The sequence below is a fragment of the Spirosoma migulaei genome (assembly GCF_054776855.1).
The window spans coordinates 290344-348014 of the sequence record NZ_BAAHBG010000013.1 but is presented as its reverse complement, the minus strand read 5'-3'; the positions used below and the strand labels follow the sequence as shown (position 1 = coordinate 348014).

Below are 57671 nucleotides of genomic sequence, written 5' to 3'. Positions count from 1 at the left end.
GACTCGAACCCCCATGCCTTGCGGCACCAGATCCTAAGTCTGGCACGTCTACCAATTTCGCCACGCCCGCAGGTAGCCGTCAATGAACAACGTAGAATGAATAATGTACAGTGGCTGTACAACCCTTATTCATCATGCATTTTACATTATGCACTGGTTTCGGAGTGCAAAAGTACGAAAGTTTTTCAACTCTCCAAGGAATTTTATAGAAGGTTTTATTTTTAGCTCATCTTGGCTCTATTTTCGATTATTATTTTGTTATCTTGGTAGTACGAGTACAACCGACGGGTAATGCCCAACCAAAGACACCACCTATGATGAATGCAGTCGAACATCGACCTGGCGCTGAACCCACAATTGATTTAGAACTGGAACGACAGGAAATCCTGAAACGCTACCGGCGGCTATTGCGGGCGGCAAAACCAATGCTGAAGGGGGATGACGCCAAGCTGATTAAAAAGGCGTTCAATACCTCAGCCGAGGCTCACAAGAACATGCGTCGTCGGTCAGGAGAGCCCTATATCTACCATCCACTGGCTGTTGCACAGATTGCTGTAGAAGAAATTGGCTTAGGCACCACCAGTATCGTTGCCGCTCTCCTCCACGATGTTGTTGAAGATACAGATACTACGATTGCCGATATTGACCGGGCATTTGGACCCAAAGTAGCTCGGATTATTGACGGACTGACCAAGATTTCGGGCTTTTTTGAATACGGCTCCTCACAGCAGGCTGAAAACTTCCGAAAGATGCTGCTGACGCTGTCAGACGACGTCCGAGTGATTCTGATTAAGCTTGCTGACCGGCTCCACAATATGCGAACGCTGGACTCCATGCCCCGCGATAAGCAATTGAAAATTGCCTCCGAAACGATTTACATCTATGCGCCATTGGCACACCGCCTGGGTCTGTACACGATTAAATCGGAGCTGGAAGATCTGTATCTGAAGCATGTTGAGCCGGAGGCCTACAAGGACATTGCCAAAAAATTACGCGAGACCCGACTTGCCCGCGACCGATTTATTGGTCGCTTTATCGAACCAATTGAGAAAGACCTTGCCGAAACAGGTATTAAATACGTCATTAAAGGTCGGCCAAAGTCCATTTACTCAATCTGGACCAAGCTTAACAAATCGAAAAAGCCCTTCGAGGAAATTTACGATCTGTTCGCAGTCCGTATTATTCTGGATGTTCCACCCGAAGAAGAAAAAGCCGCTTGCTGGCGAGCCTATTCCATCGTAACGGACCACTACAAACCCAACCCCGACCGCCTGAAAGACTGGATCAGTACGCCACGTACCAATGGCTATGAGTCGTTACACACAACGGTTATGAGTCGTTTGGGGCAATGGGTTGAAGTTCAGATTCGGACCGAGCGGATGAATGACATTGCCGAGAAAGGGTACGCGGCCCACTGGAAATACAAAGGCAATGATACGCAGACCGGTGCCGGTATTGAAGCCTGGATTAGTCAGGTTCGTGACATGATCGAGTCGGCGGGCAGTGGCGACAAAAAAGCAGCCATTGAGTTCGTTGACGATTTTCGAAGCAATCTATACAGTGAAGAAGTCTTCGTCTTTACACCCAAAGGTGATCTTCAGGTATTGCAACGCGGAGCCACGGCACTTGATTTTGCCTTTGATATTCATACCCAGATTGGGGCTCGGTGTATGGCGGCCAAGGTTAACAATACCCTGGTACCGCTAAGTTACGTCCTGCAAAATGGTGATCAGGTAGAGGTCATTACCTCAAACCGGCAAAAACCAAACGAAGACTGGCTTCGGTTTGTCGTTACCTCAAAGGCCAAGACCAAGATCAAAGACCTAATTAAGGAGGAGAATAAGCGCTACGTGACCGATGGCCGTGAGCTGGTCAACAAAAAGTTACGCTTACTTCGAATTGAGATGACCAACGAGGTGATCAACCAGTTACGGGCTTATTTCGGCTCTAAAACAACGGATGATTTCTTTTATCGGGTTGGAAAAGGTCATATCGATGTTGCTGAACTTAAGAAATTCAAGTCCGATAAGGAAGCCAAAGAAAACCGTACTAATAAGCTCAATACCGATGCCTTGCCTGACGCCAAGGCATTTGTCAAAGAACTTAAGAAAATTCACGGCGAACGGGCCGACGCCGATATGCTCCTCATTGGTGAGGACATGGATAAGATCGACTACACGCTGTCAAAATGTTGCAACCCCATTTCGGGCGACGACGTGTTTGGGTTTGTTACGATTAACGAAGGCATTAAAATTCACCGGGTTACCTGTCCGAACGCCGTCGAGCTGATGTCGAATCATGGCAACCGGATTATCAAGGCTAAATGGACATCCCAGAAAGAACTGGCGTTTCTGGCGGGCCTTCGCATTACCGGTACTGACCGTGTTGGCTTAATCAACGATGTGACCCGGGTTATTAGTAACGAGTTGCATATCAACATGCGCTCCGTCGCCATTGATTCAAAAGACGGTATTTTTGAAGGCAACATTCGACTCTACGTCCACGATACGGGCCACCTCGAAATTCTGATGCATAAACTTGAGCGCGTCCAGGGCGTGTTTGAAGTTGTGCGATTCGACTCTTAATGAGACAGTTTGAAATTTATAGTTTGAAGTTGACTGAAACAAGGCCTGATGATTAGGCCAGTGTGAACAAACTTCGAACATCAAACTATAAACTTCAAACCATAAACATCTACCTTTGTACTTTCACTTAATCGGAACCGGATATGCCTGCGCCGACACAAACGAATTTAGAGGCAGCCCAAATGATTTTTCGGGCTTACCTCGAACGAAAAGGCCTGCGAAAGACGCCTGAACGTTTTGCCATTCTTGAAGAGATTTATAATCGGCAAGACCACTTCGATGTGGATGAGTTGTATATCTCCATGAAGAATAAGAAGTATCGGGTTAGTCGGGCAACAGTCTATAACACCTTAGACGTGTTGGTTGACTGTGACTTAGTGACCAAGCACCAGTTTGGCCGAAATCTGGCCCAGTACGAAAAATCATATGGTTTCCGTCAGCACGATCACCTGATATGCACCGACTGCCATAAAGTAATGGAATTCTGTGACCCACGCGTTCAGAACATTCAGAACATGGTTGGCGATATGTTGAAATTCAACGTTATGCACCACTCTCTGATTTTCTACGGCTCCTGCGCACGCGATTTCTGTGAGAACAAAAAGGAAGGTCAGCAAGAGACCCAGGCTGTAGGCATGGTGATGGAAGAGTAATTTTCAGGTATAATATATGATGTCTACTATATTATACATACCTCAGTATGCCGCTTGTCCAACTGAATATCTACTGGGGCATAGCAGCGTCCTTAACTGATAAGTTAGTACTAACAACTGGTAAATAAGATGAATCCATATTCAACCCTGGTTGATTTCATGCTGACACATATAAAGCCAGAAGACGTTCTTCAATTTAGGGCTTCGGAAGATATGCATGACTATTTTTATCTGCTGTTGGATAAAGAAAAAAATGGTACAGCTACTCAGGAGGAAATAGAGACTATCAACGACTTTATGAATGTAGAGCATATTATGCGATTAGCCAAAGCGAAAGCAAAGGAATATGCCCACCAATAATGTACCCGTTTCGGCTACTGCACGCAAACGTGTTGCTCAACGAGCGGTCTACACCTGTGAATATTGTCTTGCTCAGGATGAGGGGTCATTTATAGGATTCGAAGTAGACCATATTATTAGCCGTAAACACAATGGCTCAAATGAAGAAAGTAATCTGGCATATGCTTGTCCAGACTGCAATCGGAATAAAGGGACTGATATTGCATCCATTGACTGGAATAACCAGGAGATTGTGCGCTTTTTCAACCCCAGAACTGATATTTGGGCTGAGCATTTTAGGTTATCCGGCGGTTTTATTGAACCACTAACGGTGGTTGGGAAAGTGACCGTCGATATCTTTCGGTTCAATGACAAGGTGAGATTGCCCGACAGGGGCCTTTTTTAATTTATTCAAGAATGATCGATGTTTTATTAGGCCTCCAGTGGGGCGACGAAGGTAAAGGTAAAATTGTGGACGTACTGGCTCCACAATATCAGGTTGTAGCCCGTTTTCAGGGGGGGCCAAATGCTGGACACACCCTCGAATTCAATGGACTGAAACACGTACTACACCAGATTCCGTCCGGTATTTTTCGCGACGATATTCTCAACATCATTGGCAATGGCGTAGTGCTCGACCCGATTGTGTTTAAAAAAGAAATCGACGGGCTGGCGAAATACAACCTTTCCTTAACACAGAATCTACAGATTTCCCGTAAGGCTTCTATTATTCTGCCAACCCATAGACTCCTGGATGCCGCTTACGAACAGGCAAAAGGTGAGTCGAAAATTGGCTCAACCCTGCGCGGAATTGGTCCAACCTATCAGGATAAAGTGGCCCGCCTGGGTCTGCGCGTAGGCGATGTTGAGTCGCCAAACTTTCGGGCAAAGTATGATAAACTGGTAGCCATTCACAAAGTAATTCTGGAGCAGAACAACTTCGATTATGCGTCGGTACTGCCCCAGTCAGAAGCTGAGTTTTTTGGCGCAGTCGAGTTCATGAAGCAGTTCCAATTAACGGATAGTGAATACGCCGTTAATGATGCCATACAAAGTGGCAGGAAGATTCTGGCCGAAGGTGCTCAGGGTTCACTGCTCGATATCGACTTCGGTTCGTACCCATTTGTAACCTCCTCCAGCACGATGACAGCCGGAGCCTGCACGGGTCTGGGCGTAGCTCCTCGTCAGATTGGCGAAGTTTATGGTATTTTCAAAGCCTACTGCACCCGCGTAGGAAGTGGCCCCTTCCCTACCGAACTCTCCGATGAAACGGGTGAGCGTATCCGGGCAGAAGGTCGCGAATTTGGTGCCACAACGGGTCGTCCGCGTCGGTGCGGCTGGCTCGACCTGCCTGCGCTGAAGTATGCCATTATGATTAATGGGGTAACCCAGTTGGTCATGATGAAGGTGGATGTATTGAATATCTTCGACGAAATTAAGGTATGTACCCACTACCAACTTCCAGATGGCACCACTACGGAACAAATGCCATATGATCTCTGTGATACGGATGTGACGCCTATTTACCAATCGTTCAAAGGCTGGCAGGCCGACCTAACGAATATCCGTTCGTTCGAAGATGTACCCGCTGAGTTGGCCACGTACGTTTACTTCCTGGAAGATACGTTGGGCTTACCGATCAATTTTATCTCAACCAGCCCCGATCGCGAAGCCATTATTCATCGTCGGGCCGTAATTGCCTAAGCACGCCGATTAATTATACACAAAAAGAGCACTCGTATACACGAGTGCTCTTTTTGTGTAAATACCCTGGTAATCAAAATATTATACGTATGTTTACCTACCGACCTCTTGTAACTGCCTTCATGTATGCTATTCAAAAAAAATGTCAGTTTTGTTGACCAGCTTGTGCGAGCTATTTTAATTGTAGACTTGCTTGTCCCTTGTCTGCTGGGGCTTTTGCCTACCCTGGTTGTTTATCTCTTTAGTACGCTCTCGTTCATTCTCGCCATTGGCTGTGTAACGCGCTACTGCTTCATTTACGACTTGTTCAAGTTTTCGACCCGGGAGAATCAAGTTAGCGTCTAGGTAATCCAACGATCCAGTAGTTACGATCCCCCGGTTTATTGCGAAATTGGGGCGGCTTTTTTGCGTATTTTTGGCGAACAATCAGCCTGAGCCATGTCAGCAAAGAATTTTTACCACACGTTATATCAGACTGACTCGATTTACCGGCTGCCTAACGAATCGTGGGCGGTAAGTAGTCAAGTATTGGAAGAGCCACCGGTGACCGATAAGGCTATTTATTTACACCTGGAAGAGGCTACTACGTCTGATTTATTAACGGAATTAGACGCGTTGACGGCTAACTCTGTTAAGGTTATTGAGCCCGTATTAGCTGACATCACCCAAGTTCCACCCGTGTTAATTACACCCGTACCAGAATCTGTCGTTCTAATTCACACACCGGAACCGTTACCCGAACCCGCTCCCCGACCAACTACGCCTGCCATCGTGCCACCTATTCAGCAAGCCAGGTTGCCACAACTCAATCATAAGGTTCTCCTACTGGCCGATGAAGAGCTGGACCCCAGTAATTTGTTGTTTTTAGAGAAAATTCTGAAAGCTGTCAATCTGAATATTGAAGGCGTTGATTTGCTCAATTTGCATGGTGTTCGGGATATGGATTTCCCGGAGTTGCTACGTGGCAAGTACATCAATCACTTTATTACCTTTGGCGTGCCGTTTGAGCGGATTAACCTCGACATTATGATGGATCGGTATTCGCCGGTCCGGTTTGAAGGTATTACCTTTCTAATGGCCGATTCCTTACCAACGATTGAAGCCGATCAAAATTTAAAGAAGCGGCTCTGGGGTGCCCTACAGCGTATATTTCTGCAACGGTAATCTCTATACTATCGAGTAAACAGCCATTTCCAGATGGCAACCGTAGACTCTGGAACGCTCCAAATCGATAAGAGCAGAAACACAGCTCCCATGCCACCCATAATATACACCATCAGATAGTCACCATCCAGTTGGACGTTTTCTGGCTTGGCCGGATCATAATACAGCGTTACTTCATCGCCAATCTCATAAGCGGGTGGATTTCTACCTTCCGAACTGTGGAATACTAACTCGCGCCCATCACGAATATGATAGCGTATGGAAGGCGCCATCGGATACTCACGTGGTTTCATTCGATGCATATCAATGACAACACCTTTGGTGGCAACGCCATGCTGAACCAACTGTTGATGGCTGTAATAGAGATAATAGGCAATACTTATAAACAGGACTCCTATCAGAAAAAAAATGAAGATAAACAGGTCACCAGCCGGGAACTTCATGATTAACGATGGGTTTAATCAGGACAGCTTTGATTGAGAATTACAGCACGAAACTACCAATCAATACGAAGTGGAACTAAGGAGAATAAATAACTGGTGGAATCGAGCAAACAGTCTACCATATTTTCCCTTCAGGAAGTAAATCAACGTTAAACTCCTGACAGAAATATTCTCCATCCATCACTTGTTACTTGCATCAATGGGGTACTATTCGCGTATTTACGCCCGTTTTCGCTTTAACAACCTGTTCCGGCGGACTAATTCTCTTTCGGATTTCGATAAATGACGCTTACCAACCAACTCCGTTCTTTTTTCACTCGTACGACTTCATTTCCTGCGCCAACGGCTTCGATAGAGGCTCCTCTTGCCAGAGTGGTACTCCAACCTCCTGGTTTACGGGAGCAATCGTCCTCTGAACCATTACCTTCAGTGCTTTCCCCTTTTCTTACAAGAACAGACCCTCTTCCAACTTGGCTGGCTGATGAAGAAAGCCTCCGGGATGAGGGTGTACTGTTCGGACTTTCGGATGCCCGTCCGGATGGTAAACTGGCTCAGATTCGGGCGTATTTTGGTCAGCAATCCGCCCCTCTCGACGAGCAAATTGAGCAGCATACCGAAAAAATCGGTGAACTCAATTTGTTTATCGAGCAACGTGAGAATCGAATTATAACCCTTCGTAACCAGATCGGCGATCTGCACGATACGCAGCCTGTTGCTAACAATCTGGTTCGGCATGTGGTCAGTCTGGCTTTATCAGTCGTATTGTGCATTGGGAACTTCTATCTGATTGACGAAACACTGCGCCCCGTTTTTGCCAATCGGTGGATTGCCGTTGGCGTATTTATAGCCGGGATGTTCAATTTGTTTGGCCGAACATCGTTCTTTTATGAAACAGATACCCGATTAACTGGCCGACGATTGGTAGAAGAGCTTAGTTTACCGCTAGCCACAGCCATTTTTGTGCTGGTGCAGGCATTACACTCTCAAGCTGTTGGGCAGGCCATTGGCTTGTTTGTTTTTGTATTCTTCCTGTTCTTACTGGCGGGAAAACTAGTTTTAAGCACACTGACGTCACTACAAACGGACGTTTCCGGTATTCAGAGTAACCACCGGCTCACTATCAATAAATTGCAGAATCTACCCCGATGGGAAGCCGATATTGAGCGCCTAAGCCAGGAAATTGATAGCATTCGGGCACAGAAGTGGCCCATTGTAACAACCCTGAATCACCTCCAGGCCGAGATGACCCGTTTGAACACTCAACGCGATGGGCTTGTTAATCTATTTATCAGTGAGTTTGAACTCGCCCGTAGCCTACGAAACCGGCTTACGGAACAACAACGGAAATCAATGATGAATTATGAATGATGAATTTTACACTATTGCTTTTCATTCATAATTCATCATTTATAATTTATCATTGATTATGGAGCCAACTAACAACCCCGACTTTCAGCATGGCTACACCAGTGGTGTGGAAGGTGTAAACCGGGAAACATACGAAGGATATCTATCCAGTCAGATCAATACGGACTGGCTTTCTGAACGAATACAGGAAAAACGAACCGAACTGGCCAATACCGAACGTAAGCTAAGCGAAACCACTGAAGCCAATCGAACGGCCTTTGCCGATTTGCAGGCGCATACGGTACAGGTTGAACGCTTAGCCAAGCAGATCAGTCAACGGGAAGCCGACCGGCAGGTCTTAGAAGCCGACCGGGACCAACTGCGCGAACGTCGAACCAAAGCCTCGCCCGATTATTCATTGCTTGCCGGACTGCTGTTTCTGATAGCCGGTATTTCATTTCTGGCGGGTGATTTGATCATCTCACACGAGATCGTGGCTTACGCGCTGAACATCCGCAACACCAATGAGGCCTGGGCATTTGCCGTCGGTCTGGCCATGGTGTCGATTTTGTTAAAGCCCGCTTATGACCGACTTATTGAGCAGCCATACAAGGAAGATCCCGTAAAAAACGGGCGAAAATACGGTCGCTTTAAGATGGCATTAGCCGTTTTTTCAGTATTGACATTAGCAGTGCTGGGCTGGTTCCGATATGAAGCGTATCGGACAGATCAGCTTAAATCAGCCATTAATAAATCGGTGCGGCAGCTTCAGTTGAATACCGATCCAACCGCTGCCACACAAACGCTCAGTTCATCAACGCTCAACCAAATCGAGAAACAACTTAACGAATCGAGCGAGTTAAATCTGGCGTTGGTCAATAGTCCCTGGGCACTTTTATCGTTCGTACTCAGCGGTATTTTGTTTGCGTTGGCCGGAGCTGTCTGCCTGGGCATTGCCTTACCCGTATTGTCCGCGTTCTGGTTCAGATGGTTGCAGGCCGATATAAAACTCTGGAAACTACGTCGTCGATTGAAGCGCCTGGACAAAGAAATTGCTCCCCTCGAAACGCAATTAGCCGATCAACTGACACAGCAAAATGTGTTGCAGCATAACCTAGACTTATTACCCAATCTCGCCGAACTAAAAGAAGAACGGCAATCCATCCTAGCTGACCTCAACGAGTTTCTGGCCGAACTAAAACTGGCCCAAACCGACAGTCGTATCAGTAATTTCAATGATGGGTATGGACAGGGAGAGGCTACACGTACTGGCCTCAGCGACGAAGAACAACGTCAGCTACGGAAAGAAATGCTCTCGCTTCACAATAATGGCCGCAAACGAGTTGATGAACCCCGCATAACTGGTAATGGGACTCCACCAACCAACGGTACGAATGGAAAACCACAGGGATTACGTCCTTACCAGACGGTTCGAAAATTTCTGTCGGACGAATTGTAAGGTATAAGTTCTCGGAGAATCCTGGACGACGCCACAAGAATCTTGTTTAGTTAAGACAAGAATTTCGTTTAGTTAAGCAGTAGCTGGTTGCCACTCAAAGCATAGCTTTTCGGCGTCATCACTAATGATCTGGTTGAAGCCATTTTTGGCAAGTACACCAATTGATGCCTGGTTATTGGGTAGCGTACGCGCAATGATTCGCTTTACACCTGCCTGTTGTTTTGCATGATCAACAAGTCTTGCCACTAATTCAGTAGCAATTCCCTGCCGTCGCCACTCGCTTGAAACCGAATAACCAATTTCGACGGTCCCTTCGGTATCAGGTGGCCCAAAATACCCTCCACTGGCCACTAATGTAGCGGGTGTTGTGGGGGTTGGATACGTAACGACATACCAGGCGTACCAACCCGTTGCTTCCAGACCTCCGATCAGCAGTTGATCCAGAAAGAACTCAATGGCTCCCTGGTCATACTCACCGGGTGGCCAATCTGATGGAATGTCTACATTGAGTGCCTTTGCTAATTGCTGGTTACTGACTAATTCAGCTCGTAACAAAGCTGGGGAAGCGGCAACGAATAGCAGTCGAGGTGAAAAGAGAAGTAGTGAATTCATCCACTAAGCTACTACTTTTACGAATACACATTAAAATTTCAAAAGCAACGCGTACAGCAACGGAGAAATGGGGCGAAAATCGTATTTGTACCTTGACGGAGACATATCAACAAATACCTATCAACTAAATGTAGGCGGGCGTAACAAATTGATTTCGGAGGGGATCTGGTATGTCTAAATGCAAGACTTCCAGGGCAAGCATTTCCCTTAACTTTCTTCTCCTCTTAACACATTTTTATGGCCAGTGAGCTTTTTAACCGTAAAGATATTTTAGCTTATTTTATTGTTGCTGCCATAGGCGCTTCGTTGCAATTAATAGCGGGTAGTTTACTTCAGGATTGGTTTCTAATCAGTTATCAGGAAGCCTTATTAATTGGGTACGTAATTGCATTTCTGGTTGGTTTCTTTCTAACCAAGCTTTTCGCCTTTAATGCGAAGAACTCGGCTAAAACCCAGCGTGAAGCCATCAAATTTACGCTGGTCTCTCTACTCTCCTGCCTGATTACTGTGTATGGGGCATCCTTCCTTTATGACTATTCAATGGCAACCTGCGGCCCACAGACCTTTACCATTCCCTTTTCGGTAAAGGAGGTTCACCTGAACAAATTTATATCGCAGATTGTAGGAATGGGGCTCAGTTTTTTGAGTAATTATATCCTACACAAACGATTCACATTTGCGAATACCGGTTTTTATGAAAAGCTGAAAGCATTACTGAATTTGCAATAAGTAATTAAACAAAATTAGTAACCACAGAGGCACGGAGAACACAGAGATTAATAAACGAATAGTTAATTTAATCTCTGTGTTCTCCGTGCCTCTGTGGTTAAAATCTGATCTTAGCTGATGGTAGTACTTAGCTGGTTAACAAGAAGCGTTTAACCTATGGGTTCGCTTTTTTACAAAACTATCCCCGCCAGCAAACCTCCCAGGATCAGGACGTAAGGCGGAATCTTCGTATATAATAACAGTCCTATTGTGAGCACAACAATGGCAACAGAAGGCCAGTGAGTAGCCATTGGCTCAAAAAGGGCGATGGCCGCTGCCGCTGTCAGCCCTGTACTGGCGGCATTGATTCCCCCCAGTGAAGCCCGCACGACACGGTAGCGTTTGAGTTGTCCCCAAAACCGGTACACAAAGAAGATAAGAAAAGTACCCGGAAGAAAAATTCCAGCTGTAGACACTAAGCCACCCCATAGTTGACCATGAATACCGGCATCGCGCATAGATAGTGCCCCAATGTAGGAGGCAAAGGCAAACACAGGCCCAGGGACCGCCTGCACTAGCCCAAGCCCCGACAAAAATTCCTCACGAGTCAGATAGTGTTTAAAGGCCACAAACTCATTATACAGCATAGGTGTTAGCACTTGCCCTCCCCCAAACACAAAGCTCCCGTTCCGATAAAAGTTTTCGAACAACCGAACCGGCAGCGAGTGGGTAATAGCCCCCATTCCGGCAGCGAGAATAAATACCCCGAACCACAGAAAAAAATTAGCCCACTGCACACGCAGGGGCTGTTTTTCCATTCTTGCTTGTTTTTGATAGGCCAGTGCTGTGGTAAGCCCACCTACCGCAATAACAATGGGGGTCATAACGGGCGATCGGAACATATAGCCGACCAAAGCCGCAGTAAGCGCCAGCAACAGGCTTATTTTATCCTGAATGACTTTCTGCCCAATCCGATATCCGGCAACCACCATGAACCCAACGGCCATTGGCTGAATAAAACGGGCAAACTGAAGGGAGAGATTATGCCGTTCGAGGTAAAAAATCCCGATTCCAGCCGCTGTCATGATGGATACGGCAGGAAGTATCCAGATAATCAGCGTTAGATACGCTAAATTCGGCCCACCAATTTTAAACCCAAGAGCCGTAATCGTTTGCGTAGAGGTTGGGCCGGGTAATACTTGACCCAGCGCATTTAACTCAAGCAACTCTTCCTCCGTCAGGTACCGTCTTTTCTGCACCAAACGGTCGTAAAACATGGCCAGATGCACCTGAGGACCACCAAACGTCGTGAGGGCAAGAATCAGCACATCTTTCAGAAAGATGATGTAGCGAATTCGTCGCACGGGTTGGGTAGTCGTTAGGTAGGGCAGCATAAGGGATGTCATTAAGCGTCATTCATCGTCATTAGACGTCATTCATTTAATGGAAACGCTCAACAAATGACGTCTAATGACGATAAATGACTATTTCTTCTTCAATCCTAACTCCATTAAGCGCTCGTCCAGGAATTCACCCGCCGTCATATCAACGTAAATTTTGGGGTGTTGGGCGTCAATGCAACTTTCCAGACTGGTGAGATCCATATCGGCACGGGGATGCATGAAAAACGGAATCGAGTACCGGGACTGATTCATTTTTTCGCGAGGTGGATTCACGACCTGATGAATCGTCGATTTCAATTTGTGATTCGTGAGTCGGTCCAGCATATCACCTACGTTTACAACGACTTGATCGGGCAGGGCGGTAATGCCAATCCATTTTCCGTCACGTCGGAGCACTTCAAGTCCATCGGCCGATGCACCCATCAGCAACGTAATCAGGTTGATATCGCCATGAGCAGCGGCTCGTACGGCACCATCTGGCGTTTTATCGGGATCAAGCGGAAAATAATGCAAGGCACGCAGAATGCTGTCGCCGTTCCAGACTTTGTCGTCAAAATATGTTTCGGGCAATTCCAGATAAAGTGCAATTGCCCTTAATAGCTGCTTCCCGGCACTTTCGAGTGTCTTGTAAGCCATTACGGTTGCTTCACTAAATTCTGGGTATTCTTCCGGGAATACATTAGCGGGCATATCCCCTTCTGGCTCCGGCTGGCCAATGTGGTAAAACTCCTTCAGGTCAGCAACTTTAAATCCTTTAGCCGTTTCCTTTCCCTTACCGATGTAGCCACGCTGGCCACTTAGTTCTGGGTGTTCATATTTCTGTTTAATACTATCGGGCGATGAAAAGAAAGCCTGTGCCGAATCATAGAGTTTTTTGGTCAATTCATCGGTGAGGCCATGGTTGCGAATAGCGACAAATCCAATTTGATTAAACGCCCGGCCTAAATCCTGCACGAATTTGGCTTTGCGGTCGGGGTCACCTGAGGTGAAATCCGCCAAGTCTAATGACGGAATTTCATTGTATAATTCTTCGGTTAACATAGACGAAAACTATTTCCACAAAAATATGAATTTAGTGGAGTAAGTAAAAGTAAGTGGAGTGAGGAAAGTAATTGCATACTGCACTACTCCACCCACTCCACCTATTTTTACTTACCCCACTAAATTACGCGCCGAAATTCTTCCCTACTTTGTTCCAGTCAACCACGTTCCAGAAAGCGGTTACGTAGTCTGGCCGACGGTTCTGGTATTTCAGATAATACGCGTGCTCCCAAACGTCAAGACCCAGAACAGGGGTTCCTTTTTTCTCAGCCAGGGCCATTAGTGGATTATCCTGATTGGGCGTTGAGATGATTTCTACGTCGTTTCCATTCTTGATGAGCCACACCCATCCCGAACCAAAACGGCCAGTTGCCGCTTTGCCCCACTCCGTTTTAAAATTGTCGAACGAAGTATATTTTTTGTTAATCGCGTCGGCCAGAGCGCCTTTTGGCGCACCGCCTGCGTTAGGTCCCATAACATTCCAGAAGAAAGTGTGATTCCAGTGACCACCTGCGTTGTTACGCACGGCTGCCGGGGTGCTCGTGGTTACACTTTTCACCAGTGCGTCAATGTCCATCTTCGCCATATCGGTTCCGGCAACAGCCTTGTTCAGATTGTCAACGTACGCTTTATGGTGTTTACCATGGTGGATTTCCATGGTCATTTTATCGATATGCGGCTCAAGTGCACCAGCGTCGTAAGGCAGCGGAGCCAGTTTGAATGGACCTTCTGCCTGAGCAGGAGCTAAACCAAAAGAACGGAAAGCTATCAGGCTGGCCGATGTACCAAATGCCAGTTTCAAAAACTCGGAGCGATTCATGCGAATGATTGGTTTTGGGAGAAAACAAAAGCGTCTGCGACCTAGGTCTGTTAATCAAAACCCTACAAATGGGCGAATGTTCAACGAATCGGGCTCGCAGACCAAGGTCGTGGACACAAAGAAAGGAGATTTTCCTATGCAAACAGCATCTATGTGTGCTGCCAGGGAAAGAGACTACTCATACACAATCCGGCTCAGAATACTCCGGCCAAGAGTTACTTCGTCGGCATATTCAAGATCGCCCCCGATAGGAATACCACGGGCAATGGTGGAAATTTTGAGGTTAAACGGCTTGAGCTTTTTTTGTAGATAAAAAGCCGTTGTATCGCCTTCCATTGTGGGGCTGATCGCCAGAATAATTTCGCGTACCTGCTCACTTTCCGAACCGCGAAGCCGGGTTATGAGCGAGTCGATTTGCAAATCACTCGGGCCAATGCCTTCTACGGGTGAAATAATGCCTCCCAGTACATGATACAGGCCTTTGTACTGTGCGGTATTTTCAATAGCCAGCACATCACGGGTATCTTCAACCACGCAGATCAACGATTGGTCGCGTTTGTGGCTGGCACAAATGGTACACAAATCATGGTCGGAGAGGTTGTGGCACTTCTGGCAGTATTTAACCTTCGTGCGCATGGCCGTTAGACTTTGGGCCAGCAGTTCAGTTTGGTCTTCGTCACGTTTTAACAGATGCAGTACCAGCCGGAGCGCGGTCTTCTTTCCAATTCCTGGCAGTTTCGACACCTCGTTAACCGCGTCTTCTATAAGTTTGGAGGGGTATTCCAAGAGTTTGTTGTTTAATGAATAATGTATAATGAGTAATGAATAATGAGCTCAATCATTCTACATTACTCATTATACATTGTACATTCAATTTAGAACTTCAGCAGAGATACCACGCCGGCAGATCTCGTTACGCATGGGTACGAGCTCTTCCCACGAACCGTTTTTAACCGCACATTTGCCTTTGTAGTGAATTAGCAGGGTGCATTGTTCAGCCTGTTCGGGCGTGTGTTCACAAACATCGATCAATGTATCAATGACATGATCGAACGTATTGACCTCGTCATTGAAAACCACGAGGTTATGAACGTCGGTTTCAACTACTTCATCGAGTACATCTACATGGGTCGACCAGTCGTTTTCTTCAAAAGGTTGCATGGGATCGAAAAGCGTGTTTACTTAGCAAATTTACGGAAAAACGAGCAGTTTTGAAAACTGTTATCCCGCTTTAAGAAAACCCCATTCTGGCCTGAAAAGTTGCCGTATTCTTCATGAACACCACCCTCGCTTTAGTGATTTTAGTAGCTTATTTCGGGATGCTGATTGCCGTTTCCTTTTACACCGCCCGAGGAGCTGATACCAATGCTTTTTTTACCGCTAACCGGCAGTCGCCCTGGTGGTTAGTTGCCTTTGGCATGATTGGCACCTCGTTGTCGGGGGTTACCTTTATTTCGGTACCGGGAGCTGTGGGCAAAATTGGCTTCTCGTACTTTCAGGTTGTACTGGGCTATATTGTTGGGTATTTTGTGATCGGTTCGGTACTGATGCCGCTTTATTACCGACTGAACCTGATTTCCATTTATGGCTATCTCGAAAAACGCTTCGGTTTCTGGTCGTATAAAGCCGGGGCTGGCTTCTTTTTGCTCGCCCGAACGGTTGGCTCAGCCGTCCGGCTTTATGTAGCCGCCGGGGTTTTACAGATCGCACTCTTTAATGCATTAGGCGTGCCGTTCGAAGTGTCGGTCTTTATTACCATTGGATTGATCTGGATTTATACCTTCAAAGGGGGTGTTAAAACCATTATCGTGACGGATACACTCCAGACCGTCTTTCTAGTCACAGCAGTGGTATTGACGATTGTTTTGATCTCTCAGGAGCTGGGTTTATCCTTCGGAGGATTAATCCAAACTGTTAAAGCCAGCCCCATGTCGCAGGTATTTTATTGGGATGCCAATGATCCGAAGAACTTCTTCAAACAGTTTATTTCAGGCGCATTCATTGCTATTGTAATGACGGGTCTGGACCAGGATCTGATGCAGAAAAATCTGACCTGCAAAAACATTGGCGAAGCGCAGAAGAATATGTTCTGGTTTACGATAACACTGGTTTTCGTCAACTTTCTGTTTCTCTCGCTCGGTGTCCTGTTATACGTTTTTGCCCAGCGCGAAGGCATTGAAATTCCAGCCCGTACCGACGATTTGTACCCCTTACTGGCGCTGAATCACCTCGGTCTGGTCGTTGCTATTACCTTCCTGCTGGGTATTACAGCGGCCACCTACGCCAGCGCCGACTCCGCCCTAACCGCCCTCACGACCTCCTTTTGCGTTGACTTCATGAATGTGGAGAAACGCCCTGAAGCCGAACGGTCGCGGATTAAACATATCGTTCATATTGGCTTTTCGGTCCTGTTTTACATTGTTATCATCGTTTTCCGACAGCTGAACAGCAAGGAGGTTATTACGGCCGTATTCGATATTGCGGGCTATACCTATGGCCCACTGCTGGGGTTATATGCGTTTGGTATTTTTAGCAAGCGTCCGGTTATGGATCGTGTTGTGCCGTTTATCTGTCTGGTATCGCCCGTGCTTACATACATTGTTAACGAAAATTCCGCGGCCTGGTTTGGGGGGTATCAGTTTGGCTTTGAGCGATTGCTGCTCAATGGGTTGTTTACATTCCTGGGCCTTTGGGCCGTATCGAAGCCGGTGTCAAAAGAAGAGCCAGTTGCGGTTTAACCGTATTAAGCAGAACTATATAAAAATTTTAACCACAGAGACGCAGAGAACAAAGAGTGAAAATTACCTAATTACCAATCTATTTTAACTCTGTATTCTCTGTGTCTCTGTGGTTAGTTTCAAGTCAATTTTGACGCCAAATTCGTTATGAACAGCAAGGTTTTCTTAACTTTCACCCTCCTGGTTATTGCGTTGTCATTCGCTCAGGCCCAATTCTGTTTCTCGCCCGAACGACCTCAGATTGGTCAAATCGTATCGTTTACGTACAGCCCGCAAACGACGCCCCTGGCTAAAGATAGCCTGCTTGAGGGTCGGTTTGTACGATATGGAGTACCTAGTAGGATGTACATTAGCCAGCCGGCAACAGCTACGCTGGTGCGGCAAGGTAATGACTATATTGGTGAAGTCTTTATTCCCAAAAAAGATGTAACCGGGATCATGTTGTTTTTCCGAAACAGTAAGACCCCCCAACACACCGATCTTAATAACGGGCAGTTCTACGTCATTCCGGTTTGTGATGAGTCTGGCCGAATCGTGCCGCACGTTACAGGTGGGCAGGCATCCGTATTTACGCGCAGTCATTTCATGAATGAAACGAACTTCCGTCCTGATCCGAACTGGATTGTTACACTATATGAACACGAACTGGTACAGAATCCTGAGTTGCGCCCTCTATACTGGTCCGATCATTTAGCAGCTCTGATCAAACAGAAGAAACCTGGTTATGGCCCAAAAGTCAAAGCAGCAATCGAATCGTATCTGGCCTCCCGCCCTAACCCAACGCTCACCGAATTGACCGATGCCACCAGGCTGTATGAAAGTATGGGCGATTTCCAGAAAGTTAATGCCCTGCGCGAACGTCTGAAAACAGTGGAACCGGCGGGTTCGCTCGTACAGAAAGACCGGGCCATTGCTATCCGGGCCGAAACTAACTGGGCTCGCCAGAAAGCTGCCTACGAAGCCTTCGTCCGTGAATTCCCTATCTCCCCCCACCTGCTCGATCTGTCGGTGATTATGACCAATGGCTATTTCAAGAACAATGATATTCGGGGGTTAGTCGAGTTTGTGGATCAACTGCCCGTAGCTCAAACGGATGTGCTGGTACTCAATACGATCGCGTTTCAATTAGCTGACGAACGGCGGTCACTCCCTGAAGCCGAGCAGTTGGTCAAACGGGGGTTAACCGTTCTGAAAACTCAGTCTAAGCCCAGAACGATTGCGGGCAATTGGGATACTGAAAAGCAAAGTCGTCAGCGGCAGTTAATGAACACCTACGCCCGTGCGCTTGAACAACAGGGCAAATACGCGGATGCTTATACGGCTTATCAGGAGGTTGTCTCGATCAACGATGTTGAGAACAGTGACCCGCGCACCAATGAACGTTACTTCCAGTGCGCCCTGCGGACGAACCATGTTGCTGATGTGCTTCCGGTAGTTGAAGCCATTGTACAGGTAGACAGAGCGACTACGGGTCTAAAAACCGCCCTACGCGACTGGTACGCCAAACAAGCCGGAAATACACCCGCTAAAGCCGATGCGTATCTGGCCGATCTGGAAGCCGATACAAAGGCCGATCAACGCGATGAACTTCAGCAAAAACTCATTAATGAACCGGCTCCTGCCTTTGCACTCAACGATCTACTGGGGCGTACCATTTCTTCGTCGGCATTTAAAGGAAAGGTGATTGTGTTGGATTTCTGGGCTACCTGGTGCGGGCCTTGTATTGCGTCATTCCCGGCTATGCAACAAGCGCAATCCCGCTTTCAAAACGACCCCAATGTTCGGTTTCTATTCGTGAACACCCGCGAGGGTGGTCCTGTACAACGGGTGCATAATTTCATGGAAAAGCATCCCTACAATTTTGTGGTTCCCCTCGACGGTCAGCAAAAAGTGGCTAATGCCTACAAAGTTCAGGGTATTCCCACAAAGGTGGTCATTGGCCCAAACGGCCGCGTTCGCTATCGGCAAATCGGTTTCTCGGGCGATCCCGAAGCGACAGTCAACGAGTTGACGCTGGTGGTTGAAATGTTGAAAGAGGGGAAGTAAGTGGCAATATTATTAAACCCAGAGACACGGAGGCCACAAAGAATTATATCGCTGGTGTGACCCCGATGGGGTCAGATATGTATAGAAAATGATTTTTTTATAATCATTTGACTCCGATGGGGTCAAATGGTGACGAATGATTAATCTGATTTTGTGTGTTCTAATTCCCATAAATTGATGACCGGAAATTCTATTCACATCATCTCCACTCAAAATGCGGAGCACTATACCTGGGGAGATGGCTGCGATGGCTGGCATTTAGTGAAGTCAGATTCAGTAAGCATCATTCAGGAACGCATGCCCCCTGGCACGGCAGAAGTGAAGCATTACCATGAACGCTCGCATCAGTTTTTCTTTGTCTTATCCGGCGAAGCAACCCTGGAGATTGGCGAGAAAACCAGTAGACTAAAAGCCAATGAAGGTATTGAAATTCCACCTTTCATAGCACACCAGATGCGAAATGACTCCCCAAATGACGTTATTTTCACTGTGACCTCAACGCCCAAAAGCCACGGTGATCGAGTTATTGTAGAGTAAGAAACCTCATAATATATGACCATTCGCCCAGCTACCCCATCCGATATCCCAGCTTTAATAAAGCTCCTGCAACACGTGATTCCTCTTATGCACGAAGCCGGAAATTTTCAGTGGGACAATCAGTATCCGAATGAAACGGTCTTCGGACAGGACATCGCCAAGCAACAACTTTGGGTAGCAGACATCGACGGCCAACTAGCGGGAGTAGCCGCTCTGACCGAAGACCAGGAGCCCGAATACGCTCAGGTAGGCTTCGATTTGAACCAACGCGCTATTGTCACCCACCGACTGGCTGTTGATCCCAATTTTCGTGGACAGGGTGTGGCCGTTGCTTTATTGGAACAAGCCGAGAAGCTTGCTCTTGAACATGGCATTTCTTTTTTACGAATTGACACGAACTCAGAAAATCAGTCGACCCAAAAACTTTTCCCGAAACTCGGTTATCAGTATGCCGGTGAGATCACCCTTGGATTCCGGCCCGGTTTACGATTCCTGGCGTATGAGAAAAAGTTAAATTAGTAGAGTAAGTGAAGTGAGGGTCGTGAGTGAAGTTAGGCTATTAATATACCCTACTATACCCACTTCACTTACTCCATGATACCACTCACATCACCTACTTCACAAACTCCACCATCACCATGCACGCTGGAAGAAACTATACTGTAAAAGAATTTCTATTCTGGACCCGTCAGAATTTGTACTGGCTGTTGGGAATTAATTGTACAGTAACCATTCTGTATGAAATAGTTGGACTAGAATGGCTAGGCATGCCCTGGGTGCCCATAGCCCTGTTAGGTACAGCTGCAGCCTTCATTGCCGGCTTCCGCAATAACGCTACCTACGCCCGTGCCTGGGAAGCCCGCCAGATTTGGGGTGGCATTGTCAATAGCAGCCGAAGCCTGGGTATTATGGTTCGGGATTTTGTACGGAGCCCAACAACCTCGTCGGGTAGCTCAGCTGCTGTGCACCAGCAGTTACTTTATCGCCATATTGCCTGGCTCACAGCACTGCGATTTCAACTGCGCGAGCCTCGAAAGTGGGAGAATATGCAAAAAAGCTACAATGCAGAATATCGTCAGTTCTACAAGGTACCTGAGCTGGAAAGTAATCTGCCGGATGAACTGCGCACCCTCTTATCGGCCGAGGAAACCAACTATGTGTTAAGCAAGAAAAACCGGGCTACGCAGTTATTAGCCCTTCAATCGAAACACCTACGTGAACTGACTGATGATGGCTGGATCGAGAACTACCGATACGTTGAGCTGGAATTAATGTTAAAGGAACTGTTTGAGCATCAGGGAAAAAGTGAACGCATCAAAAACTTCCCCTACCCTCGCCAGTTCGCTACTATCAACGTATTGTTTATCCGGCTGTTCGTGTTGCTGGTGCCATTTGGTTTACTCAAGGAGTTTGACAAACTCGGCGACCACGCCGTCTGGCTGACCATTCCCTTTGGCGTGTTGGTATCGTGGGTATTTATGAGTTTGGAGCAGGTTGGCGAAAGCACCGAGAACCCATTCGAAGGAAGTGCAAACGACACCCCCATCACCTCCATGAGCCGCACGATTGAAATTGACCTCCGCGAAATGCTCGACGAAACGGATATTCCACCCGCCATGCAACCCGTCAACAATATTTTGTTGTAGTTTTTAATTTCAATACAGAGCCACAGAGAACACAGAGTTTTTTTATATTCCTCGGTTGGCGTAGTACTCTCGTTCTCGCTTAACTTTCCATGGCTCTGTGTTAAAGAATCATTTAAACACCATTGGATGGCCTTCCTTCGGCACTAAAAACTTCTCTTCGGCAATCTTCTTCGTCTGAAGCGCTTTCCGAAGATCATCAGCGGGTTCAACTAGCCCATCGTCGCCCTGCTGAAATGTACCAAAGTGAATACCAACCGCCTGCGTGGCTTTCAGATCAATAAATGCTTGAACAGCCCCGGCGGGCGATACATGAACGGGGGCCATGAACCACTCAGGACGGTAAGAGCCAATGGGTAACAAAGCTAGTTTGATTGGCCCACCTGCCTGCTCACCAATGCGTTTGAAATGAGGCCCGTATCCGCTGTCTCCGCAGAAATAAGTCGTACCAAAACTGGTATGCAACAGGTAGCCACACCAGAGGGTTTCGTCCCTGTCGCCAAGACCCCGGTTACTAAAATGCTGGGCCTGTGTGCAGGTAAGGCGGAGCTTTTCGTTAACCTGCAAGGTATCATTCCAGTCAAGTTCTCGGGTTATGCGCCCGTTTACCGATTTGGGCAGATAGGATACGCCAAGCGGTGTTACAAACAGAGGATTGAAGGCTTTGACCAGTTTTTCAATCGTCGGCAAGTCGAGGTGATCATAGTGATTATGGCTCAGTAGCACAACATCAATGGGCGGCAATTCCTCAAAGCGCAATCCTGGCGGGCGTTTGCGTTTAACCCCAAGCCAGGACGTTGGTCCAACTCGTTTCGACCAAACGGGATCCGTTAGGATATTCAGGCCGTTTGTCTGGATCAGAAAGGTCGAGTGATTCACAAAGGTGAGCACCAGACTATCTCCCTCGATACGCGTGGCCGGTTTAGCCCCGATATAAGCATCGGGTTGTTCAGGCCAGGGGCCTTTATCGCGGTGAAGCAGCCATTTGAGCAAACCACCACTGGTTCGCTCGGGCATTCCCGGATTAAAGAATTTCTTGCCATCGAAGTGATTGGTTATGGGGCCTTTATAGCGCGGGGCGCAGGCAGATATCGTCAAAAGAAGGCTGGACAACAGGAGTAACGGTAGAGCAGTATGCATATCGTGAATATACAAGATTGGCAGCCTGATAGTTTAAAATCTTTCAGGTGCATTAAAATGTGTTGTCGGTTATAAGTAACCGACAACACAATACCATAAATTTACCATACGCTAAAGCAGATGATTGTCAATGGCTGAAACCCGTAGTATATTTGACATATCCCATTCCTCTTGACCCGATTTTTTTATGTCCTCTTCTATTCGTGTACTATTAACCGACGATCACGAAATCATTTTAGATAGTTTATCTTTATTACTCAGCCGAATTGAAGGTGTGGAGGTAATTGGCACCCTAAACGATAGCCGACAAGTCGTTAATTTTCTCCATGAAAACGAGGTCGATATCCTCTTAACGGACATGGATATGCCACTTCTGAATGGAATTAATCTGACGCTCCAGGTTCGGCAGCAATTCCCTCAGATTAAAGTACTGATGCTAACCGTTTCGGAAGATGCCGATAAAATTCGGGAGGCTTTTCGGGCAGGTATTTCGGGTTATGTGATGAAACGGGCGGGCAAAGCCGAGCTGGAAAAAGCAATAAAAACGCTGGCCCGTGGCGAAAAATACTTCTCGGAATCCGTTATGACCCAGTTGATGGCTTTACCCGTAGACACCATACGCCCCTCGGACGAAGCCCCCGCTCCCATTACGCCCCTCACCGACCGCGAAATTGAAATCATCAAACTGGTTGCCCAGGAACTGTCGACCAACGCCATTGCCGATAAGCTATTCATCAGTCCCGGAACCGTTGAAACGCACCGGCACAACATTCTCCGAAAATTAGGCGTCAAAAACTCGATTGGCATTATAAAGTATGCCGTCAAGCACGGGTTGTTGTAGGAAATGGCAGGGGCGTGGGGTTTTTAAATTTTTAAATTGGCGTTAAAACAGCTTTTTTTCTGTCATTCCGACGATAGGAGGAATCTTAGACTCTCCAAATAAGCAACTTTAAGATTCCTCCTATCGTCGGAATGACAGAAAAACTATTTAATTCGGCATGAAAAAAGTATTTAGGAGGATAGCCTACACGCTTATTGCCGTAGTGGCCGCTGTTTTGGTTTTTGGCTTGATACTGGCGTTTCTGCCAACAAAATCAAAGACAAATCATGTAGGGATTTCGCCGGAAGGAGCTTCGAAATTACGGCAGCAGTTCATCGGCCCCCATGACCAGTTTACCACAACGGATGGGGAAACATTATTTCTGCGGAGGTGGAATCCGGACACGATTCTGCCCGCTAAAAAAGACATTGCTGTTCTGATTTTCCATGGCATAACCGCCTACAGTGGTCCCTATGATATGGCTGGAAAACCATTTGCAGCAGGTGGCTATACAACGTTTGGTCTGGATTATCGAGGGCATGGCTTATCGGGTGGAAACCGCGGAGATATCCCTGGTAAAGAAAGATGGATTGCCGATTTAGTGGAGTCGGTTAGGTATATCAAAACGCTTGGTTATCCCAACGTGGTTGTGTTAGGCCATAGCCTGGGCGTAGCTTCTGCGATCTGCGTCGCGGATGCCATTCCCAATGAGCTATCAGGCTTGATACTACTCTCAGGCGCTTACGAAGGCCGAAAAGGGCTGAATAAACCGCCTACCTTGTTCGAGAAAATTAAAATTTTTGCCAGCTCTATATTCCGTCCATCGTATCAGGCGGTTGAATATTATAGAGAAGGCATGACAGTAACAAAAGACCCCCTGTTCAATTTTAGATATACCCTTCGCTTTCTGACCATGTTGAATGTCACGGAACTCCGGCTTCCGAAGACCCTGACTGTTCCGGTGTTGGTAGGGGTTGGCGATAAAGATGAATTGTTTACGATCGATAAAGTGAAAGAGTTCTACGATCTGGTTCCGGGCAATAAAAAGGAATTCTTAGTTATGAAAAACACCACTCACGCTAAAATTCCCCTTGCCAGCTGGGAGCAAGTGGTTGCCTGGATGGATAAAACGTATGATGGTACTAATTACAAAAAAACAAACTGATACCATTCATAACGAATAGCTTAACGCTACACCTACATGCCAGTTTTTAGAAGATGGGGAGCTTACGATAGCTAGCGGCAAAATGAGATGAAACGACTTTTTATATTAATCAGCCTGTTTTCCTTAGCTTTTCTGCCTGGTCAGGCACAAAGCAAGCCAGAACGTTTAGATCAATTGATGAAGTCGTATCATCAGTTTAATATGTTTGATGGTAGCGTTTTAGTGGCTGAGAACGGGAAGGTTATTTATAAACAGGCCTTTGGGATGGCTAATCGGGAGTGGAATATAGCCAATACGACCGACACAAAGTTCATGCTTGGTTCTGTTTCAAAACCGCTGACGGCTATCCTGGTGCTGATACAGGTCCAGAAAGGCTTACTAGATCTGGATAAAACAATTGCTGATTATATTCCTGAATTTTCAAAAAATAACGGTAGTCGTATCAAAATAAAGCAACTCCTGAATCACACATCGGGCATCCCGAATTATGATATCATCAACGACTTCTTCCCAAAAATTAGTCGCCAGTATTTTACCAGGGAGGAGTACATAAAATTATATAAGGACTCATCACTTGTCTTTACGCCGGGCCCCAACTACTACTATAGTAGCTGGGGGTATTTTACACTTGGCTATATTATGGAACGGGTTACGGGAAAATCGTATGCCCAGTTAATGAAAGACGATATTTTCGATAAAATTGGCATGAGTCATTCGGGGTCGTATGCTCATACACAGATTGTGGCGCAACGTGCTTCGGGCTATGATTATAGTTTAGGAGGCTATACCAGTGCTGATTTTCGGGATCAGTCGAATACCATGGGAACGGGCGATCTTTATTCAACCGTCGACGACTTATTCAACTTACATCTGGCTATTACGAATAACTCATTGCTGAATAAAACCCTGACGGACCAGATGTTTACGCCAGGCATACGGCCCTGGCGCTATGGGTTTGGCTGGTTTAATCAGCAGTTTAAGTATACCGCAACCGATAGCGTTTTTACCAATTATCATTTGGGTATGACCGAAGGATTCCTGTCGTTCCTCATTCGCATACCGGAAACCAACAGCCTGATTGTTTTTCTTTGCAATAGTACCCCGACTCATTTTTTTGGCATTACATCGAATCTGATGCGAATTCTTTATGACAAACCCGTTGCGCTGAAACAACCTGTTCATAAAGTTTTAGAAACATCACTAGCCACGCAACATGCCCAAAAAGCGATTGACGACTATAAACGGATGAAAGCGGACACGAGCCGGTATTATATCGACTGGCTAGCCATGGATCAACTTGGCAATCAATTAGTTACCTTAAAACGATATGAGGATGCACGGCTTATTTTCGAAAACAACGTTACCGAATTTCCTGGACGAGATATCGCATTAGTCAGCCTGGCAAAAACCTACGAAGCGTTACATCGTAAAAAAGATGCGATAGCAACGTATCAGAAAGCCATTGCCGTTAATCCAACCAATGAGGAAGCCAAAAACAGACTAAAAACGTTATTGGCCCCTGAGTAATGAGTAATCGTACTGATCAGGTTAGGATCATTATAGTCATTTACTTAAGAATTAAACTTCACTTTATTTTGTATGACCCCGACGGGGTCATACAAAATAGCAAATAATGTAATTTTCAACATCCTCCATCCTTGGGTATGGCATAAATCACGTTGCCTGAAACCGATAAATTGAAGACTTTATTGTCGATAGAAGGAAGTAACAGTTCCCATGTTTTTCCCTTATCTGATGATCTAAAAATGCCGCCAGGATGACCACAAAAGAAGTATTCACCAACCTGAATAATTGAGGAAATTGAAAGGCTTGCCGGAAGGCCGGCATCAATGGGCTGCCAGGTTTTACCGTCGTCGTAGGATGTTCGCACTCGTCTGGTTTCCGACTCTGAATTGTACGTAATAACCGCAAATCCGCCTTTGATGCGTTCTACAGCGATGCCCACACCGCCCTCGCTAATTACACAATTCCAGTTCTCACCATCATCGGTCGACACTATTATACCCTTCTGGCTGGTCGCCATCAGCACACCGTTTGACTCAACCAATTTCATTACCCAGCCTCCTGCATAGACTTGTTTCCAGGTTTTTCCACTGTTGGTGGATTTAAAAAGGCCGTTGTTGTAACCGACAAAAAATGCACCTTCATCACTTTCAAAAAAGGTGCGTACTTCCCTCTCTTGCAAATTCGTGTACATTGGCGACCATACACTCGTTCCGTTTATTTTTTGTAAAAATTGGCCATTGTAATTGTAGGCAACTATCCCAGTCTTACCAGGAATAAGGCTGCTATATTTTTCAGGGGAAATCTCTTTTTCCCAAAAAGGAGCTGTGGAATTTGGTTTACTATGATATATCCCATTTCCAGCACTTATATAGAGCTCACTATCATGGTCAACGAAACTATCCGCTGGCAAATTTTCAGGTAGCCCTTCGCTAATGTCCTGCCATGTCTGTCCGCCATCTGTAGATTTAAAAACGATGTTTGCAGCTCCAGCCTTATCTCTTTTTTGTTTTTGCTGACTAGCCAGTAGTGGGGATAACTGTGGAAATTCTAACGCCTGATAAAATGAGAATTGCAAAAGGAAAAATAAAACAAGGCTATAGCTATTCATGACTATAATTGATTTGATAAAACAATACAGTAAAGGTATTGGGCGTCAACTATCCTGACGTTTTTTAGTAGTAAAGAGTTATAAACGAGATGTAAAAGTTTGTAAAACCACCGAAAACCTCGTCCATTGTCCTAAGTTGTCTGATTTAGATTCACACGAAATCCTGTCAATCAATTTCAAGCTGAGAGAGGCTCATTGCCTTCGTCCAACTCGACTTTATAGATGTACCCTGGGTAACCCTACACCGCAACCGGAATCTGAACATGTATACACGTTCCTCCCTGCGCCGGGTTCGATACCAGATAGGTGCCTCCCAGCCGCTCCAGGCGCGACTTAATGTTCTGTAACCCAAAGCCATCCTGATTCTTCTCCGGTTGCATCCCCTGACCGTCGTCCTGTACCGTCAGGGTTAGAAAGCCATTCCGGCGTGTTAACGAAATATCAGCCTGACGGGCTTTGGCGTGTTTCAGGATGTTGTTCACCAATTCGAGCGTGATCGTATAGAGATCATAGGCCGTTTTGCCTCGCACATCCTCTCCCGATTGGTCAACTTCTACCTGAAATCGGGTTCGGTTCTGAACGTTTAGGGTATCTGTTAACTTGACCAACGCTGCCTGGAGGCCCAATTTTTCGAGAATTTCGGGCATGAGATTGTGCGAAATAGACCGGATATCTTCATACACTTCGCCCATGTGATCAAGCAATCGGGCGTGCTCCCGGTGCTGCTCGGTATCGAACTGCGAGGTATCGAAGGCTTCGAACCGCCATTTCAGCGCTGATACTTTAGATGCAACACTATCATGCAACTCACTGGCCACTCGTTTGCGTTCCAGCGTCTGTCCCCGGTATAAAGCCGCTTCAATTTCGGCGTTTTTCTGGGAGAGTTCCTCATTTCTGATCTTCAATCGGCGGTTATTCCAGAATACAAAACTGAGGACACCCGCAACCAGTAGTAACAAGGTAATGAGCAGGTTACGCGTCTGTTCCAGTTTGTCGTTTTCCAGCGATTGAATTCGTACTTCCTGTTGCGCCTGCTTCAACCGAACACCTTGTTGCTTTTTCTCGAAATCATAGGTCATGCTGGCCACAGTGGCTTTCTGCATGGCCTCTTCGTTCAGCATGGTATCGGCTTCGGCTTTGTACCACTTAAAATACCGTAGCGCTTTGGCGGGCTCTCCCAAATGATCGTAAGCTTCGGCCAGTTGGCGAACGTATTCCGTTCGTTCGGGGCGCATTTCTTTTACATCTTTAGTCCAGGCCAGTCCTGCCTGAGCGTACGGAATCACACGCCTGTACTGTTTTAGTGCCAGATAAATCTTACCGAAATTAGCCTGAGCATTATGTTCCAGCGCTTCCTGCGTTTTCTCTACAGTTTTTCGATAAATATCCTGCGATAATTGACTGTATTTAAGTGCTTTATCGAATTGTTTAAGTTCAATATACATTCGACCAACCGAGCCATAGGCCCTGGCCAGATGACTGGGCTGGTAAGGCGTAGTGTACGCTTTTATCTGCTGAAAAAACAATGCCAGAGCCTGAGTATAGTTGTCTTCTTTTTCAAGTATTTCGGCTTTTCGACTCAGGATAAACGTCCGGATCATCCCATCATTTAGTCGGTCGGCTACCTTTTCGGCTTCCGTAAAACAAGCCATCGCTTCGGTATACCGTCTGAGTTTTATATAGGCAGAACCCAGGTTGGGTAAAGTAGATCGGAGGCCTTTCCAATCCTGTATCGACTCCTGAATCCGTCGGGTATTGAGCCATAAGTTAATAGCTGCTACATAATTCCCTTCGCCCATCTTCATGATCGCCATTTCGTTGTGTACCTGCGCTTCCCATTTTTGATCGTGGGCTTGCTGGAACTTCTGTAATGCTTTGTCCAGCAAGTTTCTGGCTTCAGGAAGTTTGTCCATGATATTCTCATACAGTTGCGCCCTTCGCAGAAACACCTGTCCCTGCAAAGACAAATCATGGATGGCAATAGCCTGTTGTTGAGCCGAATCTAATTGCGCATGAGCCGATCTGGTGTCCGACAGATAATCCGCTTCAATCCGGGCCAGTGCCAGCCGGGCGCGAATCTCACCCGTGGCGTAGTTGGTCTGCCTGGCTACGTGCATTGCCTGGTAAAGCATCTGGCGGGCCAGCGAGTCATAGCCATTCCACCACAGATTAGTTGCCAGCTCATGCATCGTTTTCACCCGATTACTGTCTAGAGGTAGCTTGGTTAGCTGGTTCCGTAACGAATCGATGGTTGGATTCTGGGCAACGGCTATTGTGCAGGTTAGAAAGAGGAATAGAACGTAGCGCATAACTAAAGAGCGAATGAGTGAAAGAGTAGATGAGCGAACGAGCGAAAGGGATAATGAGTGCTTGCTGGTTTTCGCACTTTCACTCATTTACTCATTCACTTATTCACTCATTCGCTATCCAAAGTAGTCATTTAACAAGCTCAATGACAAGGAGCTGGATCAAAATATAGGAAAACCTATAGATGAAAAATATAGGTTCGACGGGAAGCAAATCAGGGCTTTCCCCGATTTCCCACCGACGGCCCATCCGCCAACTTTGTGTCAGTCAAACGGCAATCACTTTTCACCCCAAGACATATACAAAATCATGGCAACTCTAGTCAATCGTTACGTCATCCGTCACTTAACCGGTAGCAAAGCAAATCAGGTCGAAGAGTTCGATTACAAGAAATACAATGAACTGAGCTTCGGCCGGGCCACCACCAATGTTATCCGATTCGATCCGGAACGCGACTCAGCCGTTTCCCGCGATCACGGCAAAATTGTCCGCGACCCTGGTAACGAGCTATCATTCAGTGTTGTAGACAACAACTCCCGAAACGGCATTTTCGTCAACAAGAGCCGCATCAGCAACTCCGCTCCTATTCAGCCTGGCGATGAAATTCAACTGGGTCAGGGCGGTCCTGTTTTCCAGTTCGATTTGAACCCGCGCCCTGCCGAACTAATGATGAGCACCCGCGTTGTCGACATTCCGTCGTTCAAACCAACGACAGAAATGAGCCTGGCCGAAACCCATAGCGGATCGAACGAAAGCGATATCGCAGTTCCGCACAAAGTTGGCCTTGGCAAACAAACCGTTGAGCGGATGATGATGACCGAGCGTCGGAAAACAAACAAGGGCGTGTTGCTGAGCGTAGCTGGTTTGCTGGTTGTATTATCCGGGCTGGGTTATGCCTTCAAAGACAAAATCAAGCCAGACACCAAAACCTATTACGTGAAAACGAAGGAGGTCATTCATGAGGGTGTCAAAGACAATAGCCTAAACGCCGAACAGATTGCTACTGCCAACACCAGCAAAGTTGTTTTCATTGAATTTGGCTATAAGCTAACGTACACCCCAACTGGCGACGACATTTACCACGAATACATGCCCGTAAAGCAGAAAGACGGAAGTGTAGTTAACGTGGCCATGTATATTGAAACGTCTTCGGGTAAAATTGAACCCTTACTGGGTCTAAAGCGAAATGTGGCCGTTGGCAAGCCAATTGCCATGGCAGGAGCCAGTGGAACCGGCTTTGTTGTATCGCCCCAGGGGCATATTCTGACGAACCGACACGTAGCAGCCGCCTGGAATTCCTATTACAGCTTCCCGCAGGATGCCTTCCCTGGTATGTTGTTGGTAGAAGGGGCTAAAGGTTGGGAAATTAGCCCAACGCCAGTACAGGAATTCCGTTGGGTGCCCGGCGAAACCCAGTTCTTCGGCAAAAAGCCAATGTCAGGGAAAGTAATTGAAGGCGAGAACACCTACCTCGACGTTACCTTCAATAAGAACGAGCAACGGTTCCCAGCGCAGGGTAAGCCCATTGTTTCCTCGAAACACGATGTAGCCATTATTAAAATCGACCTGCCCGAAACGCTCACCCCGGTTAAACTGCGCGATGCCGACAAAGATATTGCCGTTGGTCAGCCGATCACGGTTATGGGTTACCCCGGCATTTCACCTGATGTTTTCGTAGGCGAGTATTCGTCTGACTTTGCCAACCGGAATCCACAGGTCGTTAAAGTGCCCGACGTAACGGTCACACCGGGCAATATTGGTAAGATTCTGCGCGGACAGTCGGCCGGGAAAGCAGCCGCTTACTACAGCGAATTTGGTGACTACTACCAGCTTACAGCCAATGCAACGGGAGCAGGCAACAGTGGTGGGCCCGTATTTGACAAAGATGGTAACGCCATTGGTATATTCTCCGCCAGCACCAGCCGGGAAGATGCCACCCGAATCACCTTCGCAATCCCCATCAAATACGGTCTGGAGTTAATGGGCCGTCGGCAAGTGGTTGAATAATAACTGTTTAAAGTTTGTAGTTCGTAGTTTGAAGTTGGCTGACGCTTAATCAGGCTACCGTAACATCAAACTACGAACTTCAGACTCCAAACTATAAACTCCGTCTATCCATGCTACCCGCTCACTCCTACCTCCACCGCGTTGTTGCTGGCTACCGCCTGACCGATTACGTCGGTGCGGGGGGAATGGGGGAAGTGTTTAAAGCATGGAATCTGGAAACGGGTCGGCAGGCGGCCGTGAAAGTTTTATACCGACCTGAGTTTGCTGCCCGGTTCCGCAACGAAGCATCGCTTCAGGCATCTATTTCGCATCCCAATATTGCTGCCCTGTACGATGTCACGCTGATTGATGAGCGCCCGGCGCTGGTTATCGAATGGATCGACGGACTATCCCTGGATGAGTTGATTCGGCGGAGAGAACGACTGAGTAACGAAGAAGCAAGCCGGATCATCCGGCAAATTGCCAGGGCCGTTGCTTACCTGCATCAGATGGGCATTATACACCGGGATCTGAAACCGTCAAATATTCGGATTCGCCCCGATGGTCAGGTTAAAGTGCTTGATTTCGGAATTGCCAAAGGGCGCTATACCCCTCAACTAACAAAGGTTGGGCACGCCGTTGGAACGTCTGAATTTATGGCCCCCGAGCAGTTTCGGGCTCAGGTTGAACCAAAATCGGATGTTTGGGCGCTGGGTGTTCTACTCTACGAAATGACAACGGGGCACCTGCCCTTCGACGAACGGAATCCGCTTCTTCTACGCCATCAAATTGAACATGGGCACTTCACCCGCCCGCTCTTACTTAACCCTACCCTTTCGCCGGAACTGGCATCCGTGATTATCCAATGCCTGCAAACAAATCCAGCCAAACGACCCAATGCCTCAGACATTGAATCAATCCTGGAAAAACCGGTTGAACAAGGATTTATTGCAGAAAACCTTTTCTCACTACCAGCCTTACCAACGGTCAACTGGCCTGTCAATTTCCGGTACTGGCTTTTGGCCGGAGCCATCAGTATAGCCGCGATTACCTTCGTCAACCGCACCGTAACGAAGCCTGTAAAACCCGTAGAGACAATTATCCAGCCTACTGAACAGTATGAACAGATTCGGGTCGAAGTACTCAACGCCGACTATGATCTTGAGCTTGTTATGCCCGATGGCAGCGTACAATCCAAAGAACCCTTTGTGGTAAAACGGACACCCGGCCAGCCACTTCCGATTACCATTCGGCACCTGGGAGCCGAGCAGCAGTTTATCATTGACCCCGAAGTACAGGACCTTTATCAGTGTTATTTTGACCGATAGCCCCCCGCGCTCATGAAAAATTTCTTTAACTGGCTATTCGGCAGCAACGATCCGGCCGCGCTTCCGGAAACCGCCGAATCGGTTGTTGAACAACCCACCAGCCCTGCGCCAACTGGAAGCTCACCGGTCGATGAAGTCAACGCCGTGGTGGTTTCTGATCTGGGCAATGTCCGGCAAAACAATGAAGATACCGGCCTGTTTGTCCGCCTGGCCGACGAAGGCCTTCGTCGGATTAAAGGCCATCTCCTGCTCGTAGCCGATGGCATGGGTGGGCATCTGGCCGGAGAGGTAGCCAGCCAAATGGCCGCCGAAATCGTGAACCGGGAATATTTTCAGCATTCTGAATCCATTGAGAAAAGTTTGTTACGAGCATTCCAGATGGCCAATCGGCAGATCTTCGATGAAGCCCGGCAGCACGATGCGTTTCGAGGCATGGGCACCACCTGCACAGCCATTGTGGTTCATGACCAGCAACTTTACTTCGCCCACGTGGGCGATAGCCGGGCCTACTTATTTAAAACGGGGCAGCTTATCCAGTTAACCCAGGATCATACCTATATCCAGGAGTTACTTCGGTCGGGCGAGATTACCCCCGAAGCCGCTGCCAGCCATCCGGAACGAAACGTGCTGACGCAGGCAATGGGTACCAAAGCCGATGTTCGGGTGGATTTGGGACGATGTGTTCTGCCTTTCGATGCGGGAGACCGGCTGTTACTCTGCTCCGATGGTCTGTATGAATATTGCCTCGATGCCGATTTCATACAGGTATTGCAACAGGCCAACCTGCATGATGCCGCCGACGAATTAGTCAAACTAGCGAAGAACCGGGGCGGACACGACAATATAACCATTGTGCTTGCCGAGCGGGTCGTTTCCGATACCACAACGACCACCAAAGAAACCCGTGAAATCGACTTGCCCTTCACTCGTGATCTGGAACTACCTCAATGACAACCGCCATGCAACCAACTATGAAAGGCCGATTGATCCATCACTACCGCGTTGAATCGCTACTGGGCGAAGGCGGGATGGGGACCGTATATCAGGCCATTGATACGCATCTCGAACGACTTGTTGCGGTCAAGATGCTACACACTCATCTGGTTAACCAGACCTCGTTCATGGAGCGTTTCCGCAACGAAGCGCTGATTCTGGCCCGGCTCAACCACCCCAATATTGCTGTTGTGTATAATTTCCTGCAGGATGGTTCCGATTATTTCATGGCCATGGAGTACGTTGAAGGTGACAGCCTGGAAAGTCTGGTTCGAAAAACCGGCGCTTTACCCGCTTCGGTGGCCGCTGAGATCACCCGTCAGGGCTTGGAAGGGCTCGCCCATGCGCACCGGAAAGGTATTTTACACCGCGACATAAAGCCCGCCAACCTGATGCTTACGCCAGAAGGCAGCATCAAATTAATGGATTTCGGGATCGCCCGTGTAGTTGGCAACCAACGCCTGACGCAGGTCAACCGTATTGTGGGAACGCTGGAATACATGGCCCCAGAACTCGTTCAGGGAGAAGCGCCTTCACCTGCTTCGGACCTGTACGCCATGGGTATTCTGTTGTATGAATTACTCTCAGGAAAACTCCCTTTTGCCAGCAAAACGGATTATGCCCTGATGCAGGCAATTATCCGGGAGAAACCTATTGCCCTTCGGAAACTGAACGCGAATGTCCCGAAAGAGCTGGAAGCAATTGTCAATAAAGCCCTTGAGAAAAATCCGGCCAAGCGGTTTGCCGATGCCAGGGAATTTCAAAAAGCACTTCAGCCGTTTTTTTCGCAAATACCCTCTCTCGATCCATCGCTACTGGTTGCGCCAAAGCCTGCACCCACTACGGATGTATTGAACATTCAGCCCGTCCGTAAAACGGTATTGCTCGAAACAACCGAGATTCAGCCAGAGCGAAAATCAACCAACAAATTACAGACTACAAGCTGGGTATCCGACAATTGGCAAACGCTCTTGGCAGGTATCTTCATTCTGATTGCCTTCGTTTTTATTGGGTTATTATTTTTCGACAGATCCGACGATACCCTATCAACGCATCAGGCTCAAACAGGCGTCACGAGTAACACCGTAGCATCCGGATTAGCCAAACAACCGGTAGAGCCAGCCACTGCTACGGTGGCAGTAAACGAAACCCCATCCAACAAGCCCAGTACCATTGCCGTACCCGAGCCCAGGCAGGAGCAACCAGCTCCCGAGGAAAAGAAGGTTATTGGAAAGCAGCCCAAATCGGTCAGCCCTCGCCCCTATAGTAATAGCCCTGTCCTGGTTAAAAAGCCAGTCGCTGGATCACCGGAAATCCCTAAGCCCACTGAAACGCCAGCGAATCCAGGCACCCCAGCTACCCGATCGGAGCCAGCACCTGAAGCCATAATTCCTAAATCTACCGTCACCCACAAATCCATTGCCATCCGACGTCTACGGGTTAACCTGGCTCTGGTTGATGGACTTTCTTCGGATGGCTCTCAGGAAGGTCAGTCCATCCGCTTTCGGGTCACCGAGCCAGTGATGAGCGATGGCGAAGTGGTCATTCAAAGCGGAGCAATGGCATATGGTGAAATAAGTCGGATCAAACGGGCCGATGGCGATGTGTTCCGCAAGAAAAACCTACTTGAATTTCGGATTACGGCTGTTGAAGCGGTGAATGGCAAACGCATTGCCCTTCGGTCGGCTACCTTCAGCGACGAGGCCAAAGGACAAGCGGTACTGTTCCGGTCCGGGCAAACATTTGAAGTCCGAACCGGCGACGATGTCCTGAATTTTTAAGAACACCTTACTACATTTCCTCACTTAATAGCTTGATTATCATGAAATCCATCCGATTTTCATTCCTTTTCTTCGGCGTAATTTTATTCGTATCGAACAGCCTATGGGCGCAGACGATCCGCCAGAAATCGACTACCGAAGGGCTCAGTTTTACGTTACAGGGGCATTATCTGGGCTGGTCCTCAGATCATTTTCAATATTTAGACGAGAATGCTGGCAGCGGACCAGGTATTGGTGGTCGGGTGGGATATGGTTTTAATCAACGACTCGATGTCTTTGCTCAATATGATATTGCCTTCCTGGACGCAACCAAAATAGCAGGAAAGTCTTTCCATTTTTCCCATGCAACAGCCGGTCTGCGTTTTAATTTTTCGACAACGACCCAGGCCTTACGCCCCTTTGCTGAACTGGGTTACGCCTATCAAACAGGTAAGGCAGATCTAGTACTCAATGGAAATGGCGGACGCGACAATATTTTATTTAAGGGTGGTGCTTTACATGTTGGAGCAGGTCTTAATTACTTTGTCTCGTTACCGGTTGCGATAACACTAAACGGAAGCTTACAGGCAGGCGCAAAATCACCCGTTTATGTAACCGGTGTCAATTATTTCGATGAAAAGGCCGATGTAATGGCGTTTCGCATCTCGTTGGGTGTGGTCGTGTATTTGAGTGAGTTGTTTTGAAAATGGAACGCTGATGACGCATATTGAGCAGATTGATTAGGATAAAATCATTTTTAATCCACTCATCAGCGTTCTATTCTTAAAACAACGACAACTGGCTCGACTTAGCGAAAGCCCCTTCGTGTTCCAGAAGCCACTGTTTGCGCCATAGGCCACCCGCATAACCCGTTAGTGAGCCATCGGAACCGATGATGCGGTGGCAGGGCACTACAATCCAGAGTGGATTCCGGCCATTGGCAGCGGCTACCGCCCGGATCGCTTTTTCATCGCCAATCCGACGGGACAGAGCCAGATAAGATTGTGTTGTGCCGAAGGGTACATCCAGCAAAGCCTGCCAAACCGTTTGCTGAAAAGTGGTTCCTGATGGATTCAACGGAAAATCAAACGTTTGGCGGCTTCCTGCGAAATAATCTTTTAGTTGCTGAACGGCCGCCTGAACTGGTTCCACAAGGGGAGAGATCAGCTGGATTTCAGGGGTTATTTCCTGGGCTGAACTATCGGTGCAGGAAATAACCGCAACGCCTTTTTCATCGCCGGAGACACGTACTAAACCAAGGGGTGAGTCAAAAACAACAGTTACCATGACTATTCCGGTATGTTTCGAAGCGACTGATCCAACGTTAATGCAGGTAAATCATCAACAACCATGGTATGCGACATCCGGTCATGCATACCAATGGGCGCGGCCTGAAAAAAGGTTAACCCATCAAATGGGATTAGGCGGGCAAAATTACGCCCTAAACAAGTCTTAACATCAGGCTTATTCCCCTCCTGATCCACAACCTTCGTTTTAGTTATGATCTTTCCAGGCGTCTTGCCCAACCATATTTCGAAAGCAAGGTAATAGATCACAAAAAGTAATGAACTCAGGACCTGATTAAGTATCGGGTGAATACGACTCAGCGAGTCAAGGAATTCAGGACTAATCAGGGCAATGGCAGTACCAAGCGTACCGAAAATGATATAGAAAAATACCGTGTCAATCAGCAGATTTGCCAGCCGGTTTGTCCAGCGGGTAGGCTTTAGGGGCTGCGCTAAAAGCTCACTGGCATCAAGTAGGTCTCGAGATGGGCTGTCCATTGGGGTAAAACGTGCAGGTTAAATACGGCCCATAAAAAAGATGAATTTTCGGCACATCTCAACGAATTGAGGGCCAGAAAATTCATCTTTTTATTGTTGAATCAACCAGTCTACTTCTAATGAACTATTAGATGCCTGATGTGCCAGCCAATGGTGTACTGGCATTACCACTATAGGTCGTACCCGTTGGATTACTGCTTCTGGTCGGGTCATCGTAGCGAGTCCCATCCGGATTAACTACGCCCCATTTGTTAAAATCATCCGCGTCATCATCATTCCGGTAAGATGATCCGCTATCTTCCGACGAAGCCCGGCTATTAACGAATGACTCGGCTAGTGTCGTTAACTTTTTATCGGCATTTTTCTCTTCATTCAAGGTTTGTTCCAGTAGCCGCGCAGCCTGCTGATAGCCAAGAACCTGTGCCAGCGTAACAACCGAACCGTACGAAGCAATTTCGTGATGCTCAACTTTCTGTCCAGCTATGATCAAACCGGCATCACGTGTCAATGAGCCAGAATCGGTATTCGAAACAACCCGTTGCGCATCGTCTACCAATCCATCAATAGCGTCGCAGGAGCCCTCTTCGGCATCTACCCCAATGCTACTGAATACCTGCTCCAGTCGGGCTACATGGTTCCGGGTTTCCTCCTGATGATGCAAAAAAGCATTCCGCACTTCGTCGGTTGTGGATGCATCGGCTTGCTCGCCCAGTGCATCTACAGCCTGTTTTTCAGCATAATAAATGTCCTTGAGTTCATTAACAAACAAACCCTTGAGGCCTTCCTGCGTTTCCGTGTCCGTGCCTCCGAAAAAGTTAGCGATGCGTTCTCCAAACGTTGCCATGATTACTGTGGTTTTGAGTTAACTAAATTGGTTTTGTCTTCTCAGTATGCCATTTTAGGGCCAACACCTGATAGTCTGGCATTTACGGCTTTTCGTACCCTATTTGTGTTTCAATTTCTCTACAGGTTCTGTAGATTATAAACACTAAATCCACGAACACCAAGTTTAGGAAGCGTAGACTAAGTTTAACAATTACATAATAGTAGTCGTTGGCGATTGGCCCCGATGGGGTCAAATGTTTATAGTAAAACCTCATTTCTACAAACATCTGACCCCGTCGGGGTCACACTAGGGGGACGTGAGACTTAGATAATTCAACAGATTAATTTTTTATATCTTAACCACAGAGGTATCGAGAATACTGAGTACTAAAAATCAACCTTTTAGTACTCAGTATTCTCGATACCTCTGTGGTTAACTAGTAACTATTCGCTTTTCAGTTATTGGCCATCAGTTTAAGAATCTTGCCCCCGCCGTATTCACAGAGATAAAGCTCATTTCTCTGATCTTCGCCGAAGGCCGAAATAGCGCCTGCTCCCGAAACAAGTTCCTGGTTCGTAGCCGATTTTGTACCATTGGGTGTTAACGCCCAAACACGGCCGCTGGCATAATCGGCATAGATGTACTTTCCGCGCAAGTCCGGATTTGCCGAACCACGGTAAACAACGCCACCCGTGATCGATACGTCGCCATTGCTGTGTGAATATTGCCAGATGGGCGCGATCAGCTCAGCCGCATTCGCGTTGTCTTTCGTGTTGTAGTCGGCATTCCCTTCTTTGATGCGCCAGCCGTAATTCCCTCCTTTCGTAACGATATCCACTTCTTCAATGGCGTTCTGACCAACATCACCTACCCATAGTTGACCTTTCTCATCGAAACTGATCCGCCATGGATTCCGAAGGCCATAGGCAAAAATTTCTTCGCGGTAACCGTTGGTGTTGTCTTTAAAGGGATTATCCTTCGGGATACCATATTGACTTTTATCGGTGCTGTTTACATCAACGCGCAGGATTTTCCCTAACCAGCTACTCCGGTTCTGTCCGTTATTCTGTGGATCTCCCCCGCTTCCACCATCACCGGTAGACACGTACAAATACCCGTCTGGCCCAAACAGGACTTTGCCGCCGTTGTGGTTGGAATAAGGCTGATCAAACCGAAATAGAATTACTTCCGAACCAGGGTCAACCGTTGACGCATTGGCTGAGGATGCCTTGAATCGACTTACAATGGTTTCGCGAGGATTACTTTTCGTATAGTTGACATAGAAAAAGCCATTTTGCTTAAAATCGGGATGAAAGGCCAGGCCCAGCAATCCCATTTCTCCACCCGATGCCACCTTCGAACGTATGTCTAAATAGATCCCCGCCGAAGCCGTATTGGCGTCGTTTTCAACTACCCGTATCCGCCCGGCCTGCTCCACGACGAACACTCGATTGGTGCCATCATTCGCATACGTATACTCAACCGGTGAGTCGAAAGTCAATTTTGGATAGGCATTAACAACTTTTACCAGCGCGGTGCCGGACATACTGCCAGTCGAATCCGCAACAATAGCATCGGCCTGTTTTGCGGGCTGACAAGCTATTGCGACGATCCAGGAGACGCCCGATGTAGCTATCAGTGAAATGACAAACGTGACGATGGTTTTACTAAACATGAGGATTCCTTTCATTAGTTTCTAAAATTTATCCTGCAAATCAGACTCCAATTGGTATCGGCGAACTTTGCGGCCCGCATTTTGTTCCAAAATCATAGAATCTGTTTGTGTTAGATTCCAACTTTGTTCGTTTAACAACTAGTCCCTCAGGGTCGTGTTTCTACAGAACGGGGTGCAGATTCTACTATAGTCTATCTTAAAAACTAACAACTAGTAGTGACATTTGATTTACTAAGCAACAAAACACCATGACCACGGCGACCAATACCCTCCTTGACCACCTTCAGGCTCAGCGTTCACACTATCGCTACAAACTTCCCTCCCGGCCTGACGCCGGACGATTTATTGACCAGTTAATGCGGTTGCTGTTCCCGGTCACGCAGGATTGTAAGTCGATTTCGCAGCACGTAGAAGAGACGTATCAGAGTTTACATGAGCAACTGACGAACCTCCTGTGCCCACTGGAAAAAAACCTATCCGAAAACCCCGCTGAAATTACAGAGCGTTTTTTCGATCAGCTACCATTTATTTACGATAGCCTGCTGCTGGATGCGCATGCCATTGTCGATAATGATCCGGCTTCGGTTGGTATTGAAGAAGTGGTAGCGGTTTATCCGGGATTTTATGCCATCTCGGTCTATCGAATTGCGCATGAATTACTGAAACTCAATGTACCCCTCCTGCCCCGGATGCTCACTGAATATGCGCATGGCCAGACGGGGATCGATATTCACCCCGGTGCCCAGATTGGTCAGTCATTTTTCATTGACCACGGTACAGGTGTTGTTATCGGCGAAACCACGGTTATTGGGAATAACGTAAAAATCTATCAGGGTGTAACCCTCGGTGCTACCCACGTTGCCAAGTCGATGGCGCAGAAAAAACGTCACCCAACCATCGAAAATAACGTTGTCATTTATGCAAATGCCACAATTTTAGGTGGCCATACCATTGTGGGTCACGACTCGGTTATCGGCGGTAACGTCTGGTTAACGAGTAGCGTTGAAGCCCACTCTCTCGTGTTCCACCAGCACCAAACCGAAGTCCGGATAAAGTCGCTGGAGTCTGTTGAACCAATCAATTTTGTCATCTAGTATAGTGGAGTGAGTGAACTAGGTGTAGTGAGTGGAGTAAAGCTACTAGAAGAACGACTACACCTATTTCACCTACTCCACTCATCCAACATACTCCACTTACTTCACTCCCTTAACTAACCACCAATGAAAGCTACTACTATTCTCAATACCATCGGCCAAACGCCCTGCGTGCGTATTAACCGTTTATTTCCGGGCTACGAAGTCTGGACCAAGCTGGAACGAGCCAACCCTGGCGCAAGCATCAAAGACCGGATTGCACTGGCCATGATTGAAGACGCTGAAGCCAAGGGCCTGCTTACATCTGACAGCACCATTATTGAGCCTACATCCGGCAATACGGGCATTGGTCTGGCCATGGTAGCTGCCGTAAAAGGGTACAAGATCATTCTGGTCATGCCCGAGTCGATGAGTATCGAACGCCGGAAAATCATGGCTGCCTACGGCGCTGAATTTGATTTGACAGCCCGCGAGAAAGGGATGAAAGGGGCTATCGAACGCGCTCATGAACTGGTAGCACAAACACCAGGGGCGTGGATGCCCCAGCAATTCGAGAACCAGGCCAACATCGATGTCCATGTGCGTACCACAGCCGAAGAAATTCTGGCTGACTTTCCTGAGGGGTTCGATGTACTGATTACCGGCGTAGGCACCGGTGGCCATATTACCGGCGTAGGGCAGGTTCTTAAACAGAAATTCCCTGCGCTAAAAATCTATGCAGTCGAGCCTGAATTGTCGCCCGTCATAAGCGGAGGAGCTCCGGGCCCACACCCGATTCAGGGTATTGGAGCGGGCTTTATTCCAAAAAACCTTCATACCGACCTGCTGGATGGCACCATTCAGGTGAGTAAAGACGACGCATACGAAATGGCACGTCGGTCGGCAAAAGAAGAGGGTATATTCGTAGGTGTTTCCTCAGGAGCTTCCCTAGCAGCCGTTGCCAAAAAACTACCCGACATTGCCCCCGGCAGTCGGATTTTAACCTTCTGTTATGATACCGGTGAGCGGTATTTATCAATAGAAGGGTTATATTAGGACTAAAGTGGAGTGAGTGAACTAGGTGGAGTAAGTTAAGTGGGGATAAAGTAGTACCTACTCCACCTACTTCACTCACTCCACTACTTCACTACACTCAACGTTCACTATGATTCGACAAACCTCTGCTTTCAGAACTATTAAAGATACAAGTTTCATTATTGCCGGGGTACTCAGTGCAGGCATGGGTATCAAAGGGTTCCTAACATCAAGCCATTTTATCGACGGGGGTGTTACAGGTGTCTCTATGTTATTGGCCACACTGGTTAAGGTGCCTCTGCCCATTTGGCTCCTGCTGATCAATCTTCCGTTTATTGGCTTAGGGTATCGGCAATTTGGCCGTCAGTTCGCCGTAAAAAGTACCGTAGCGATTGCCGGGCTTTCGCTCAGTCTGGCCGTAATTCCCTATCCCGACGTTACGCCCGATTTTCTATTGACAGCTGTTTTTGGAGGGTTCTTTATCGGTGCCGGAATTGGACTGGCTATGCGGGGTGGTGCCGTGCTGGACGGCACTGAAATTGCTGCTTTGCTCATTAGCCGGAGTAGTCCTATTTTAAAAGTGAGCGATGTTATTTTGGTACTTAATGTGCTCATCTTCGGGGCTGCGGCCTTCTTTCTGGGCATTAACCCTGCTCTTTATTCGATGATCACGTACTTCGCGGCATCTAAAACCGTCGACTTTGTCATTCACGGTATTGAAGAATACACGGCTATTCTTATCATCTCCAAAAACCCTGAGCCCATCCGGGAACAGATTATAGCAAAAGGCTGGGGAATTACGATTCTAAAAGGGCAGGGCGGCTATGGGAAACATGGCAGTCATCAGGATATTGCCACCGTTTTGTATACGGTAATCACCCGCTTAGAAATCAGCCGACTGCGCACTATAGTTTTGGAAATCGACCCAAACGCATTCATTATTCAGCACAGTGTTGATGACGTAGCCGGTGGAAAAGTAAAGAGCCTGCCTATGCATTAAGTTCATTATGATTAGTTAACAAGGGTTGTCAGGGGTAGTCAAGTCATTGATCTTCAATAGCTGACAATCTCAGGCAACCCTTGACAGTTAAAGACAGTAGTTGATCCGACTCATAACTCCCCGCTGATACTCATTTTTGCCCGTTTATGGAGAATTGCCGTGCTGGATTAGTTTTTAGTGTCTTTGGTCTGACATTAATTTCCTCAGCAACCTAAACGTAATTCAACATGACGTACTCTTTACGCGCCAGTCTTCTCTGCATTATATTCATTTTTATAAGTGTTTCAGCCGTTGCGAAATCCGGACCCATTCTATCTGGAATTATACGTGATCCAGCAGGGACAACCGTTGAATTTGCCACCGTTGCCTTGCACCGGGCTGCTGATTCGGTCGTCGTAAAAACAGAGTTTAGTGATGCCACTGGGAAATTTCGATTTGAGCAGCTATCGGCTGGAGACTATTTCGTGTCGGCATCACAGGTAGGTTTCGAACGGGTTCAAACGGCTCCCTTTGCCATTTCTTCAACCGACCAAACGTTGGCTCCTATCCAGCTAAAGTCTAGTAACAAAACTCAGTTAAAGGAAGTAACTGTACAGGCACGCAAACCTCTTTTCGAACGTGAAGCCGACCGCATTGTGGTGAATGTAGATGGTAGTCCACTCAGTGCCGGGGCAACCTCACTGGAAGTTCTTAGTCGTTCGCCGGGAGTTACGGTTGACCAAAATGACAACCTGGCGCTCCGGGGCAAACAAGGCGTACTGGTACTGATCGACGGCAAACGAGTGCCCATGACCGGTGCTGAATTGGGTGAGATGCTACGGTCGCTGCCAGCCAATTCTATTGAGAAAATTGAACTTATTACCAACCCACCGGCCAAATACGACGCGGCTGGCAGTGCGGGTATTATTGCCATTAAACTCAAAAAAGACGGTCGCCAGGGTACAAATGGGAGTGTTAATGCGAGCTATGGATACGGCAAATACGGCAAATTCACGAGTGGTATTTCGTTGAATCACCGTCACAAAAAGCTGAACGTTTTCGGCAACTATACGTATAGTGACCGTAATCAATACAGCCAACTAGCTTTCCACCGGGATTTCTACCAGAACAATCAACTTACTGGCAGCAGCGACCAGGACAATCAGGGTAAAACCCATTGGGCCTCCAATACCTACCGCGCTGGCCTGGACTATACGTTATCAAAACGCACAACACTGGGGGCGGTTGTTAATGGGCTAGCTAACCATGCCGAAGCGTCGATACCAAACACGACCCAGACATTTAATGAGTTAGGAAAACTGCAAGTCAATTATCAGTCCGCAAACCATCGGACCCTGGCCACCCCGAACGTAGCGGCCAATCTGAATCTTAAACATAGCTTTGACTCAACAGGTCGTAGCGAACTGACTGTCGATGCCGATTTTGCTCATTATGAAATCCATAGAAGCCAAAACTTAGCAACCACGTTTATTATCCCCGTTCAAGCGCCGACGGTATTGGAAGGAAAAGTGAAGGGCGGCCTCAATATTAGCTCCTTCAAAGCCGATTATGTGCACACGTTTCAAAATAAAACACGACTCGAAGGTGGGGTCAAGGTCAGTTGGGTTCATTCCGATAATGACGTGTTATTTACAACTATCAATGACGGCCTGGCGGTGATCGACACCGGAAAAAGTAATCAATTTCGGTACGACGAAAACATTAACGCGGCCTATCTGAATCTAACTAAGTCCTTTAAAAAAACCTCGGTTCAACTAGGACTGCGTGGCGAGCAAACGAACGCTACAGGTTTACAGGTGATTGGCAACAGTGGTTTCGAGCGACATTATTTCCAGCTTTTCCCTAGTGTATTCGTCAAGCAGACGCTGTCGAAAACGCAGGACATCAGTTTATCGCTTAGCCGCCGGATCGACCGACCGACCTATAACCAGCTTAATCCGTTTCGGGCCTATATCGACGTCACCACCTATTTTTCGGGTAACCCATCGCTCTTTCCGCAGTTGAGTTATAACATCGAACTGACGCACACCTTTAAGCAGAAGTTCATGACATCAATCAGTTACAGCCGTACCGATCAACCCATTATCAGTGTCGTTCAACCAGCACCGGAGGGGAATCGACAGGCGGTTTCGACCTTCCAGAACCTAACCCGTTCAGATTACTTTGGTTTAACGTTGACTGTTCCCGTTCAACCTGCTACCTGGTGGACAATGGACAATAATCTGGTGGCCTTTTACAACCAATTTATTGGTGAGCTGGCAGGCACTTCTCTAAACCAGGGCTTGCCTGCTTTTACCATCAACACAACCAACACGTTCACACTGGGTCGGGGCTGGACAGCCGACCTGACTGGAAACTACCAATCCCGACAACTGTATGGCTTCCTGGACATTAAGCCACTAGGCCAACTCAATATTGGGCTTCAAAAAACGATGTGGGGCAAGAAAGGTACATTAAAGCTGAATATGACCGATATATTTTATAGCAGCCCGTTGCATGCTACGTCTACTTACGCCAACTACGTTGAACAGTTCAATCAACGGCAGGATACACGAATCGCTACGGCTTCGCTCACCTATCGGTTTGGCAGCGATACCGTTCCACAATCACGTCGACGGGCGGGCGGTGCCGAAGACGAAAAACGCCGGGCAGGTGGAGCGTCGTAAAACTAATTACAGTTCGTGTGATGAATGCTTAACTATTTCCAGCAAACTGTTCCAGTATTATGGTGGGTTTGCCCAAGTCGTCCCAGGTAGTTTGGGCTTCGAAGGTTTCGGGGTAGTTATTCAGTGCTTCGGTAATGTGCCAGCCATAGTCGGCCTGGGCGGAAAATGGTCGGCCTAGCTGCATCAGGAACGGCGGAGTCGTTACAATCCGTAGTTTTTCGTTTCGATAAGCAGCCGCAAATCGCTCGGCCGCTTCATGTTGTGTCATGGCTTCTGGCCCCTGAATCACATATTCCTGATTTTGGCCATCCTGCGCAAGCTGGAACGCCCGAACTACCTGTTTCCCGTAGTCCTGAGCCGCTATGTACATTGGGCGCACGGCAGAACGGCCAACCAGCAGGATAAAACGGCCCATGCGTTGCGTGCCGTTTAGCGATTCCATGAAACAGGATGGGTAAAAAATACTGAAGGGAATTCCAGATGCTTTAATGCGTTGTACAGCTTCCTGTTTCACATCAAATACCCACCAGTTGAAGCCATGCATGCCCTGATAGCGCATGATGATGGACGACAGATAGCCAATCCGTCGGACACCGGCACGTTGGGCTGACTGAATCAGATTAGTTACTCCTTCTCTTTCTGTATGAAAATCGGCTTGCTTTTCGTCTTGTCTGATTGATAAATTCAGGTAGACAACATCTATACCATGTAGGGCATCGACTAAGCCTGTGGTGTTACGAAGGTCGCCAGAGACGACCTCAGCGGCAGGAAATAGTGCTTTCGTTTTGGCAACATCACGCGCTATAATCCGAACAGAAAAACCGGCTTCGATCAGTTCGTGCGCAACGGGTTGCCCAAGCATGCCCGTTGCGCCAATTATAGCAATTCGCATTAGCGCAAATCACGCACGAACCGACGCATCGTTTCGCGATAGACTTGCTCCGACTGATCGAGTGGCTGCTCATCTTTAAGCAGCATCGACAACGTAATCATACCGTGAGACACGGACCACCACTGAAAATACAACCGCTTAATGCTCTCCTCCGCTTTAGGAATAAAGGAGAAAATCGTCTTGCAAACAATTCGGCTAACCGCCTGCATTGTTTCGGATTGATAAACAGGGATTGTACAAAAAGCACCGTCTAAATTATACATTACCTGATAAATTTCCGGATTCTCACGGGCAAACTCCCATTGCACAAGTGAGATTTCGTACAGGCGTTTTTCGGGATCGCGGTAAAGGCTTAAAATACGATCATATTCCCGATATAAGTGGCTGAAACCCTCATTCCGAATTTCATCTAACAGCACATCTTTGCTGTCGAAGTATTCATACACTATTGGGGCACTATATTCAATTGCATCAGCTATTTTACGAATTGAAACAGCTTGCCATCCTTCCCGGCGGGCAATGGACTTTGCCGTTTTTACGATGCCGGAGCGAGTTTGCTCCCGACTACGAGGTTTGCGTTCAATAGTTTCCATAGGTAGGTTATTACGCTTCAGTTAACGGTGTTAAACTGGCTGAAAACTACATATTTATGATTGCATTATCTACAGTTGATGTGAATTTCCTAAAAAAACTCCAATTATCTCTTATACGGTTAGTATATCGCTCAACCCTATAGATTAAAGACCATCCTTTTTAACTATTTGTCCAATTATTTTCAATTCGGTAATCATACACGCTCCACAAGTAACCAGACAGCGTCATCACCAAGTTCGTACGTATCGCCGTCTACGGTTCCATAACAATCAATTACGCGAAAACCTGCCTCAGAAAACAATTGCCCGAGTTCAGCCAACGTATACACATAATGCTGGGCGGTACGTGTCTGTATTTCTCCACCTTTTACATAGGTCAGATGCGAGTCAATCCGGCTGTGTAAGGGGCTGTATTCATTTTCTACCAAAAACAGGATCGATTCACCAGAAGCATCCTCAACGGGTTGCCAGTTACGGGCCTGATAATCGGGTAGAACAGACTCTGCCACCATTTCTGTATGTACCAAAAAACGGCCACCCGGTTTCAGCAACGTAGCAATACGCGTCAGGAAAACCAGCATATCCGGACGGGGAAAGAAACTAAAGCTGTTGCCCAGACAATAGGCGGCATCGAACGAAGCAACATTCCCCAGGCTATTTTCAGGCATCGTCAGAAAATCGCTGGCGATTGCCGTTATGGGCAGTTTCTCGGCAGTGGCTACAGCATCAAGTTCCGCAATGTAATCGGACGAAATATCGATACCGGTTACGCGGGCACCCATTCGGGCAAGTGGCAGTGCATGACGACCATAGCCACAGAATACATCCAGCAATCGATCGTCCGGACCAAACTCAAGCGTTTCAACCAATAATTCGAGGTCGAGATGGGTCTGTTCCTCCGTTTGGGCCGCTTTCCAGGCATCCTGCGGCAGCCCATGAAAAAAGTTATGATACCAGGCCATTTCTTAAGTGAAGAATGAAGAGTGAAGAGTGAAGAATAGACTTATAGCGTCAGATTGTTTCTTCACTTTTCATTCTTCACTCTTCATTACTTTAGTGAAATTAACGTTTCCTGTACAGCCTTAAAGTTGGGGACATCGCCCGCACTTTCGAGCACCTCGACATATTGAATGACGCCTGTTGAATCAACGACGAAAGCCGACCGCTTACTAACGCCTTTCAGATTCATGGTAAACGTTTCGTAATAGGTATCATAGGCTTGTGATACCTCTTTGTTGAAATCAGAGAGTAGGTCGAACGGCAGTTTTTGGTCTTCTTTAAATTTAGCCAGCGTAAAGGGCGAATCGACGGAAATGCCAACTACTTCTGCGTTCAGGTCTGCATACGTACTTATGTTGTCGCGCATTTCGCAAAGTTCAGCCGTACACACACTGGTGAAGGCCATAGGAAAAAATAGTATGATCAGGTTCTTACCCTGAAAATCATGCAGTGAAACTTCGTTCCGAGCCGTATTAAACAGGGTAAAATCAGGGGCTGTTTGACCGATAGCAAGCATAGAAATAGATCGTTGAAATGACGCTTAATAAGATTTTAACCGTAAAGCTACACGGGGAAACGAATTAAATTGTAAATCGTATTTTCTAATCGGACCGGCGATCCGGTCACTCAGTCGTGTATGAAATCTTATTGGGGTATTGATCTGGGAGGCACCAAAATTGAAGGCGTTGTCCTGTCAGCTCCCTCTCCCGACGCCGTCGTTATCCGCAAGCGAATTGATACTGAAGCCCACAACGGCTATGAACACATTCTAAGTCAGATTGTCCGGCTCATTGATATGCTCAAAGCCGAAACAGGACTTCAACCTGAGCGAGTTGGTTTTGCTACACCCGGCACATTCGATCCCGCCCGGCAAGCCATGAAAAACTGTAACACAACCGTTTTGAATGGAAAACCGATGAAACAGGATTTAGGTCGTTTGTTAGGTTTACCCGTTGAAATAGCCAACGATGCCAACTGTCTGGCTCTTGCCGAAGCAACTATGGGCATCGTACCCGACGTAGTACCTGATTACCAGACGGTCTTTGGGGTTATCATGGGTACGGGTGTAGGTGGCGGCATTGTTGTACGGAGTATGCAGTCTCAACCCTATGGTCGCCCATTTGTCCTGAATGGTCTTCAGGGGCTTGGGGGCGAATGGGGCCACAATACGCTGGAAGAGAACGGTTACCCTTGCTACTGTGGTAAACGTGGCTGCGTGGAGCAGGTTATATCCGGTCCGGCCCTTCAGCGTTACTACCAACAGGTAAGTAAGGAAGAACGGACGATGCAGGAAATTATGGAGCGGTACCATCAGGGCAACGATCTGGTTGCCAGTCAGGCCGTTAATCGATTACTGGAATATTTTGGTCGCGGCATATCCGTTATTATCAACATTCTCGATCCAGATGCCATTGTGCTGGGCGGTGGACTCGGCAATGTTGACCTTCTATACACGGAAGGGTTCGAACGAGCCCGGAAATACGTATTCAATAGCCGCGAACTAAACACACGCATCCTCAAGCCAAAACTAGGCGACAGTGCCGGTGTATTTGGGGCCGCGATGCTGTAGAGCAGGGAGCCTGGTGCGGGGAGCAGGGTATTCTTAAGCTTCCTTGCACCAGGCTCCCTGCTCCCCGCTTATCAGGCAAATAATTGGAGACTATCGCTCAATTCCGGATAAGTAGATGGAGCCGTTACCTCCGGAACATCGCTGGGCTCGCTTCGCGAGGTTATGCGCTTGCTGATGCTATAACTATGCATTTTACTTGCCGGATATTGCTTTTCCAATAACGCTAAAGCGTCAGCTTCGCTCAGGTCATCGTGCAGCCAGGCCTGTTCAGCAGCCTTCGTTAACACACAGGGCATTCGCTTCTTTGTATTATGAATAGCCGCCAACAACGGATTGGCTTCGGTTGTGAGGAGTGTGTAGGTTTGCGAGAGTTCACCCGTTTCCGGATCGGCCCATTCATCCCAAAGTCCGGCAATGGACGCAATTTTCTGGTCACTTGCTGTGATATAAAACGGGAATTTTTTACTTCCCATCGTATACCACTCATAAAACCCCGTTACCGGAATCAGGCAGCGTTTTCCGGCCTGTGCTGCTGAGCGAAATGAGGGCTTTTCGTAAATCGTTTCTGAGCGGGCATTAATGGTTTTGGTCCGTATATCAGCCGCATTGTCATTCGTTTTGGTCCATCGTGGAATAAGCCCCCAATGCATCATCTGAAATCGACCGGGTTCCTGGTGCGTTACAACTGGCCAGGCAGGGAACTGATAAGCATTGGCATGGTATACGGGTTGAAAATGGGCCGAAGCAGGCAAGGCAGCATCGTAGCGCTCTTCAAGTTGGCTGGCCGTAACGGCCAGCGATTTATGGAAACACATAAGGTAGATAAGTTTACGGGTTAACTTCCACGAAGCATACCAATTAAACAAATAAATTCACCCCAGGGTTACCCCAACAGGTATATAAAGTAAAAACCTATTCCATGTATGAGTGAGTTGCCTAAGCAGTCAGAGAAACAAGCCCAGCCTAGTCTTCCCGGTACCCTTGCCGATCTGGAACAAACCAGTTGGCACCAACTTATAGCTGCTTGCGAACAAGAGCAGGGTCAGTCGATCGGTTCAGGATTCAAACTCATGACGGTGGCTACGTCAACATCCCGCGGGGCCGACGCCCGAATGGTGGTGCTACGTCGGGCCGATGCAGAGCATAAATATGTCTGGTTCTACACGGATGCGCGGTCCGAAAAAGTACTGCAACTGGAAGCCTTCCCTACGGCAACGCTACTCCTGTGGGATTCCAATCTGCAGGTTCAACTCCGGCTTATTGTTGAAACCCGGCTCCATACCAACGATTATGTAGCCGATGATCATTGGGAAAAACTTTGGGCTGGCGGACGTAAATCCTATCTTTCCGAGCAAATACCGGGCACTGAACAATCTCACCCCTACCCTGGTTTTCCCGAAAATCTGGCTGGTAATCTGCCTTCAGTAGAAGAGAGTGAAGCCGGACGAAAAAACTTCGCCGTGATTGAGTGTCGGGTATTAGCCATGGAATATCTGTGCTTAAGCCGAACTGGTCAAACGCGAGCTTGTTTTCAGTACGAACCCGAGTCTAAGATGGTGTGGCTTGCACCGTAAATTTAAGTTAAGTGGAGTATGTGTAGTGGTGGAGTAAGTGGTTCACAGGATCGACAACTGCACTAACTGCATTTCGCTTATTCCACCAAATCATAAGATCGACAAAACAGAAAACTGCTCGAATGTCGCATTGAACCCTCCACCGTCGGGAGCGGCTGCCATGGGGCCAATTTGTACGGGAACATCTGCTGGAAAGTAAGCTAACCGCAACATCTGGTACGTAAAATCATCGAACGAATAATCAATACGAACCGAGTCATACTGCCGGGTGAGCCGAACGTAAACAGACTCTGGATTATGAGGTTGCGGGCAGACCGACCAATCTGAGAACTCCCGCGTAACCACCGCACTAACCTGCTGTTGCTCATCGACAAACTCGATTCCCGTTTTGATCCAGTTCCGGTCATCGAGTCGGATCATCAGCCCAGCCTGATCATATTGATTTTTGTATTGGCCCGTCACTTTCACACTCGCCACAAAATCGCCAGCTAGTTCCCGGTAATAGAAGTGCCCGGTATCGCGAACAAAATCATAGTGGGTCACCCGCCAGAAATCCGTATCCCCTTCAACCCGCATATGCAGCCAGTCTTTCTCCTCCGACCAGATTGCCGGTTTATTGAACCACATCATACGCTTCTCTTTTGGGCGAAAGTATAAAAAAATCAGTGGGTATCGTTGCGTTGATCAAGCCTCAAAAAAATAAACGAACAACAGCTTGAACCGACTAGCGCCAGCTGTCGTTATATTTACGACAATTGACGCTTATAGTATGAACACAACGACCATTACTGATTATTTTGGGGCACAAAACGCTCCTCTCATTCAATCGGTGTTTGATCTGATTGAGGTTAGTCGCCGGGGTTTATCCAAAAAAGCTGTTACCACTATGGCGCGCCACCTTGGTATTACGCAAGCCGATTTATTTGTTATTCTTCATATTTCTGCCCGAACCTGGCAACGCTATACCGACGAAAAACTACTTCCTCAGAACGTAACAGAAAAAGCATTGCAACTAGCTAGCCTATACAAGCAGGGAGAAGATATATTTGGTGAGGCCTGGAAATTTCGGGGGTGGATGAATCATCCCAGCCCCATTTTTGGTGGCAAAAAGCCAATTGAATTACTAGATTCGCAATTTGGATTTCAAGCGGTTCAGGACGAACTGGTTCGAATTGACTGGGGGGTATTAGCCTGATGGATGTATATCACTTAGCGAATGCCCGCCGTGCTGACGACCTGACAGGCACAGGAGCCCGCCTGGCAGGAGGCCGCTGGAATTATATAGGAACGCCAGTTTTGTACACAGCCAGTTCCAAAGCCTTAGCTACCCTAGAAGTTCTGGTTCATAGCCCCTTATCGTACGTGCCGGATTATTACCGTATGCTCACAATCCGAGTACCCGAGGATTCTTTATTGAGCGTACCACTCGATCAATTACCTGATGGCTGGAATGGCCTCACTCCTCCAACAAGTATCAAAGACATTATCGAGAGCTGGATAATTGGCAATCGATTTTTATTGCTGAAGGTACCCTCTGCTGTAGTTGCTGGTGATTATAATTTCTTTATAAATCCAGCACATCCTCGGGCCACCGAGATCCTCATTACGGATAATCAACCCTATCGGTTCGATCCTCGTCTGTTGCGCTAATAGCCAATCAGCTGTTTTTTGGTGTTATAGATACACAACAAATGACAGACACCCAATGCCTGCAAACGACTGCGCATTCAATTACGATCTCGATTACAAAAACCTGAATCTACGCGAACAGCCCGAACTTTACCGCGTCGGAAAAGGTGAAATGGGTGTGCTTTTGGTGCAGCCATACAAATCTGAGATACTTCCCCACTGGCGATTTAAGACCCCAGACATAGCCCGCGAATCGTCCGAGAAAGTTTACAAGTTATTTCTGGACTATAAGGCCAACGGGGATTTCATCGGCATGGATATGGCCAGGAAGTTCCTGCAAATGGGATATACCCGAGCCAGGCGTTATGCCAATCACCGCACTGGTCAAAAATACGATGGACCCGTACCGGATGACAAGAAAGGCCAGTCTGGTGCTCATGGTCGGGATCAACTGCCTCGCGAGGAAGATCCCATCAAAGCGGAGTCGGCCCGTATTTTTTATGGAAAATATCTGGAAGCACGGGAAGACGAAACCTATAAGAAACTAAAAAAGGAATGGCAACAGAAGTACGGGTAGTTTCCTAATCTTTGCGACCTTTGCGGTTCTGCTTTGCTGTCCTTGGTTTAAAACTTCTAAACGCAAGGATCGCAAAGGTTTCGCAAAGAACGCAAAGACACTTGTATGCAACTCCTTGACGGTAAAGTCCTTTCAGCACAAATTAAACAGGAAATAGCGGCAGAAGTCGCTCAGATACGCGAACAGGGCGGTAAGATTCCGCACCTCGTGGCCATTCTGGTTGGTAACAAAGGGGCCTCGGAAACCTACGTGGCTTCGAAAATGAAAAACTGCGAAGAGGTGGGCATGAACTCAACGCTCATCCGGTTTGATCCATCGGTTACGGAAGAAGAACTCCTGGACAAAGTTCGGGAGGTGAATGAAAACCCTGACATGGATGGGCTAATTGTGCAACTCCCCCTCCCCGACCATATCAATCCCGACCGTGTTATGGAAACCATTGATCCCGCCAAAGACGTAGATGGGTTTCATCCCATTAATATTGGGCGTATGGCCAAAGGGCTGCCAGCTTACATATCTGCCACTCCACAGGGCGTGCTGGAAATGATCAAGCGGTATAACATCGAAACGTCTGGTAAACACTGTGTCGTAGTCGGCCGCAGTCAGATTGTTGGTTTGCCCATGTCGATTCTGATGCAGCGAAATACCTATCCCGGCAACTGTACGGTTACCATTACGCACAGCCGGACAACCAATCTCGCCGAAATCTGCCGCTCGGCTGACATTTTGGTAGCAGCCCTCGGCAAGCCCGAATTTGTAACTGCCGATATGGTGAAAGAAGGCGCTGTTGTGATTGACGTTGGTTTGGAACGTGTACCCGATGCCAGTAAGAAAAGCGGATTCGCGTTAAAAGGCGACGTTAAATTTGATGAAGTAGCCCCAAAAACGAGTTTCATTACGCCCGTTCCCGGTGGTGTTGGCCTAATGACCATCTGCTCACTTATGCAGAATACGCTGAAAGCCGCGCGGAGTGAGATTTATTAGTGATTTGCCGTTAGTTCATAGTATATTACTACAAATTACAAAGACCACGATCTTATACTTAACAAACTTTAACAGCCCGCCCTAACCCGGTTGGGCTGCTTTTTTATGTAATTTTGGCCCGGCCTGGATTGGCCGCTACTTACACAAAAGCAATTCGTTAATCTTCATTTGTATGCAGTCATTCAAGCGCCTGAACACCCTCACAGGCTGGCTCGTTTTCGTTGTTGCACTGGTTACCTACGCAATGACCGTTGAACGTACAGCCAGTTTCTGGGACTGTGGCGAATTTATTGCTTGTTCGTTTAAACTTCAGGTACCACACCCTCCTGGCGCCCCATTTTTCCTCCTGCTGGGTCGCCTGTTTTCGATGATGTCGTTTGGTAACCTGACCAATGTGGCCTACTGGGTCAACATGGCATCGGTATTGGCCAGTGCGTTCACCATCGCGTTTCTATTCTGGACCATTACCATGCTGGCCCAGAAACTCCTTGGCAAACCAGAAAGTGAGTATTCGACCGCCGATACCCTGTTGGTGATTGGCACGAGTGCTGTAGGTGCTCTGGCTTATACCTTCTCCGATACGTTCTGGTTTTCAGCCGTTGAAGCCGAAGTATACGGTATGTCGTCATTTTTTACCGCTATCGTGGTTTGGGCGGCCTTCAAATGGGAGCGTATCGACGATGAAGCAGCCGCCAACCGCTGGCTTATTTTCATTGCCTATCTGACGGGCCTATCCATCGGTGTTCACTTATTGAACCTTGTTACCTTGCCCGCTCTTGCGCTGATTTATTACTTTAAGAAACAACCCAAGCCAACCTTTTGGGGTGGCGTTATAGCCGGTGGAATTGGTCTAGTCGTTCTGGGCATTATCAACGCAGGTATTATTCCGGGTTTGCCTGGTATGGCCTTCGCAGTTGAGCGTCTGTTTGTAAATACCTTGGGGCTGCCGTTCACGTCAGGTGCTATTTTCTTCACCGTTGTCTTCATTGGTGCTATTGTTTATGGTATCATCTGGTCGGCTCGGCAGAAGCGCGTTATTCTGAATACGTCTTTACTGGCACTGGCGTTTGTACTGATCGGCTACGCATCGTATATGCAGGTACTGGTACGGGCCGAATTCAACCCACCGATCAACGAAAACGATCCCAGTGATGAACTGAACTTCCTGTCGTATCTGCGTCGGGAACAGTACGGAAGCCGCTCCCTACTGTATGGACCGGTCTTCACGGCGCGGCCTATCGACCAGAAACAAGGAGCTGCCATGTGGAAGAAAGAAGGCAATAAATACGTCGTCTTCGACCACCAGCCTGAATATATTTATGCACCTGGTGATGAGATGCTGTTCCCACGTGTGTACAGCAGTCAGCAAAATCACCCGGCGCTCTATCGCCAGATGCTCGGTCTTGCCGAAGGGCAGAAACCAACCATGGGCGACAACCTGAAGTATATGTTCAGCTACCAGCTAGGCCACATGTGGTGGCGCTATCTGATGTGGAACTTCGCCGGGCGTGAGAGCGATGAAGAAGGCGCAGGTTACCTCCTGCCCTGGTCGTCGGATAATGGCGCGCCGGACTTGCTCAAGACGAATAAAGCCCGCGACAATTTTTATATGCTCCCCTTTGCCTTAGGGCTATTTGGGATTGCCTTCCAGTACTTCCGGCGTCGGCGCGATTTCCTGATTGTAGGATTGCTGTTTTTATTCACGGGTATTGCCTTGCAAATCTTCCTGAACTCGCCCCCATCGGAGCCGCGTGAACGGGACTACATTTACGTAGGCTCCTTTTATTTCTTCGCCATCTGGCTGGGTTTGGGCGTAATGGCGTTAGCAGAGGGGTTACGGAATACGCTTAAATCAGACATGGCGCGCAATGGCCTGGTTGTCGGATTATCGTTACTTGTACCCGTTATGATGGGCGCGAAAAGCTGGGACAACCACAACCGTGACCACCGCTATCAGTCGGTCGATTTTGCGAAGAATTTGCTCAACTCCTGTGCTCCGAATGCCGTACTCTTCACGGGTGGCGACAATGATACCTTCCCACTCTGGTACGTGCAGGAAGTTGAAGGTTTCCGAACCGATGTTCGTGTTTGTAACCTGAGTTTGCTGGGTACGGAATGGTACATTCAGCAGATGAAACGCAAAACGTATCAGTCCGAAGCGCTGCCGATTTCGCTGGAGTTCGACCAGTTCAACAAGGGCAAAAACGACATTGTGCCGTTCTATGAAGTGCCCGGTGTTAAAAATGGGATCGACCTCAAGCAGTACATCAGCCTGATTAAGACCAGTAATCCGGCTGTTCAGGTACCGCTAACCAATGGCGACATGACGAGCATTTTACCCTCGTCAGTGCTGTTCCTACCGATTGACAAAGCCTCAGTCGATCAGGCTAATTTCGTTCCGGCCTCATTACGGCCATTGATGAAAGATACGTTGCAGTGGACCATCGGCAAGAAGGACCTCTACAAGCCTGACCTCATCATGCTCGACATCATTGCATCGAACAACTGGAAACGGCCGATTTATTTCTCCAGCACACTGGCAAGTGATAACTACCTGAGTCTGAAGAACTACATGCAGTTAGAAGGTTATGCCTACCGGCTGATGCCAGTAGCCGTTCCGGGTGCTACGGACGGCTATGTGAACGCCGATATCATGTACAATAACATGACGAAGAAAACATTCTGGCGTGATTTCGACAATCCAAATACGTACTACGACGAGACCTACAAAGGGCCGCCGGTTATTTCGGCTCGCATTGCGTTCTTCCGTCTGGCCGATCAGCTTATTCGCGAAGGTAATAAAGCCAAAGCTCGTGAGGTACTCAATTATTCGCTGAAAGTAATACCCGATAAGAGCATCCCGTACGACCAGATTTCGTCGAACTACGTGCGGTTCCTGTTTGAAGTTGGCGACAATAAAAAGGCCCTTGAAATTGCAGATATCATGGCAAATCGTGCTGACCAAGCGTTATCTTACGACAAGAGTGGTAATGGAAATCGCTTTGGTAGCCCCGATTCGGACCTGTATATTCTGCAAACGATTGTAGAAGCCTGTAAAGAAGCCAAACAAACAGCAGCGGCTAACAAGTACGAAGCCATCTTCCAGAAGCATATCAATGCGTTTGGTTGATTGAAACGTGGTTTAATTAAAACGGGCCTGCCCACTGTCGACAGTGGGCAGGCCCGTTTTAATGTAGTACCGACCGAGATGGCCGGGAACGGAATACTCAATGAATTGGGTGATCAATTTTCTCTTCTTCCAGATCCATTCGGGCTTCTTCTTTTCGAATTACTTCATCGTCAAATTCCTGCTTACTCCGTAATTGGTACAGCATGTCTCGTTTAACGCGGATAATATCAGCAATGATCTCGTTATACTGGGCAATGTTTTCACCATCGCTTTCTACTGAATCCAGAT

Annotated in this window: 55 protein-coding genes and 1 tRNA gene (2 of these 56 only partly in view); 34 read left to right on the top strand and 22 right to left on the bottom strand. The window is 47.6% G+C overall.

Going from position 1 to position 57671, the window contains the following annotated elements:
* Positions 1 to 70, bottom strand: a tRNA-Leu gene (locus tag ACYVGO_RS17210) (it extends 12 nt beyond the left edge of the window).
* 244 nt (positions 71 to 314) lie between these two features.
* Here ACYVGO_RS17210 and ACYVGO_RS17205 point away from each other — a divergent pair.
* The 7 genes from ACYVGO_RS17205 to ACYVGO_RS17175 all read left to right on the top strand — a co-directional run bounded on the left by ACYVGO_RS17205 (position 315) and on the right by ACYVGO_RS17175 (position 6445).
* Positions 315 to 2585: a RelA/SpoT family protein gene (locus ACYVGO_RS17205; RefSeq protein WP_142772448.1), complete on the top strand. Its 2271-nt coding sequence runs from the start codon at positions 315 to 317 to the stop codon at positions 2583 to 2585.
* A 143-nt stretch (positions 2586 to 2728) separates the two neighbouring features.
* Positions 2729 to 3238 carry a Fur family transcriptional regulator gene (locus ACYVGO_RS17200; protein ID WP_142772447.1) on the top strand — a complete coding sequence of 170 codons (510 nt, stop codon included), beginning with the start codon at positions 2729 to 2731 and terminating at the stop codon, positions 3236 to 3238.
* 129 nt (positions 3239 to 3367) lie between these two features.
* A complete protein-coding gene (locus ACYVGO_RS17195; protein WP_460970324.1) occupies positions 3368 to 3598 on the top strand; it encodes a hypothetical protein in 231 nt (76 codons plus the stop codon).
* Positions 3585 to 3983 (top strand): HNH endonuclease, encoded by a 399-nt coding sequence (locus ACYVGO_RS17190; RefSeq protein ID WP_460970323.1) that lies wholly within the window; start codon positions 3585 to 3587, stop codon positions 3981 to 3983. Before ACYVGO_RS17195 ends, ACYVGO_RS17190 begins: the two co-directional genes overlap by 14 nt.
* Positions 3984 to 3994: 11 nt before the next feature.
* Positions 3995 to 5281 carry an adenylosuccinate synthase gene (locus ACYVGO_RS17185; RefSeq protein WP_142772445.1) on the top strand — a complete coding sequence of 429 codons (1287 nt, stop codon included), beginning with the start codon at positions 3995 to 3997 and terminating at the stop codon, positions 5279 to 5281.
* Positions 5282 to 5407: 126 nt separating this feature from the next.
* Entirely contained in the window at positions 5408 to 5626 is a 219-nt protein-coding gene (locus ACYVGO_RS17180; protein WP_142772444.1) for a YgaP-like transmembrane domain, read from the top strand.
* Between the two features lie 93 nt (positions 5627 to 5719).
* Positions 5720 to 6445: a hypothetical protein gene (locus tag ACYVGO_RS17175; protein WP_460970322.1), complete on the top strand. Its 726-nt coding sequence runs from the start codon at positions 5720 to 5722 to the stop codon at positions 6443 to 6445.
* Positions 6446 to 6453: 8 nt separating this feature from the next.
* On the opposite strand, the gene ACYVGO_RS17170 is transcribed toward ACYVGO_RS17175, so the two are convergent.
* Positions 6454 to 6888: a DUF3592 domain-containing protein gene (locus tag ACYVGO_RS17170; protein ID WP_460970321.1), complete on the bottom strand. Its 435-nt coding sequence runs from the start codon at positions 6886 to 6888 to the stop codon at positions 6454 to 6456.
* A 282-nt stretch (positions 6889 to 7170) separates the two neighbouring features.
* Here ACYVGO_RS17170 and ACYVGO_RS17165 point away from each other — a divergent pair, with 282 nt between their 5' ends.
* Entirely contained in the window at positions 7171 to 8256 is a 1086-nt protein-coding gene (locus ACYVGO_RS17165; RefSeq protein ID WP_460970320.1) for a hypothetical protein, read from the top strand.
* A 58-nt stretch (positions 8257 to 8314) separates the two neighbouring features.
* Entirely contained in the window at positions 8315 to 9694 is a 1380-nt protein-coding gene (locus ACYVGO_RS17160) for an AAA family ATPase (protein ID WP_460970319.1), read from the top strand.
* 72 nt (positions 9695 to 9766) lie between these two features.
* Here the strand turns inward: ACYVGO_RS17160 and ACYVGO_RS17155 are convergent, their stop codons facing one another.
* Positions 9767 to 10306 (bottom strand): GNAT family N-acetyltransferase, encoded by a 540-nt coding sequence (locus ACYVGO_RS17155; RefSeq protein ID WP_460970318.1) that lies wholly within the window; start codon positions 10304 to 10306, stop codon positions 9767 to 9769.
* Positions 10307 to 10543: 237 nt separating this feature from the next.
* Between ACYVGO_RS17155 and ACYVGO_RS17150 the strand changes: the two genes are divergently transcribed.
* Entirely contained in the window at positions 10544 to 11035 is a 492-nt protein-coding gene (locus ACYVGO_RS17150) for a GtrA family protein (protein WP_460970317.1), read from the top strand.
* 170 nt (positions 11036 to 11205) lie between these two features.
* On the opposite strand, the gene chrA is transcribed toward ACYVGO_RS17150, so the two are convergent.
* From chrA to ACYVGO_RS17125, 5 genes are all read right to left on the bottom strand, one after another.
* Complete coding sequence (gene chrA / locus ACYVGO_RS17145) at positions 11206 to 12408, bottom strand: chromate efflux transporter (RefSeq protein ID WP_142772437.1); 1203 nt, start codon at positions 12406 to 12408, stop codon at positions 11206 to 11208.
* A 90-nt stretch (positions 12409 to 12498) separates the two neighbouring features.
* Positions 12499 to 13458 carry an isopenicillin N synthase family dioxygenase gene (locus tag ACYVGO_RS17140; protein WP_460970316.1) on the bottom strand — a complete coding sequence of 320 codons (960 nt, stop codon included), beginning with the start codon at positions 13456 to 13458 and terminating at the stop codon, positions 12499 to 12501.
* 124 nt (positions 13459 to 13582) lie between these two features.
* On the bottom strand, positions 13583 to 14278 hold the full coding sequence (locus tag ACYVGO_RS17135; protein WP_142772435.1) for a superoxide dismutase: 696 nt from the start codon (positions 14276 to 14278) through the stop codon (positions 13583 to 13585).
* 174 nt (positions 14279 to 14452) lie between these two features.
* Positions 14453 to 15064 (bottom strand): recombination mediator RecR, encoded by a 612-nt coding sequence (gene recR, locus ACYVGO_RS17130; protein WP_142772434.1) that lies wholly within the window; start codon positions 15062 to 15064, stop codon positions 14453 to 14455.
* Between the two features lie 84 nt (positions 15065 to 15148).
* On the bottom strand, positions 15149 to 15439 hold the full coding sequence (locus tag ACYVGO_RS17125) for an ATP-dependent Clp protease adaptor ClpS (RefSeq protein ID WP_142772433.1): 291 nt from the start codon (positions 15437 to 15439) through the stop codon (positions 15149 to 15151).
* Between the two features lie 113 nt (positions 15440 to 15552).
* On the opposite strand from ACYVGO_RS17125, the gene ACYVGO_RS17120 reads away from it, so the two are divergent.
* The 5 genes from ACYVGO_RS17120 (at position 15553) to ACYVGO_RS17100 (ending at position 21245) form a co-directional block, all read left to right on the top strand.
* Entirely contained in the window at positions 15553 to 17016 is a 1464-nt protein-coding gene (locus tag ACYVGO_RS17120) for a sodium:solute symporter (RefSeq protein WP_142772432.1), read from the top strand.
* Positions 17017 to 17163: 147 nt separating this feature from the next.
* The gene (locus ACYVGO_RS17115) at positions 17164 to 19062 is read left to right on the top strand and encodes a redoxin domain-containing protein (RefSeq protein ID WP_460970315.1); all 1899 of its coding nucleotides are present in this window, start codon (positions 17164 to 17166) and stop codon (positions 19060 to 19062) included.
* A 177-nt stretch (positions 19063 to 19239) separates the two neighbouring features.
* Entirely contained in the window at positions 19240 to 19599 is a 360-nt protein-coding gene (locus ACYVGO_RS17110) for a cupin domain-containing protein (RefSeq protein WP_460970314.1), read from the top strand.
* 15 nt (positions 19600 to 19614) lie between these two features.
* Positions 19615 to 20118: a GNAT family N-acetyltransferase gene (locus ACYVGO_RS17105; protein WP_460970313.1), complete on the top strand. Its 504-nt coding sequence runs from the start codon at positions 19615 to 19617 to the stop codon at positions 20116 to 20118.
* A 119-nt stretch (positions 20119 to 20237) separates the two neighbouring features.
* Positions 20238 to 21245, top strand: a complete 1008-nt coding sequence (locus ACYVGO_RS17100) for a bestrophin family protein (RefSeq protein ID WP_460970312.1) — start codon at positions 20238 to 20240, stop codon at positions 21243 to 21245.
* 108 nt (positions 21246 to 21353) lie between these two features.
* On the opposite strand, the gene ACYVGO_RS17095 is transcribed toward ACYVGO_RS17100, so the two are convergent.
* Positions 21354 to 22382 carry an MBL fold metallo-hydrolase gene (locus tag ACYVGO_RS17095; protein WP_460970311.1) on the bottom strand — a complete coding sequence of 343 codons (1029 nt, stop codon included), beginning with the start codon at positions 22380 to 22382 and terminating at the stop codon, positions 21354 to 21356.
* Positions 22383 to 22569: 187 nt separating this feature from the next.
* On the opposite strand from ACYVGO_RS17095, the gene ACYVGO_RS17090 reads away from it, so the two are divergent.
* The 3 genes from ACYVGO_RS17090 (at position 22570) to ACYVGO_RS17080 (ending at position 25894) form a co-directional block, all read left to right on the top strand.
* A complete protein-coding gene (locus tag ACYVGO_RS17090) occupies positions 22570 to 23223 on the top strand; it encodes a response regulator (protein ID WP_142772427.1) in 654 nt (217 codons plus the stop codon).
* Positions 23224 to 23380: 157 nt separating this feature from the next.
* Positions 23381 to 24367, top strand: a complete 987-nt coding sequence (locus tag ACYVGO_RS17085) for an alpha/beta hydrolase (RefSeq protein WP_460970310.1) — start codon at positions 23381 to 23383, stop codon at positions 24365 to 24367.
* Between the two features lie 87 nt (positions 24368 to 24454).
* Positions 24455 to 25894: a serine hydrolase gene (locus ACYVGO_RS17080; RefSeq protein ID WP_460970309.1), complete on the top strand. Its 1440-nt coding sequence runs from the start codon at positions 24455 to 24457 to the stop codon at positions 25892 to 25894.
* 115 nt (positions 25895 to 26009) lie between these two features.
* Here the strand turns inward: ACYVGO_RS17080 and ACYVGO_RS17075 are convergent, their stop codons facing one another.
* Entirely contained in the window at positions 26010 to 27002 is a 993-nt protein-coding gene (locus ACYVGO_RS17075; protein ID WP_460970308.1) for a WD40/YVTN/BNR-like repeat-containing protein, read from the bottom strand.
* Between the two features lie 239 nt (positions 27003 to 27241).
* Positions 27242 to 29311 (bottom strand): tetratricopeptide repeat-containing sensor histidine kinase, encoded by a 2070-nt coding sequence (locus ACYVGO_RS17070; RefSeq protein WP_460970307.1) that lies wholly within the window; start codon positions 29309 to 29311, stop codon positions 27242 to 27244.
* Positions 29312 to 29618: 307 nt separating this feature from the next.
* Between ACYVGO_RS17070 and ACYVGO_RS17065 the strand changes: the two genes are divergently transcribed.
* The 5 genes from ACYVGO_RS17065 (at position 29619) to ACYVGO_RS17045 (ending at position 36080) form a co-directional block, all read left to right on the top strand.
* Positions 29619 to 31316: a trypsin-like peptidase domain-containing protein gene (locus ACYVGO_RS17065; RefSeq protein WP_142772421.1), complete on the top strand. Its 1698-nt coding sequence runs from the start codon at positions 29619 to 29621 to the stop codon at positions 31314 to 31316.
* Between the two features lie 110 nt (positions 31317 to 31426).
* Positions 31427 to 32623, top strand: a complete 1197-nt coding sequence (locus ACYVGO_RS17060) for a serine/threonine-protein kinase (protein ID WP_460970306.1) — start codon at positions 31427 to 31429, stop codon at positions 32621 to 32623.
* 12 nt (positions 32624 to 32635) lie between these two features.
* Entirely contained in the window at positions 32636 to 33574 is a 939-nt protein-coding gene (locus ACYVGO_RS17055; protein WP_460970305.1) for a Stp1/IreP family PP2C-type Ser/Thr phosphatase, read from the top strand.
* An 8-nt stretch (positions 33575 to 33582) separates the two neighbouring features.
* Positions 33583 to 35397, top strand: a complete 1815-nt coding sequence (locus tag ACYVGO_RS17050) for a serine/threonine protein kinase (RefSeq protein WP_460970304.1) — start codon at positions 33583 to 33585, stop codon at positions 35395 to 35397.
* Between the two features lie 41 nt (positions 35398 to 35438).
* Positions 35439 to 36080, top strand: coding sequence for an autotransporter outer membrane beta-barrel domain-containing protein (locus tag ACYVGO_RS17045; RefSeq protein WP_460970303.1), 642 nt, complete (start codon positions 35439 to 35441; stop codon positions 36078 to 36080).
* Positions 36081 to 36159: 79 nt separating this feature from the next.
* Here ACYVGO_RS17045 and ACYVGO_RS17040 read toward each other — a convergent pair whose 3' ends face one another.
* The 4 genes from ACYVGO_RS17040 to ACYVGO_RS17025 all read right to left on the bottom strand — a co-directional run bounded on the left by ACYVGO_RS17040 (position 36160) and on the right by ACYVGO_RS17025 (position 39676).
* Entirely contained in the window at positions 36160 to 36663 is a 504-nt protein-coding gene (locus ACYVGO_RS17040; RefSeq protein WP_460970302.1) for a methylated-DNA--[protein]-cysteine S-methyltransferase, read from the bottom strand.
* 2 nt (positions 36664 to 36665) lie between these two features.
* On the bottom strand, positions 36666 to 37160 hold the full coding sequence (locus ACYVGO_RS17035; RefSeq protein ID WP_460970301.1) for an RDD family protein: 495 nt from the start codon (positions 37158 to 37160) through the stop codon (positions 36666 to 36668).
* A 127-nt stretch (positions 37161 to 37287) separates the two neighbouring features.
* The gene (locus tag ACYVGO_RS17030; protein ID WP_460970300.1) at positions 37288 to 38004 is read right to left on the bottom strand and encodes a YciE/YciF ferroxidase family protein; all 717 of its coding nucleotides are present in this window, start codon (positions 38002 to 38004) and stop codon (positions 37288 to 37290) included.
* 436 nt (positions 38005 to 38440) lie between these two features.
* Positions 38441 to 39676: a PQQ-dependent sugar dehydrogenase gene (locus ACYVGO_RS17025; protein WP_460970299.1), complete on the bottom strand. Its 1236-nt coding sequence runs from the start codon at positions 39674 to 39676 to the stop codon at positions 38441 to 38443.
* Positions 39677 to 39909: 233 nt separating this feature from the next.
* On the opposite strand from ACYVGO_RS17025, the gene ACYVGO_RS17020 reads away from it, so the two are divergent.
* The 4 genes from ACYVGO_RS17020 (at position 39910) to ACYVGO_RS17005 (ending at position 45435) form a co-directional block, all read left to right on the top strand.
* Complete coding sequence (locus tag ACYVGO_RS17020) at positions 39910 to 40755, top strand: serine O-acetyltransferase (RefSeq protein ID WP_142772412.1); 846 nt, start codon at positions 39910 to 39912, stop codon at positions 40753 to 40755.
* 126 nt (positions 40756 to 40881) lie between these two features.
* Positions 40882 to 41790: a cysteine synthase A gene (gene cysK / locus ACYVGO_RS17015; protein WP_460970298.1), complete on the top strand. Its 909-nt coding sequence runs from the start codon at positions 40882 to 40884 to the stop codon at positions 41788 to 41790.
* 109 nt (positions 41791 to 41899) lie between these two features.
* A complete protein-coding gene (locus tag ACYVGO_RS17010) occupies positions 41900 to 42769 on the top strand; it encodes a YitT family protein (protein WP_460970297.1) in 870 nt (289 codons plus the stop codon).
* 227 nt (positions 42770 to 42996) lie between these two features.
* Positions 42997 to 45435 (top strand): outer membrane beta-barrel protein, encoded by a 2439-nt coding sequence (locus ACYVGO_RS17005; RefSeq protein ID WP_460970296.1) that lies wholly within the window; start codon positions 42997 to 42999, stop codon positions 45433 to 45435.
* 28 nt (positions 45436 to 45463) lie between these two features.
* Here ACYVGO_RS17005 and ACYVGO_RS17000 read toward each other — a convergent pair whose 3' ends face one another.
* From ACYVGO_RS17000 to ACYVGO_RS16985, 4 genes are all read right to left on the bottom strand, one after another.
* A complete protein-coding gene (locus ACYVGO_RS17000; protein WP_460970295.1) occupies positions 45464 to 46327 on the bottom strand; it encodes an SDR family oxidoreductase in 864 nt (287 codons plus the stop codon).
* Positions 46327 to 46920, bottom strand: coding sequence for a TetR/AcrR family transcriptional regulator (locus tag ACYVGO_RS16995; RefSeq protein WP_142772407.1), 594 nt, complete (start codon positions 46918 to 46920; stop codon positions 46327 to 46329). Before ACYVGO_RS16995 ends, ACYVGO_RS17000 begins: the two co-directional genes overlap by 1 nt.
* Before the next feature lie 194 nt (positions 46921 to 47114).
* Entirely contained in the window at positions 47115 to 47882 is a 768-nt protein-coding gene (locus tag ACYVGO_RS16990) for a class I SAM-dependent methyltransferase (protein ID WP_460970294.1), read from the bottom strand.
* Between the two features lie 86 nt (positions 47883 to 47968).
* Positions 47969 to 48436 carry a redoxin domain-containing protein gene (locus tag ACYVGO_RS16985; protein WP_460970293.1) on the bottom strand — a complete coding sequence of 156 codons (468 nt, stop codon included), beginning with the start codon at positions 48434 to 48436 and terminating at the stop codon, positions 47969 to 47971.
* Between the two features lie 120 nt (positions 48437 to 48556).
* Between ACYVGO_RS16985 and ACYVGO_RS16980 the strand changes: the two genes are divergently transcribed.
* On the top strand, positions 48557 to 49489 hold the full coding sequence (locus tag ACYVGO_RS16980) for an ROK family protein (protein ID WP_142772404.1): 933 nt from the start codon (positions 48557 to 48559) through the stop codon (positions 49487 to 49489).
* Between the two features lie 71 nt (positions 49490 to 49560).
* On the opposite strand, the gene ACYVGO_RS16975 is transcribed toward ACYVGO_RS16980, so the two are convergent.
* Positions 49561 to 50304 carry an SOS response-associated peptidase gene (locus tag ACYVGO_RS16975; protein WP_460970292.1) on the bottom strand — a complete coding sequence of 248 codons (744 nt, stop codon included), beginning with the start codon at positions 50302 to 50304 and terminating at the stop codon, positions 49561 to 49563.
* Positions 50305 to 50412: 108 nt separating this feature from the next.
* Between ACYVGO_RS16975 and ACYVGO_RS16970 the strand changes: the two genes are divergently transcribed.
* On the top strand, positions 50413 to 51063 hold the full coding sequence (locus ACYVGO_RS16970) for a pyridoxamine 5'-phosphate oxidase family protein (protein ID WP_460970291.1): 651 nt from the start codon (positions 50413 to 50415) through the stop codon (positions 51061 to 51063).
* A 90-nt stretch (positions 51064 to 51153) separates the two neighbouring features.
* Here ACYVGO_RS16970 and ACYVGO_RS16965 read toward each other — a convergent pair whose 3' ends face one another.
* Complete coding sequence (locus ACYVGO_RS16965) at positions 51154 to 51693, bottom strand: DUF1349 domain-containing protein (protein ID WP_142772401.1); 540 nt, start codon at positions 51691 to 51693, stop codon at positions 51154 to 51156.
* Positions 51694 to 51832: 139 nt separating this feature from the next.
* On the opposite strand from ACYVGO_RS16965, the gene parS reads away from it, so the two are divergent.
* From parS to ACYVGO_RS16940, 5 genes are all read left to right on the top strand, one after another.
* On the top strand, positions 51833 to 52258 hold the full coding sequence (parS, locus tag ACYVGO_RS16960) for a type II RES/Xre toxin-antitoxin system antitoxin (protein ID WP_460970290.1): 426 nt from the start codon (positions 51833 to 51835) through the stop codon (positions 52256 to 52258).
* Positions 52258 to 52713 (top strand): RES family NAD+ phosphorylase, encoded by a 456-nt coding sequence (locus ACYVGO_RS16955; RefSeq protein ID WP_460970289.1) that lies wholly within the window; start codon positions 52258 to 52260, stop codon positions 52711 to 52713. The genes parS and ACYVGO_RS16955 overlap by 1 nt, the downstream gene beginning before the upstream one ends.
* Positions 52714 to 52768: 55 nt before the next feature.
* A complete protein-coding gene (locus ACYVGO_RS16950; RefSeq protein WP_460970288.1) occupies positions 52769 to 53269 on the top strand; it encodes a DUF4385 domain-containing protein in 501 nt (166 codons plus the stop codon).
* Between the two features lie 105 nt (positions 53270 to 53374).
* Positions 53375 to 54253, top strand: a complete 879-nt coding sequence (locus ACYVGO_RS16945; protein ID WP_460970287.1) for a bifunctional 5,10-methylenetetrahydrofolate dehydrogenase/5,10-methenyltetrahydrofolate cyclohydrolase — start codon at positions 53375 to 53377, stop codon at positions 54251 to 54253.
* A gap of 172 nt (positions 54254 to 54425) precedes the next feature.
* Complete coding sequence (locus tag ACYVGO_RS16940) at positions 54426 to 57383, top strand: glycosyltransferase family 117 protein (protein WP_142772396.1); 2958 nt, start codon at positions 54426 to 54428, stop codon at positions 57381 to 57383.
* A gap of 97 nt (positions 57384 to 57480) precedes the next feature.
* Here ACYVGO_RS16940 and ACYVGO_RS16935 read toward each other — a convergent pair whose 3' ends face one another.
* Positions 57481 to 57671 carry the 3' end of a Na+/H+ antiporter gene (locus tag ACYVGO_RS16935; RefSeq protein ID WP_460970286.1) on the bottom strand. It continues 1408 nt past the right edge of the window, so the window shows 191 of its 1599 coding nt (coding positions 1409–1599); its start codon lies beyond the right edge, outside the window; it ends in the stop codon at positions 57481 to 57483.

Coding starts and splice junctions, on each gene's coding strand:
- ACYVGO_RS17100 (WP_460970312.1), top strand. CDS start 20,238: ATGCACGCTGGAAGAAACTATACTGTAAAAGAATTTCTATTCTGGACC.
- ACYVGO_RS17115 (WP_460970315.1), top strand. CDS start 17,164: ATGAACAGCAAGGTTTTCTTAACTTTCACCCTCCTGGTTATTGCGTTG.
- ACYVGO_RS17125 (WP_142772433.1), bottom strand. CDS start 15,439: ATGCAACCTTTTGAAGAAAACGACTGGTCGACCCATGTAGATGTACTC.
- chrA (WP_142772437.1), bottom strand. CDS start 12,408: ATGCTGCCCTACCTAACGACTACCCAACCCGTGCGACGAATTCGCTAC.
- ACYVGO_RS17005 (WP_460970296.1), top strand. CDS start 42,997: ATGACGTACTCTTTACGCGCCAGTCTTCTCTGCATTATATTCATTTTT.
- ACYVGO_RS17065 (WP_142772421.1), top strand. CDS start 29,619: ATGGCAACTCTAGTCAATCGTTACGTCATCCGTCACTTAACCGGTAGC.
- ACYVGO_RS17080 (WP_460970309.1), top strand. CDS start 24,455: ATGAAACGACTTTTTATATTAATCAGCCTGTTTTCCTTAGCTTTTCTG.
- ACYVGO_RS17105 (WP_460970313.1), top strand. CDS start 19,615: ATGACCATTCGCCCAGCTACCCCATCCGATATCCCAGCTTTAATAAAG.
- parS (WP_460970290.1), top strand. CDS start 51,833: ATGAACACAACGACCATTACTGATTATTTTGGGGCACAAAACGCTCCT.
- ACYVGO_RS17045 (WP_460970303.1), top strand. CDS start 35,439: ATGAAATCCATCCGATTTTCATTCCTTTTCTTCGGCGTAATTTTATTC.
- ACYVGO_RS17180 (WP_142772444.1), top strand. CDS start 5,408: ATGCTATTCAAAAAAAATGTCAGTTTTGTTGACCAGCTTGTGCGAGCT.
- ACYVGO_RS17090 (WP_142772427.1), top strand. CDS start 22,570: ATGTCCTCTTCTATTCGTGTACTATTAACCGACGATCACGAAATCATT.
- ACYVGO_RS17030 (WP_460970300.1), bottom strand. CDS start 38,004: ATGGCAACGTTTGGAGAACGCATCGCTAACTTTTTCGGAGGCACGGAC.
- ACYVGO_RS17025 (WP_460970299.1), bottom strand. CDS start 39,676: ATGAAAGGAATCCTCATGTTTAGTAAAACCATCGTCACGTTTGTCATT.
- ACYVGO_RS16995 (WP_142772407.1), bottom strand. CDS start 46,920: ATGGAAACTATTGAACGCAAACCTCGTAGTCGGGAGCAAACTCGCTCC.
- ACYVGO_RS17050 (WP_460970304.1), top strand. CDS start 33,583: ATGCAACCAACTATGAAAGGCCGATTGATCCATCACTACCGCGTTGAA.
- ACYVGO_RS16980 (WP_142772404.1), top strand. CDS start 48,557: ATGAAATCTTATTGGGGTATTGATCTGGGAGGCACCAAAATTGAAGGC.
- ACYVGO_RS17095 (WP_460970311.1), bottom strand. CDS start 22,382: ATGCATACTGCTCTACCGTTACTCCTGTTGTCCAGCCTTCTTTTGACG.
- ACYVGO_RS17120 (WP_142772432.1), top strand. CDS start 15,553: ATGAACACCACCCTCGCTTTAGTGATTTTAGTAGCTTATTTCGGGATG.
- ACYVGO_RS16950 (WP_460970288.1), top strand. CDS start 52,769: ATGCCTGCAAACGACTGCGCATTCAATTACGATCTCGATTACAAAAAC.
- cysK (WP_460970298.1), top strand. CDS start 40,882: ATGAAAGCTACTACTATTCTCAATACCATCGGCCAAACGCCCTGCGTG.
- ACYVGO_RS16970 (WP_460970291.1), top strand. CDS start 50,413: ATGAGTGAGTTGCCTAAGCAGTCAGAGAAACAAGCCCAGCCTAGTCTT.
- ACYVGO_RS17110 (WP_460970314.1), top strand. CDS start 19,240: ATGACCGGAAATTCTATTCACATCATCTCCACTCAAAATGCGGAGCAC.
- ACYVGO_RS17175 (WP_460970322.1), top strand. CDS start 5,720: ATGTCAGCAAAGAATTTTTACCACACGTTATATCAGACTGACTCGATT.
- ACYVGO_RS17035 (WP_460970301.1), bottom strand. CDS start 37,160: ATGGACAGCCCATCTCGAGACCTACTTGATGCCAGTGAGCTTTTAGCG.
- ACYVGO_RS17165 (WP_460970320.1), top strand. CDS start 7,171: ATGACGCTTACCAACCAACTCCGTTCTTTTTTCACTCGTACGACTTCA.
- ACYVGO_RS16955 (WP_460970289.1), top strand. CDS start 52,258: ATGGATGTATATCACTTAGCGAATGCCCGCCGTGCTGACGACCTGACA.
- ACYVGO_RS17000 (WP_460970295.1), bottom strand. CDS start 46,327: ATGCGAATTGCTATAATTGGCGCAACGGGCATGCTTGGGCAACCCGTT.
- ACYVGO_RS16975 (WP_460970292.1), bottom strand. CDS start 50,304: ATGTGTTTCCATAAATCGCTGGCCGTTACGGCCAGCCAACTTGAAGAG.
- ACYVGO_RS17060 (WP_460970306.1), top strand. CDS start 31,427: ATGCTACCCGCTCACTCCTACCTCCACCGCGTTGTTGCTGGCTACCGC.
- ACYVGO_RS16985 (WP_460970293.1), bottom strand. CDS start 48,436: ATGCTTGCTATCGGTCAAACAGCCCCTGATTTTACCCTGTTTAATACG.
- ACYVGO_RS17040 (WP_460970302.1), bottom strand. CDS start 36,663: ATGGTAACTGTTGTTTTTGACTCACCCCTTGGTTTAGTACGTGTCTCC.
- ACYVGO_RS17190 (WP_460970323.1), top strand. CDS start 3,585: ATGCCCACCAATAATGTACCCGTTTCGGCTACTGCACGCAAACGTGTT.
- ACYVGO_RS16965 (WP_142772401.1), bottom strand. CDS start 51,693: ATGATGTGGTTCAATAAACCGGCAATCTGGTCGGAGGAGAAAGACTGG.
- ACYVGO_RS17200 (WP_142772447.1), top strand. CDS start 2,729: ATGCCTGCGCCGACACAAACGAATTTAGAGGCAGCCCAAATGATTTTT.
- ACYVGO_RS17155 (WP_460970318.1), bottom strand. CDS start 10,306: ATGAATTCACTACTTCTCTTTTCACCTCGACTGCTATTCGTTGCCGCT.
- ACYVGO_RS17135 (WP_142772435.1), bottom strand. CDS start 14,278: ATGAATCGCTCCGAGTTTTTGAAACTGGCATTTGGTACATCGGCCAGC.
- ACYVGO_RS17140 (WP_460970316.1), bottom strand. CDS start 13,458: ATGTTAACCGAAGAATTATACAATGAAATTCCGTCATTAGACTTGGCG.
- ACYVGO_RS17020 (WP_142772412.1), top strand. CDS start 39,910: ATGACCACGGCGACCAATACCCTCCTTGACCACCTTCAGGCTCAGCGT.
- ACYVGO_RS17070 (WP_460970307.1), bottom strand. CDS start 29,311: ATGCGCTACGTTCTATTCCTCTTTCTAACCTGCACAATAGCCGTTGCC.
- ACYVGO_RS17085 (WP_460970310.1), top strand. CDS start 23,381: ATGAAAAAAGTATTTAGGAGGATAGCCTACACGCTTATTGCCGTAGTG.
- ACYVGO_RS17150 (WP_460970317.1), top strand. CDS start 10,544: ATGGCCAGTGAGCTTTTTAACCGTAAAGATATTTTAGCTTATTTTATT.
- ACYVGO_RS16945 (WP_460970287.1), top strand. CDS start 53,375: ATGCAACTCCTTGACGGTAAAGTCCTTTCAGCACAAATTAAACAGGAA.
- ACYVGO_RS17195 (WP_460970324.1), top strand. CDS start 3,368: ATGAATCCATATTCAACCCTGGTTGATTTCATGCTGACACATATAAAG.
- ACYVGO_RS16940 (WP_142772396.1), top strand. CDS start 54,426: ATGCAGTCATTCAAGCGCCTGAACACCCTCACAGGCTGGCTCGTTTTC.
- ACYVGO_RS17205 (WP_142772448.1), top strand. CDS start 315: ATGATGAATGCAGTCGAACATCGACCTGGCGCTGAACCCACAATTGAT.
- ACYVGO_RS17055 (WP_460970305.1), top strand. CDS start 32,636: ATGAAAAATTTCTTTAACTGGCTATTCGGCAGCAACGATCCGGCCGCG.
- ACYVGO_RS17010 (WP_460970297.1), top strand. CDS start 41,900: ATGATTCGACAAACCTCTGCTTTCAGAACTATTAAAGATACAAGTTTC.
- ACYVGO_RS16990 (WP_460970294.1), bottom strand. CDS start 47,882: ATGGCCTGGTATCATAACTTTTTTCATGGGCTGCCGCAGGATGCCTGG.
- ACYVGO_RS17075 (WP_460970308.1), bottom strand. CDS start 27,002: ATGAATAGCTATAGCCTTGTTTTATTTTTCCTTTTGCAATTCTCATTT.
- ACYVGO_RS17170 (WP_460970321.1), bottom strand. CDS start 6,888: ATGAAGTTCCCGGCTGGTGACCTGTTTATCTTCATTTTTTTTCTGATA.
- ACYVGO_RS17160 (WP_460970319.1), top strand. CDS start 8,315: ATGGAGCCAACTAACAACCCCGACTTTCAGCATGGCTACACCAGTGGT.
- ACYVGO_RS17185 (WP_142772445.1), top strand. CDS start 3,995: ATGATCGATGTTTTATTAGGCCTCCAGTGGGGCGACGAAGGTAAAGGT.